The organism is Chloroflexota bacterium (genome assembly GCA_009840355.1).
In the GTDB taxonomy this organism is placed as follows: domain Bacteria; phylum Chloroflexota; class Dehalococcoidia; order Lucifugimonadales; family JADFKI01; genus Bin90.
On sequence record VXNZ01000056.1, the window covers coordinates 1 to 57,258 of the forward strand.

Annotated in this window: 54 protein-coding genes, 3 tRNA genes and 1 other RNA gene (1 of these 58 only partly in view); 34 read left to right on the forward strand and 24 right to left on the reverse strand. The window is 59.3% G+C overall.

Annotated features, from left to right (window positions below; translation table 11 throughout):
* Positions 1-124: 124 nt before the first annotated feature.
* The 3 genes from F4X57_13975 to F4X57_13985 form a co-directional block, all read right to left on the reverse strand.
* Positions 125-1,303, reverse strand: a complete 1,179-nt coding sequence (locus tag F4X57_13975; protein ID MYC08255.1) for a 2-oxo acid dehydrogenase subunit E2 — start codon at positions 1,301-1,303, stop codon at positions 125-127.
* 91 nt (positions 1,304-1,394) lie between these two features.
* Positions 1,395-2,423 carry an alpha-ketoacid dehydrogenase subunit beta gene (locus F4X57_13980; protein ID MYC08256.1) on the reverse strand — a complete coding sequence of 343 codons (1,029 nt, stop codon included), beginning with the start codon at positions 2,421-2,423 and terminating at the stop codon, positions 1,395-1,397.
* Between the two features lie 11 nt (positions 2,424-2,434).
* Positions 2,435-3,415, reverse strand: a complete 981-nt coding sequence (locus F4X57_13985) for a thiamine pyrophosphate-dependent dehydrogenase E1 component subunit alpha (protein ID MYC08257.1) — start codon at positions 3,413-3,415, stop codon at positions 2,435-2,437.
* Between the two features lie 408 nt (positions 3,416-3,823).
* On the opposite strand from F4X57_13985, the gene F4X57_13990 reads away from it, so the two are divergent.
* The gene (locus tag F4X57_13990; protein ID MYC08258.1) at positions 3,824-5,053 is read left to right on the forward strand and encodes an amidohydrolase family protein; all 1,230 of its coding nucleotides are present in this window, start codon (positions 3,824-3,826) and stop codon (positions 5,051-5,053) included.
* Here the strand turns inward: F4X57_13990 and F4X57_13995 are convergent.
* Positions 5,050-5,448 carry a hypothetical protein gene (locus tag F4X57_13995; protein MYC08259.1) on the reverse strand — a complete coding sequence of 133 codons (399 nt, stop codon included), beginning with the start codon at positions 5,446-5,448 and terminating at the stop codon, positions 5,050-5,052. The two genes, F4X57_13990 and F4X57_13995, sit on opposite strands and share 4 nt — an antisense overlap.
* Before the next feature lie 169 nt (positions 5,449-5,617).
* Between F4X57_13995 and argF the strand changes: the two genes are divergently transcribed.
* From argF to F4X57_14015, 4 genes are all read left to right on the forward strand, one after another.
* On the forward strand, positions 5,618-6,532 hold the full coding sequence (gene argF, locus F4X57_14000; protein ID MYC08260.1) for an ornithine carbamoyltransferase: 915 nt from the start codon (positions 5,618-5,620) through the stop codon (positions 6,530-6,532).
* A 125-nt stretch (positions 6,533-6,657) separates the two neighbouring features.
* The gene (locus F4X57_14005) at positions 6,658-7,983 is read left to right on the forward strand and encodes a ribosome biogenesis GTPase Der (protein MYC08261.1); all 1,326 of its coding nucleotides are present in this window, start codon (positions 6,658-6,660) and stop codon (positions 7,981-7,983) included.
* A gap of 13 nt (positions 7,984-7,996) precedes the next feature.
* A complete protein-coding gene (gene plsY / locus F4X57_14010) occupies positions 7,997-8,644 on the forward strand; it encodes a glycerol-3-phosphate 1-O-acyltransferase PlsY (protein MYC08262.1) in 648 nt (215 codons plus the stop codon).
* Positions 8,645-8,715: 71 nt separating this feature from the next.
* Positions 8,716-9,714, forward strand: a complete 999-nt coding sequence (locus F4X57_14015; GenBank protein ID MYC08263.1) for an NAD(P)-dependent glycerol-3-phosphate dehydrogenase — start codon at positions 8,716-8,718, stop codon at positions 9,712-9,714.
* A 6-nt stretch (positions 9,715-9,720) separates the two neighbouring features.
* On the opposite strand, the gene F4X57_14020 is transcribed toward F4X57_14015, so the two are convergent.
* The 5 genes from F4X57_14020 to holA all read right to left on the reverse strand — a co-directional run bounded on the left by F4X57_14020 (position 9,721) and on the right by holA (position 15,714).
* Positions 9,721-10,602, reverse strand: a complete 882-nt coding sequence (locus F4X57_14020) for a 16S rRNA (uracil(1498)-N(3))-methyltransferase (GenBank protein ID MYC08264.1) — start codon at positions 10,600-10,602, stop codon at positions 9,721-9,723.
* Positions 10,475-11,470: a 50S ribosomal protein L11 methyltransferase gene (locus tag F4X57_14025; GenBank protein MYC08265.1), complete on the reverse strand. Its 996-nt coding sequence runs from the start codon at positions 11,468-11,470 to the stop codon at positions 10,475-10,477. The genes F4X57_14020 and F4X57_14025 overlap by 128 nt, the downstream gene beginning before the upstream one ends.
* A 29-nt stretch (positions 11,471-11,499) precedes the next feature.
* The gene (gene dnaJ, locus F4X57_14030) at positions 11,500-12,636 is read right to left on the reverse strand and encodes a molecular chaperone DnaJ (protein ID MYC08266.1); all 1,137 of its coding nucleotides are present in this window, start codon (positions 12,634-12,636) and stop codon (positions 11,500-11,502) included.
* A gap of 460 nt (positions 12,637-13,096) precedes the next feature.
* Positions 13,097-14,563: a M28 family peptidase gene (locus tag F4X57_14035; protein ID MYC08267.1), complete on the reverse strand. Its 1,467-nt coding sequence runs from the start codon at positions 14,561-14,563 to the stop codon at positions 13,097-13,099.
* Positions 14,564-14,718: 155 nt separating this feature from the next.
* Complete coding sequence (gene holA / locus F4X57_14040) at positions 14,719-15,714, reverse strand: DNA polymerase III subunit delta (protein MYC08268.1); 996 nt, start codon at positions 15,712-15,714, stop codon at positions 14,719-14,721.
* Between the two features lie 351 nt (positions 15,715-16,065).
* Between holA and F4X57_14045 the strand changes: the two genes are divergently transcribed.
* From F4X57_14045 to F4X57_14095, 11 genes are all read left to right on the forward strand, one after another.
* Positions 16,066-16,413, forward strand: a complete 348-nt coding sequence (locus F4X57_14045; protein MYC08269.1) for a DUF1232 domain-containing protein — start codon at positions 16,066-16,068, stop codon at positions 16,411-16,413.
* Positions 16,414-16,516: 103 nt separating this feature from the next.
* Positions 16,517-17,611: a redox-regulated ATPase YchF gene (ychF, locus tag F4X57_14050; GenBank protein MYC08270.1), complete on the forward strand. Its 1,095-nt coding sequence runs from the start codon at positions 16,517-16,519 to the stop codon at positions 17,609-17,611.
* An 11-nt stretch (positions 17,612-17,622) separates the two neighbouring features.
* Positions 17,623-18,894 carry a radical SAM family heme chaperone HemW gene (gene hemW, locus F4X57_14055; protein MYC08271.1) on the forward strand — a complete coding sequence of 424 codons (1,272 nt, stop codon included), beginning with the start codon at positions 17,623-17,625 and terminating at the stop codon, positions 18,892-18,894.
* A 405-nt stretch (positions 18,895-19,299) separates the two neighbouring features.
* The gene (locus F4X57_14060) at positions 19,300-19,536 is read left to right on the forward strand and encodes a hypothetical protein (protein ID MYC08272.1); all 237 of its coding nucleotides are present in this window, start codon (positions 19,300-19,302) and stop codon (positions 19,534-19,536) included.
* A 48-nt stretch (positions 19,537-19,584) separates the two neighbouring features.
* Positions 19,585-20,172, forward strand: coding sequence for a 50S ribosomal protein L9 (locus F4X57_14065; GenBank protein MYC08273.1), 588 nt, complete (start codon positions 19,585-19,587; stop codon positions 20,170-20,172).
* Between the two features lie 107 nt (positions 20,173-20,279).
* Positions 20,280-21,668: a replicative DNA helicase gene (gene dnaB / locus F4X57_14070; protein MYC08274.1), complete on the forward strand. Its 1,389-nt coding sequence runs from the start codon at positions 20,280-20,282 to the stop codon at positions 21,666-21,668.
* Positions 21,649-22,338 (forward strand): DnaD domain protein, encoded by a 690-nt coding sequence (locus tag F4X57_14075; GenBank protein ID MYC08275.1) that lies wholly within the window; start codon positions 21,649-21,651, stop codon positions 22,336-22,338. Before dnaB ends, F4X57_14075 begins: the two co-directional genes overlap by 20 nt.
* A complete protein-coding gene (locus F4X57_14080) occupies positions 22,295-23,671 on the forward strand; it encodes an AAA family ATPase (protein ID MYC08276.1) in 1,377 nt (458 codons plus the stop codon). Before F4X57_14075 ends, F4X57_14080 begins: the two co-directional genes overlap by 44 nt.
* 5 nt (positions 23,672-23,676) lie before the next feature.
* Complete coding sequence (locus F4X57_14085; GenBank protein ID MYC08277.1) at positions 23,677-24,027, forward strand: HIT domain-containing protein; 351 nt, start codon at positions 23,677-23,679, stop codon at positions 24,025-24,027.
* On the forward strand, positions 24,024-24,560 hold the full coding sequence (locus F4X57_14090) for a DNA alkylation repair protein (protein MYC08278.1): 537 nt from the start codon (positions 24,024-24,026) through the stop codon (positions 24,558-24,560). Before F4X57_14085 ends, F4X57_14090 begins: the two co-directional genes overlap by 4 nt.
* Entirely contained in the window at positions 24,320-24,814 is a 495-nt protein-coding gene (locus F4X57_14095) for a DNA alkylation repair protein (protein MYC08279.1), read from the forward strand. The genes F4X57_14090 and F4X57_14095 overlap by 241 nt, the downstream gene beginning before the upstream one ends.
* Before the next feature lie 31 nt (positions 24,815-24,845).
* On the opposite strand, the gene F4X57_14100 is transcribed toward F4X57_14095, so the two are convergent.
* From F4X57_14100 to F4X57_14145, 10 genes are all read right to left on the reverse strand, one after another.
* Positions 24,846-24,922 (reverse strand) — tRNA-Glu (locus F4X57_14100).
* 15 nt (positions 24,923-24,937) lie between these two features.
* Positions 24,938-25,011, reverse strand: a tRNA-Gln gene (locus tag F4X57_14105).
* A gap of 74 nt (positions 25,012-25,085) precedes the next feature.
* Entirely contained in the window at positions 25,086-25,559 is a 474-nt protein-coding gene (locus F4X57_14110; GenBank protein ID MYC08280.1) for a 6,7-dimethyl-8-ribityllumazine synthase, read from the reverse strand.
* A gap of 3 nt (positions 25,560-25,562) precedes the next feature.
* Complete coding sequence (locus F4X57_14115) at positions 25,563-26,801, reverse strand: bifunctional 3,4-dihydroxy-2-butanone-4-phosphate synthase/GTP cyclohydrolase II (GenBank protein MYC08281.1); 1,239 nt, start codon at positions 26,799-26,801, stop codon at positions 25,563-25,565.
* Between the two features lie 23 nt (positions 26,802-26,824).
* Positions 26,825-27,439, reverse strand: a complete 615-nt coding sequence (locus tag F4X57_14120) for a riboflavin synthase (protein ID MYC08282.1) — start codon at positions 27,437-27,439, stop codon at positions 26,825-26,827.
* A 256-nt stretch (positions 27,440-27,695) separates the two neighbouring features.
* Complete coding sequence (gene ribD, locus F4X57_14125) at positions 27,696-28,817, reverse strand: bifunctional diaminohydroxyphosphoribosylaminopyrimidine deaminase/5-amino-6-(5-phosphoribosylamino)uracil reductase RibD (protein ID MYC08283.1); 1,122 nt, start codon at positions 28,815-28,817, stop codon at positions 27,696-27,698.
* Positions 28,810-29,385: a dCTP deaminase gene (locus tag F4X57_14130; protein ID MYC08284.1), complete on the reverse strand. Its 576-nt coding sequence runs from the start codon at positions 29,383-29,385 to the stop codon at positions 28,810-28,812. The genes ribD and F4X57_14130 overlap by 8 nt, the downstream gene beginning before the upstream one ends.
* 317 nt (positions 29,386-29,702) lie before the next feature.
* On the reverse strand, positions 29,703-30,542 hold the full coding sequence (locus F4X57_14135) for a DUF541 domain-containing protein (protein MYC08285.1): 840 nt from the start codon (positions 30,540-30,542) through the stop codon (positions 29,703-29,705).
* 89 nt (positions 30,543-30,631) lie between these two features.
* The gene (locus tag F4X57_14140; protein MYC08286.1) at positions 30,632-31,816 is read right to left on the reverse strand and encodes a hypothetical protein; all 1,185 of its coding nucleotides are present in this window, start codon (positions 31,814-31,816) and stop codon (positions 30,632-30,634) included.
* Between the two features lie 23 nt (positions 31,817-31,839).
* Positions 31,840-32,427, reverse strand: a complete 588-nt coding sequence (locus F4X57_14145) for an RNA polymerase sigma factor (GenBank protein ID MYC08287.1) — start codon at positions 32,425-32,427, stop codon at positions 31,840-31,842.
* Between the two features lie 176 nt (positions 32,428-32,603).
* Here F4X57_14145 and lepB point away from each other — a divergent pair, with 176 nt between their 5' ends.
* The 4 genes from lepB (at position 32,604) to F4X57_14165 (ending at position 36,445) form a co-directional block, all read left to right on the forward strand.
* Positions 32,604-33,239: a signal peptidase I gene (lepB, locus tag F4X57_14150; protein ID MYC08288.1), complete on the forward strand. Its 636-nt coding sequence runs from the start codon at positions 32,604-32,606 to the stop codon at positions 33,237-33,239.
* A gap of 178 nt (positions 33,240-33,417) precedes the next feature.
* A tRNA-Lys gene (locus F4X57_14155) sits at positions 33,418-33,494 on the forward strand.
* 136 nt (positions 33,495-33,630) lie between these two features.
* A complete protein-coding gene (locus F4X57_14160; protein MYC08289.1) occupies positions 33,631-34,797 on the forward strand; it encodes a SidA/IucD/PvdA family monooxygenase in 1,167 nt (388 codons plus the stop codon).
* A complete protein-coding gene (locus F4X57_14165) occupies positions 34,778-36,445 on the forward strand; it encodes a ferrous iron transporter B (GenBank protein MYC08290.1) in 1,668 nt (555 codons plus the stop codon). Before F4X57_14160 ends, F4X57_14165 begins: the two co-directional genes overlap by 20 nt.
* Before the next feature lie 97 nt (positions 36,446-36,542).
* Here the strand turns inward: F4X57_14165 and F4X57_14170 are convergent, their stop codons facing one another.
* The gene (locus F4X57_14170; protein ID MYC08291.1) at positions 36,543-37,385 is read right to left on the reverse strand and encodes a hypothetical protein; all 843 of its coding nucleotides are present in this window, start codon (positions 37,383-37,385) and stop codon (positions 36,543-36,545) included.
* 535 nt (positions 37,386-37,920) lie between these two features.
* On the opposite strand from F4X57_14170, the gene F4X57_14175 reads away from it, so the two are divergent.
* The 3 genes from F4X57_14175 to F4X57_14185 all read left to right on the forward strand — a co-directional run bounded on the left by F4X57_14175 (position 37,921) and on the right by F4X57_14185 (position 41,582).
* Positions 37,921-38,391 carry a DUF1801 domain-containing protein gene (locus F4X57_14175; GenBank protein ID MYC08292.1) on the forward strand — a complete coding sequence of 157 codons (471 nt, stop codon included), beginning with the start codon at positions 37,921-37,923 and terminating at the stop codon, positions 38,389-38,391.
* 148 nt (positions 38,392-38,539) lie between these two features.
* On the forward strand, positions 38,540-40,339 hold the full coding sequence (locus tag F4X57_14180; GenBank protein MYC08293.1) for a gamma-glutamyltransferase family protein: 1,800 nt from the start codon (positions 38,540-38,542) through the stop codon (positions 40,337-40,339).
* A 40-nt stretch (positions 40,340-40,379) separates the two neighbouring features.
* Positions 40,380-41,582: a mechanosensitive ion channel family protein gene (locus F4X57_14185; protein ID MYC08294.1), complete on the forward strand. Its 1,203-nt coding sequence runs from the start codon at positions 40,380-40,382 to the stop codon at positions 41,580-41,582.
* 21 nt (positions 41,583-41,603) lie between these two features.
* Here the strand turns inward: F4X57_14185 and F4X57_14190 are convergent, their stop codons facing one another.
* From F4X57_14190 to F4X57_14205, 4 genes are all read right to left on the reverse strand, one after another.
* Positions 41,604-42,020, reverse strand: coding sequence for a hypothetical protein (locus F4X57_14190; GenBank protein MYC08295.1), 417 nt, complete (start codon positions 42,018-42,020; stop codon positions 41,604-41,606).
* Positions 42,021-42,048: 28 nt separating this feature from the next.
* Complete coding sequence (locus F4X57_14195; protein MYC08296.1) at positions 42,049-42,930, reverse strand: ABC transporter permease; 882 nt, start codon at positions 42,928-42,930, stop codon at positions 42,049-42,051.
* A gap of 109 nt (positions 42,931-43,039) precedes the next feature.
* Complete coding sequence (locus F4X57_14200; protein MYC08297.1) at positions 43,040-43,987, reverse strand: ABC transporter permease; 948 nt, start codon at positions 43,985-43,987, stop codon at positions 43,040-43,042.
* A gap of 203 nt (positions 43,988-44,190) precedes the next feature.
* Positions 44,191-46,431 carry a hypothetical protein gene (locus F4X57_14205; protein MYC08298.1) on the reverse strand — a complete coding sequence of 747 codons (2,241 nt, stop codon included), beginning with the start codon at positions 46,429-46,431 and terminating at the stop codon, positions 44,191-44,193.
* 614 nt (positions 46,432-47,045) lie between these two features.
* Here F4X57_14205 and lepA point away from each other — a divergent pair.
* The 11 genes from lepA to F4X57_14260 form a co-directional block, all read left to right on the forward strand.
* Positions 47,046-48,863 carry an elongation factor 4 gene (gene lepA, locus F4X57_14210; protein ID MYC08299.1) on the forward strand — a complete coding sequence of 606 codons (1,818 nt, stop codon included), beginning with the start codon at positions 47,046-47,048 and terminating at the stop codon, positions 48,861-48,863.
* A 157-nt stretch (positions 48,864-49,020) separates the two neighbouring features.
* Positions 49,021-49,285: signal recognition particle sRNA large type (gene ffs, locus F4X57_14215), an RNA gene on the forward strand.
* 46 nt (positions 49,286-49,331) lie between these two features.
* A complete protein-coding gene (locus tag F4X57_14220) occupies positions 49,332-49,688 on the forward strand; it encodes a hypothetical protein (protein MYC08300.1) in 357 nt (118 codons plus the stop codon).
* Between the two features lie 35 nt (positions 49,689-49,723).
* Positions 49,724-50,581: a ribosomal RNA small subunit methyltransferase A gene (rsmA, locus tag F4X57_14225; GenBank protein ID MYC08301.1), complete on the forward strand. Its 858-nt coding sequence runs from the start codon at positions 49,724-49,726 to the stop codon at positions 50,579-50,581.
* Positions 50,433-51,413 carry a 4-(cytidine 5'-diphospho)-2-C-methyl-D-erythritol kinase gene (gene ispE, locus F4X57_14230; GenBank protein MYC08302.1) on the forward strand — a complete coding sequence of 327 codons (981 nt, stop codon included), beginning with the start codon at positions 50,433-50,435 and terminating at the stop codon, positions 51,411-51,413. Before rsmA ends, ispE begins: the two co-directional genes overlap by 149 nt.
* Before the next feature lie 137 nt (positions 51,414-51,550).
* Complete coding sequence (locus tag F4X57_14235) at positions 51,551-51,970, forward strand: hypothetical protein (protein MYC08303.1); 420 nt, start codon at positions 51,551-51,553, stop codon at positions 51,968-51,970.
* A 439-nt stretch (positions 51,971-52,409) separates the two neighbouring features.
* The gene (locus F4X57_14240; GenBank protein MYC08304.1) at positions 52,410-53,126 is read left to right on the forward strand and encodes a PHP domain-containing protein; all 717 of its coding nucleotides are present in this window, start codon (positions 52,410-52,412) and stop codon (positions 53,124-53,126) included.
* A 433-nt stretch (positions 53,127-53,559) separates the two neighbouring features.
* On the forward strand, positions 53,560-55,473 hold the full coding sequence (locus F4X57_14245) for an acetate--CoA ligase (GenBank protein ID MYC08305.1): 1,914 nt from the start codon (positions 53,560-53,562) through the stop codon (positions 55,471-55,473).
* Positions 55,474-55,566: 93 nt separating this feature from the next.
* Positions 55,567-55,854: a hypothetical protein gene (locus F4X57_14250; protein MYC08306.1), complete on the forward strand. Its 288-nt coding sequence runs from the start codon at positions 55,567-55,569 to the stop codon at positions 55,852-55,854.
* Between the two features lie 264 nt (positions 55,855-56,118).
* Positions 56,119-56,466 carry a hypothetical protein gene (locus tag F4X57_14255; protein MYC08307.1) on the forward strand — a complete coding sequence of 116 codons (348 nt, stop codon included), beginning with the start codon at positions 56,119-56,121 and terminating at the stop codon, positions 56,464-56,466.
* Between the two features lie 53 nt (positions 56,467-56,519).
* Positions 56,520-57,258, forward strand: partial view of a polyphosphate kinase gene (locus F4X57_14260; protein MYC08308.1) — the 5' portion only. It continues 167 nt past the right edge of the window; 739 of the gene's 906 nt are visible here — the first part of the coding sequence; the start codon lies at positions 56,520-56,522; the stop codon falls past the right edge of the window.

A 57,258-nucleotide genomic window follows, 5' to 3' on the forward strand; every position in this document is an offset into this window, starting at 1 on the left:
GCATACCCAATCTACCAGTGGCGGCTTGACTTGTCAACCTTTCCGTATAATTCCCAAATCCAAAGACGGGTAGCCGAAGCGGAGACCGACTAGGCTTGGGACCAGCTACGGCAAGGCGAATGCGCTATCGGAACAGCGCCGCCGGCCGCTCCACTAGCTGCTGCAAGCGGCGGAAGAAACTCGCCGCAATCGCGCCATCTATGACCTGATGATCGCCGGTGAGACTGAGCGTCATCATCTCGCGCACGACAATCTCACCTCGCCGCACTACCGGCTTCTGCACGCTGCGGCCTACGCCGAGCAGCGCATTTTGCGGCGGGTTAAGTATTGGCGTGAAACCGTCCACCACGCCCAGCACGCTAATCGTGAATGTGCCGCCGCCTATTTCCGATGACGACAGAGTGCCGGCACGCGCCTTTTCTGATAACTGCTGCACGCCCTCTGCAATCTGCGGCACTGTCATGTCCTGCACGCCCTTGAGCACCGGCACGATGAGGCCTTCGTCGAGCGCGACCGCGACGCCCATGTTCACCTCGTCGAAGTACATCACATTGTCATCGATCAGGATAGAGTTGAGCGCCGGCACACGCTTGAGCGATTCCGCGCACGCCTTGATTAGCACACTCGCCATCGTGATGCTGACGCCGCTTTCGCGCGATGCTTCGCGGCGTAGGCTCTGCGCGTCCGTTACATCCACTTCGAGGAAGTACGATAGCTGCGCCGTGCCGCTGAGGCTGTCGCGCATGTTCTGCGCGATGGCGCGTCTGATACCGCGCAGTGGCTCTATCTTGGAAGGTTCCGGCATCCCCTGCGGCGCTTTTGGCTGCGCTGCCGCTTGCTGCGCCTCGTGATACGCTCGAACATCGGCATCGACCACACGACCGCGCGGTCCGGTTGGCGTAACCTGCGAAATGTCCACGCCCAGGTTGGAGGCAAGACGGCGCGCGCCCGGCGTTGACGGCACGACATCGCCCCCAGCCCGGCTTGACGCGCGTCTTTGTGGCGCAGCAGGCGACGGCGCGGCAACTGCGGACGCCGTGGGCTGCCGCTCTAGCGGCGGTTCTTCGCCTTCAGCGAGCAGGTAGCCGATAACATCGTCCACGCCAACGGTCGCGCCTTCATCGACTGCGTGGTGCATAATGCCGTCCGATGCTGCCTCAAGCTCGTAGTTCAGCTTTTCGGACTCTATCTCGGCGATGAGTTCGCCCTGCGTAACTGCATCGCCCTGAGCCTTCGCCCATCGCGCAACTATACCTTCGGTCATGAAGTCGCCCAGTCTGGGCATCACAATTCGGACTGCCATTGTTCAAAGCTCTCGCTTTCACTACGGGTTCGCTTCCGCTGACCTGCACGATGGAGATGGATGTCACCCGCAGGAAGATTGACTGCTGCGCTTATTCCAGAGTTTCTAGCGCGGCTGCCACTACTTGCTCCTTTGTAGGAACGAAGAGCGCTTCCAGTGGGCGGCTGTACGGTACGGATGTGTGCGGCGGCTGCACGCGCTTGGGCGGCGCGTCGAGGTAGTCGAAGGCTTCCTCGGCGACCAGCGCGGATATATCGCCCGCCATGCTGCAGCGCGGGTAGTCTTCGTCCACGATAACGATGCGGCGCGTCTTGCGCACGGATTCCAGAATCGCATCTTCGTCCATCGGCGACAGCGACAGCAGATCAACCACTTCGGCGGAGTATCCACGCGCGGCGAGGTCGTCCGCAGCCTGTAAACATATCTGCGTCATATAGCTGATACCCAGCAGCGTAACATCCGTTCCTTCGCGCGGTACATCCGCCTTGCCCAACGGCACGGAGTACGAGTCCTCCGGCACATCCACATCGAAGCGAATGCCCATCAGTTGGCGGTTGTTGCAGATAATCACCGGGTCGTCATCGCGGATGGACGCGGTGTACAAGCCCTTGGCGTTATACGGATTGGACGGCGCGACTACCTTCAAGCCGGGATAGTGCGTGAACACCGAATAGACCGTCTCGGAGTGCTGCGCGGCGGAGTTCGTACCGGCGCCCGTGCCGGTCATTATGGTCAGCGGCACTTTGACCTTGCCGCCGAACATATAGTGAATCTTCGCGGCGTTGTTCAGAATCTGGTCGCCGCAGACGCCGAGAAAGCCGACATACATCAGGTCCACGACGGGTCGCAAGCCCGTGGCGGCAGCGCCAACGCCCGCGCCGACAAATCCGGATTCCGCGATGGGCGTGTCTCGTATGCGCTCGCGGCCGAAATCGCCGACGAGTCCCTTGGTCAGGCGCATCGGTCCGCCCCATGCGTCCTGGAAGTCCTCGCGCTCACCGCCGCCCGCGATGTCTTCGCCCATGATGATGACGGACTCGTCGCGCTCCATCTCCTGTCTCAGCGCCTCATTGACCGCCTGAATATACGAAAGTCTGCGTGTGGCTGTTGTCTGTACCATGCTGTTCTCCTCTACCTATAACTCACATACACATCCGTCGTCAGCTCGGACGGGTCAGGGAATGGGCTTTCGTCTGCGAAGGCGGTTGCGGTTGCGACTGCTGCCAGTGCGCGCTCTTCGAGTGCGCTGATTTCGCCTTCGGCCGCGTAGCCGCCATCCGTTATGTGCGCCCGCAGCGAGTTGATGCAGTCGCGCGCTTCGTAGTAGTCCTCTTCCTCCTGCGTACGGTAGCCTAACGGGTCGTCCGCGCCGAAGTGTCCTTGATAGCGGTATGTCTGCGCCTCGATGAGCGTGGGGCCCTCGCCCGCCCTGGCGCGCGCCACCGCTTCCTTGCCGACCTCGAACATGTCGAGCGCGGACTGACCGTCCACAAGCACACCGGGCATGTCATAGCCTGCCGCGCGGTTGGCGATAGAACCGCCTGCGACCGCGTACTCGAACGGCGTGGATTCGGCGTAGCGGTTGTTCTCACAGACGAAGAGCACCGGCAGTTTCCAAATGCTAGCGATGTTCATGGATTCGTGCAGGCTGCCTTGGCTGGACGCGCCGTCACCAAAGAAGACCACGCTGACCTGATCGCTGCCGCGCACCTTCGCGCTGAGCGCCACGCCCGTCGCAACGGGGATGTTCGAGCCGACGACGCCGTTCGCGCCGAGCATGCCCTTGTTGATGTCAGCAATGTGCATCGTGCCGCCCTTGCCCTTGTTCGTGCCCGTCGCCTTGCCCAGCAGCTCCGCCATCATCTCGTTGATATCGACGCCCTTGGCGATGCAGTGGTGATGGCTGCGGTGCGTGCCGAGCACATAGTCGTCGTCGCGCAGATGAGCGCAGATGCCCGTGGGCACGGCTTCCTGCCCGATGGACGAGTGCATGCCGCGCAGCTTGCCCGCGTCCGCCTCGCGCCGCGACTGCTCCTCGAAGCGGCGAATTGTAACCATCGTCTCGTACATCCATAGCAGCGAGTCTTTGTTCAGTTCCGGATAAGTCGCCATGAATCTGCCTCCTCCCGCATTTCGTGGGCATTTTGAGTTGCTTGCGTGATGTCGCCCGGTAAGCCCCTTCCCCTGATGGGTAAGGTTAGAATGTGGACAATGATTCCCCAACCAATCGATGCGTATGTCGTAGGCAAGGCAATAAGCACAATCCAATTTTGGCAGGCCAATTTGGCAGGATTATACCAGATTAACGGCATCGGTCTAGTGCGGCGGGAAAGCGGCGCGCGCCATGCTATAATATGCCGAAATTTCCGGCGGCTGCCGGCAATAATTGCAGCGTTTGCAGTTTGTCGGTCACGGGCGCGCTGGAAGCGGGCGAGACATTAGATATTGCCCCCTTCCTAACCTTCCTCCTGAGCGGGAAGGGATGGTAGCGAAGAATACCCGGAAGAATGTGAGGGCAAAATGAAACTGGCGCTGAAAGCAGACCGACTTATCGATGGCACCGGCGCGGACGCCATGCAGAACGCTGCGATAGTGATCGAGAACGGCCGCATAACGGAGATTACCACGCAGGACGCGCTACAGTTCGCGCCGGGCGAAGATGTCGATGTGGTGCAGGTGGAAGGTGGCAGCATTATGCCCGGTTTCATCGAGGTGCATACGCATATGCACTGCAGCGCGGAAGTGGAAGCGTACAAGCACATTATGACCGAGACGGACGAGATATTCCTCATGCGCGCGGTCGGCGCGGTGCGCGATACACTGTCGTCCGGCGTTACCACAATGCGAGACTTGGGCTCGCGCAATCAGGTCGCGTTCCCCATCGTGAAGGCAATCGAAGACGGCATCATCCCCGGTCCGCGCCTCATCGTGGTTGGCACGCCCATCACGACCACGGGCGGGCATTGCCATATGTTCGGCACAGAGGCGGACACAACGGACGAAGTGTTGCAGGCTGTGCGCCAGCAGTTCAAACTTGGCGCGGGCTACATCAAGATTATGGCAACGGGCGGCGGTTTCACGCCGGGCACGAACACGCGCGCGCCGCAGTATCCGGCGTCCACGCTGAAGGCAGCCGTGCAGGACGCGGAGCGGCTCGGGCTGCGAGTCGCGGCGCACTGCCATGCAAGCGCCGGCGTTCGCAACTGCGTTGAGGCGGGCGTGCACAACATCATCCACTGCACTTGGCTCGCCGAAGACGAGGAGCAGATGTACGACTACGACCCGGATGTAACCGATATGATTGTGGAAAAGGGGCTTTGGGTCGATCCCACACTCGCGCTGGGCAGGCTGAACAGGATGCGCGGACGGGCAACCGGCGGTGCCGTTGCCAGTCAAAACCAAGAGCGCCGATTCGAGATTTTGCGCGATATGTGGGATCGCGGCGTAAAGTTCGTAACCGGCATGGACTCAGGCATGACCAACGCGCGCTTCAACGACTTCGCGTACATCCCGCAGATAATGGTCGAAGACATGCACATCACACCGATGGAAGCGATAGTCTGCTCGACAAAGACATCGGCAGAATGCCTGGGCATCGAAGACGAAACCGGCACGCTGGAAGTAGGCAAGGCAGCGGACGTTGTGATTGTCAACGGAGACCCAACAGCAGACATCAAGGCAATGCACAGCGTCAACACCGTCGTGGCGCAAGGAAACATAGTTAAGCGCGAAGGCGTGCTGTCGATTTAGTATTCGATGTAACTGCCTTTTCCGTAACGGATACGCGTTTTCTTGTCGCCGCCTTTGAGCATGCCGATTAACCCGACGACGGCCAGAATAATCCCAATCACCAGCATCACGACGCCACCGAACTCTATCAGCCAGCTGATGAACCACAGATGAAGGATGAATCGCATTATCACGCCCATAACTGCGACCGCGATGCCAAGCATCAGTAAGCCAAGCCCTACCACCTTGCTCGCAATGCCTCCAAATATCATAGAGACTCCACCGACAACAGCCGCGATTATGCCGCCGCCTATCAAAAGATTTCCCGTAAGATTTATCAAGACCTGCATAAGCCCCGACATTACTGACAATCCCATAATCGTTAGTACGATGCCTAACACGAACAATCCGCCCATGTCGTCTCCTTTGCTGCAAATGCGCCTTGAATGACACTATCACACTCGCTGCTTCATTTCATTGCTCGCGCTATGCCTGACCTGCTGAAATCAGCATGACTGCACACTTATCCCTTGCTTATAATTCAGCAGATACTATAATATCGCCAGAGTGAGCAAGGAGGCACAGATGAAAGGCAAGGATTTTCTGTCCGTCGCGGATTTGACTTCGGATGGCGTGAAAGAACTCGTCGAGCGCGCCTATACGATGAAGCGCGGCAAAGGGGAGCGCCCTCTCGAAGGCAAAGAGTTCGCGTTGCTGTTCGAAAAGCCTTCGCTGCGAACACGGGTGAGCTTCGAGGTCGGCATACGGCAGCTCGGAGGAACTTGCACATACCTCAGCCAGCAGGATGTCGGGCTGGGCGTGCGCGAGCCGGAAGCCGACATCGCGCGCGTGCTGGACCGCTGGGTGGACGGCATCATAGCGCGCGTGTTTTCGCACCGAAGCCTAGAACTGCTTGCCGAATACTGCGACATTCCCGTGGTGAACGCGCTGTCCGACCTAGAGCACCCGTGCCAAGCGATGGGCGACCTGCTGACCATACAAGAGCACAAGGGCACGCTGTCAGACTTGGATGTCGCGTTTGTGGGAGACGGCAACAATGTCGCGGCGAGCCTCGCTATCGCGTGTGCATCTGTCGGCGCGAACTTCACCCTTGCGTCCCCGGAGGGCTACCGGATTCCTTCTATCACGCTAGACGAGGCACGGCGGCGGGCGGCGGCGGCCGAGTCCAAGCTGCGCTGGGTCAGCGAGCCAGCGGAAGGTGTACGCGATGCCGATGTCGTCTATACCGACACTTGGGTCAGTATGGGGCAAGAAGACGAGAAGGCGGAACGAATCGCGATATTCGGCGAATACAAGGTGGACGAAGATCTGGTGCAAGCCGCCAAGCCGGACTTCATCTTCATGCACGACATGCCGGCTTACAGAGGGCAGGAGCTGTCCGAAGGTATGATAGACCACGCGAATTCGGTCGTCTTCGACCAAGCGGAAAACCGCATGCACGCGCAGAAAGCCGTCCTAGCCGCCATATATGGCGAGTGATTCTGTTCGACGGGGATATATCCAACTCACACGATTAAGTCGCTCCTATTACCGCAGAAATATACAGCGTCTATCCGCCCATTCCGTACAGACCTCATCCGTAGTAACCGCCCGAAGTGATTCCCATGACCAGCACAGTCAAGCCTCTAGTGGCAATTGTGGGACGGCCTAATGTGGGCAAGTCCACGCTGTTCAACAGGCTCGTCGGCAACAGAATTGCCATCGTGTCCGACATTGCCGGGACGACTCGAGACCGCGTGATGACCGAGACCGTCTGGGCGGACCACGCGTTCATCCTCGTGGATACGGGGGGACTCGACCTGTTCCCGGAGACCGACATGTGGCAGCAGGTCAAGGGGCAGATCGAGCTTGCCATCGAAGACGCCGACGTTATCGTGTTCGCCGTTGACGCCGCGACGGGCATTACGCCCGCCGATGTGGATGTCGCGGATGCGCTACGCCGCACCGAAAAGCCCATAGTGCTTGTCGCGAACAAGGCGGACAACGACCGCTTGGCAACCGCCGCCGCCGAGTTCTACGAGCTGGGCATTGGCGAACCCATCCCGGTGAGCGCGTTCCACAATCGCGGCACGGACGACCTTATGGAACAAGTCGTGGCGAATTTCCCGGACGCGCCGGCGTTCATGGAGCCCGAAGCCGATCTGAAGCTGGCGATTGTCGGTCGCCCGAATGTCGGCAAGTCCATGCTGCTGAACGCGATAGCCGGCGAAAAACGCGCGATTGTCAGCGACATACCAGGTACCACGCGCGATTCGCTAGACAGCCTGATGCAATTTGACGACTGGTCGGTGCTGCTCATCGACACGGCGGGCATACGGCGGCGCGGCCGCGTGGAAAGCGGTATCGAGCGATACAGCGTGCTTCGCAGCGTTCGCGCCATAGCCCGCGCCGATGTCGCCATCCTGCTGTTGGACGCCACGGAATTGGCAAGCGCACAGGACTCTCACATCGCCAAGTACATTCTAGACGAGTTTAAGGGCATCATCCTCGCGGTCAACAAGTGGGACCTCGCCGACGAGATGGAGCTGACGCAGGCGCAGGCGCTTGTGCAGGTGCGCGAGCGCTTCCGATTCGCGTCATACGCGCCGATATGCTTCACATCCGCGCTGAACGGCACGGGCATCGCGAATCTGCTTGACACGGCGCGACAGGTGTATCAAGAATGGACTAAGGGCGTGCCGCGATACGACCTGCGCCGCCGCGTGATGGGCGCGGTCGCGAGCCATCCGCCGTCGCTGTCCGGACGCCGCTCGCTGAAGATATACAGCGTCGCGCAGGACAATACGGGACCGCCGAGCTTCACATTCTTCGTCAACTATTCGGATATGGTGCACTTTTCGTACAAGCGCTATCTGGAAAACGCGATACGAGCCGCCTACGATTTCCGCGGCAGCCCGCTGCGGATGCGGTTCAAAGGGCGCAGAGAGTAGAGGCGCGACCGTGATGAACACAGAGACTACGGCAATCCTGATCGCCTATCTCGTGATGATACCCATCGGATATCTGCTGGGTGCGCTGCCGTTCGGCTTGATACTGGGCAGGCTGTTCAAGGGCGTGGATGTGCGCGAGTACGGCAGCGGCAAGACGGGGATGACGAATGTAATGCGCACGGCTGGCATTCCCGCCGCCGCGCTATCGCTCGCGCTGGACATGGGCAAGTCAATTGCGGTGGTGGCGCTCGCGCGCTTTGTGCTCTTCCCGGATGTGCCGGGAGCGCATGCGGCAGGTGCGATAGCAGTGCTCGTCGGGCATAACTGGTCGGTGTTCATCGGGTTCAAGGGCGGCAGAGGCACCGCGCCGGGTTGGGGTGGACTGATAATGTTGTCGCCGTGGTCAGGTTTGGTGGCGACGCTGGTAGGACTGCCCGTCGTGGGCTTGAGCAGGTATGTGTCGCTCGGCTCGATACTCGGCACGCTGTCGGGCGTCATCACGCTGGCGGTCCTGATTGCGCTCGGCCGCGCGCCCGTGGAGTACATCGCGTATTCCGTCATAGGCGCGGCTCTGGTAATCGGCTTGCACAAGGACAACATCCAGCGCCTTCTAAGCGGCACCGAGCGCAAGATAGGCCAATCCGCGCTGCCGACGGAATGACGCCTACGCGCTAACTGTTCATGGCAGCAGCCATCGACCGTTAGCGCGCTTGGGATGGGCGAGGACGAAACATGCCAAAGGTCGGCGTTGTCGGGACTACGAGCTGGGGGACGACTCTCGGCGTAATCATCGCGCGGCGCGGCGTTGAAGTGAGCGTCTGGGCGCGTACCGAGTCCGAAGCCGCGACACTAGAAGCAGAGCGCGAGAATCGGCGATTTCTGCCGGGCGTGCCATTCCCCGATTCGCTGTCCATATCCGCATCGGCACAAGATTCGCTGTCGGACGCGGACATCGTGCTGCTCGTCGTGCCATCACGCACACTCAGGGCAAATGCGCGGCGCGTGCGCGATGCGCTGCCTTCCGGCGCAGTAGTGGTGAGCGCCACCAAGGGGCTGGAGTCCGACACGGGCATGCGTATGAGCGAGGTGCTTGCCGACGAATTGCCGGATAATATGCATGGAGGAATCTGCTCGCTATCCGGTCCCAACCTTTCGCGTGAGATTATCAGAGGCAAGCCTGCGTCCACGGTCATCGCATCTGCCAATCCCGATGCCGCGCAGACGGCGCAGCGCATCATCAACTCTAACCTATTCCGCGTTTATACGAACACGGACATCGTGGGCGTGGAATTCGGCGGCGCGCTGAAGAACATAATCGCGCTGGCGGCGGGCGTCTGCGACGGGCTGGGCTACGGCGATAACGCCAAAGCCACAATCATCACGCGCGGTCTCGCCGAGATTGGCAGACTCGCGGAGGCGGCGGGCGCGAACCCGCTGACGCTGGCAGGTCTTGCCGGTATGGGCGACTTAATCGCCACCTGTTCAAGCACGCTAAGCCGCAACCACACATTCGGCAGGCGGCTGGCGCTTGGCGATTCCCCACAAACCATACACGCATCAACGGACAATGTCGCAGAAGGCGTGGACACCTTGCAGGGCGCAATAATGGTCGCGAAAAGATTCGGCGTGGAGATGCCCATAGCAGAGGCGATGCACAGCGTCATCTTGCGGGGCGTGCCGCTGGAACAAGCGATAAGCGAGCTGCTAGAACGCGCGCCGCGCCCGGAGTGAAGACGCCTAAACCAGTTCGTCCATCTCGTACAGCGCCGCAGCAGCCGCGATAATGCCTGCCGTCTCCGCCCTGAAAATGCGCCTGCCCATGCTCACCGGCTCAATGCCGCTTCTGACGGCTAGTTGCACTTCGGCGTCGGTCAAGCCGCCTTCAGAGCCGATGACGATGGAGATGGATTGTGCTTGTTCGATTTCGGGCTTTATTCGCAGCAGCGTGGTTCTGATGCCGGTGTCGCGTTCTAACTCCCAGCCAATTATGGCAGGTCTGCCGTTGGCGGCAATTGTATCGCAGGCGTCGGTGAAGGCTAGCGTGCCCCCTATGATTGGCAGTTTGCATCTGCCCGATTGTTCCGCCGCCTCTCGCATTATTTTGCACCATCTATCGAGGCGGTTGACGCTGATGACATTGCGCGCGACTGTGCGCTCGCTGATGATGGGAACAAAGCGCGATATACCGAGCTCCGTGCCTTTTTGCAGCACGTACTCGAAACGGTCAGCCTTCATCAAGCCCTGAAACAGCGTGATAGCGAGCTGCGTTTCGCCTTCGCCGGCGTATCGGTCGGTGATGACGCCGGACGCTTGGCGCGCGCTTACGGAATCGAGCGTTACGGCGTATTCTCTGCCGGTGTCGTCTAGCACAATGATGTCTTCGCCGGGACGAGCGCGCAGCACTCTCGCGAGTTGGCGGGCAGCGTCTGCGGGCAGCGTAACGCGGTCGCCTTCGATGTGCGACGGTGGGACGAAAAAACGATGCACCGCGTTACCTCTGCACGCCCGCCACGAGCGCGACCCAATCGCCGTCCACGAATGTCTCTTCCAAGCGCGCGCCGACAGATTCCAGCGCCTGCACCACGTCGTCCTTGCCGGTGAGCAGCACGCCGGACACAATGACCTTGCCGCCGTCTTGTACCGACCCGACGAGATGCGGCATGAATTCGATTATCACCTTGGCGGATATGTTGGCGACCGCGACGCCGTAACTCGCGGGCTTGGCGTCGGCATGTGGCAGCGTGCCTTGCACCACGCGCACCGTATGCTCCACGCCGTTGTCGCGCACATTTTGCTTGGCGACATTTACCGCGACCGAGTCAATCTCTAAGCCGAACACGTGCCGAGCGCCGAGTTGCGCCGCCGCGATGGACAGCACGCCTGAGCCGCAGCCGACATCCAGCACATCGGCGCCGGGCGATACCAGCGCGTCCAGCCGCTCGATGCACATTCGCGTCGTCGGGTGATGCCCCGTGCCGAACGCCATGCCGGGGTCGAGCATGATGACGCGCTCGGCATCCTGCGGCGTGTACTCGCGCCAAGTCGGGCAGATAGTGATCCGTGAGCTGACTTTGAGCACATGGAAGTGCTCTTTCCAGCTATTCTGCCACTCTTCCTCCTCGATGACGCGCTCTTGCAATGGCGATATGTTCGTTACATGTGCTACTAAGCGCACACCGACATCGATTCTGCTGCGCCGGTCATCGAGCGACTCGTTCATCGGCAGATATGTGGTGACCTGCGCCCATTCGTCGCCGTTGGGAGTCTCGCCTTCGTCCGGATTGTAGCCGCCGTCCTGTTCCACCGCGACGCCGCCATGTCCGTAGCGGTAGAAAATCTGCGACAGCGGCTCCACGAACTCCGGCGGCGCGCTGACGCTCAACTCAAGCCACTTCAATGGATGCTCCCTTCCGTCTGTCCGTTCAAGACAGAAAGGACGCACCGCAGTGCGCCCCAGTAATTTTCGTTCACGTTTTTCTCGGACGATTGCGTGTGTATGCTCTCACACGTATGCCGCTATTCGCCGGCGATGACGTCTTTCAGTTTGTCGAAGAAGCCTTTGTCGTCGGGGTTACCGGAAGCGCCGTCGCTGAAACTTTCCGCTAGCTGCTCGAACAGCAGGCGCTGCTCGTCGTTCAGCTTCTTGGGCGTTTGCACATCGACGGTCACCAGCTGATCGCCCTTGCGGCTGCTGCGGATGAACGGGATGCCTCTGTTTTTCAGTTGGAAGACCGCGCCGGACTGCGTGCCTGCGGGGATTTCTATCTCAGCATCTTCGTCGGTAATCGTGGGAACGGTAAGCTTTGCGCCGAGTGCCGCCTGCGCCATGTTGATGGGCAGCGTGTACAGGATGTCGTTGCCCTCGCGCCGGAATACTCTGTGCGGTTTGACGCGGATGAGCACATATAGGTCGCCGGGCGAGCCGCCGTTGTGCCCTGCTTCGCCTTCGCCGCGCAGCCTGATCTGCACGCCGTCTTCCACGCCGGCGGGTATCGCTACCTCAAGCGTGCGAGTGCGGCGTTCCCTGCCGCTGCCTCTGCAAGTGTCGCATGGGTCGGTAATCGTCTGACCTTCGCCGCGACAAACGGTGCAAGGCACGACCTGCACGAACTGCCCGAACACGCTGTCGTGGGCGCGGCGAACTTCGCCAGTGCCGTTGCAGTTGACGCACATGCTCGGCACGCTGCCGGGGGCGCTGCGGCTGCCGTTGCAAGCGCGGCAAGTCTCGATGCGCTCTAGGACGACTTCTTTCTCGACTCCGAACGCGGTCTCTTCGAGATCTACGGTGATGGCGTATTTGAGGTCAGCGCCGCGACGTGGCGCATTAGGTCGCGTTCGTGTAGCGCCGCCGAAGAACGCGTCGAATATGTCGCCGAAGCCCGAGAAGTTGTCGAAGCCCTCGAATCCCCGAGCGCCGCCGTTGCCAGAGACGCCGGCGTGCCCGTATCGGTCGTACGCCGAGCGCTTTTGCGAATCGGACAAGACCTGATAGGCTTCATTGATTTCCTTGAACTTTTCCGCAGCGCCTTCCCGCTTGTTACGGTCGGGATGATACTCCATCGCCAGCTTGCGGAACGCCCGCTTGATGTCCTCGTCCGAAGCGTTGCGCCGGACGCCCAGCAGGTCGTAGTAGTCTTGCTTGCTTGTCGTCATATCCAGTCAGGTCGGGGCAAATCGAGGTGTGAGAGTCTGTTGTGCCGGTATCGTCCGCAAGTCCATATTATGCCGAACGCGGGGCGATTGTAGGGCGATTGCCGTTCAATTGTCGCGGTTCACTCGGTAGATAAGTAGGCGCGCGTGTCGGGCGCATACAACCCTAGTATAATTCACAAGCCGATTATGGCACAAGACGCATCGGCGCGAATCCCAGCGTCTTTCGGTCGTCACTCTGAACGAAGTGAAGAGTCTGAAATCGCTGTGTGAAAACAAGGTTGCCCATAGTCAGCAATTTTAGATTTCTCGCTTCGCTCGAATCGACATAGCGGAGGGACACGATAACCGAAAGACCCCAGAAAATCGGGATAGTTGGAACTCTAACTGTCCCTTCCACCCATTCTCAGCTCGTCCACACTCTTGCCTATTCGCGCGCCAGCCACATCGTCCTATCCCGGTCCTATTCCTGCGGCTTGCACTCGAATTCTTGCAGCATTTCCAGCGCGACTACCATGTGCGCGCCCATAATGGACGGATCGACTTCTTCCAGCACGTCGTCGGGTGAGTTGATGATGGAGAAGTCGTTGCCGAAGAAAAATAGCGCGGGGATGCCCGCATTGATGAAGGGTGCGTGGTCGCTGCCGAAGCCGCGCGTGGTTTGCACTCGGTTCAGCGATATGCCGGCGTCTGTTGCGACGGATGTCGCTATATCCGCGAGTTGGGCGCTGCCTTGGATTGAGGCGTCACCCTGTCCCATCGCATCGAAGTTTAGCATGGCTATAATCTCTGCCTTCTCCGCTTCATTAAGCGCATCGACGTAGTGCTCGCTGCCGTATATCCCGATTTCTTCGACGCCGAAGAATAAGAAGCGCACGGCGTAGGGCAGCGGCTCTTCGCCATCATTGGCACGCGCTAGTTCTCCTGCCATCAGTAGCAGCGATACGACACCCGTGCCATTGTCGCCGGCTGCCTGCGTGTTGGCGACGCTGTCGTAGTGTCCGCCCAACACTACTACGCCGCAGTCTGCCGGTTGGTCGTCCAACTCGGCGATGACATTCTGCGAATCCAGCTTTACGGGTTCGACCTTCACTCGCGCTTGTAAACCAGGTTCGTCATCGAGCAGGCGCAGCAGCTCCCTGCCCTGCTCCCGCGGCAGCGATACTGCGGGAATCCTGCCGTCCGATTGCAGCGCGCCGCGGAAGTTTTGGCGTTCGTTGTTGTATATGATGGCGGCGACCGCGCCGGCGTCCGCGACACGGTTCACCTTTTCTTCGAAGGTAATCTCGCCGCGTTCCACCAAAGCGATAACGCCTTCTAAACCTTCGTCCGGTATGTCCTCCTCAAATGCCCTGCCCACATGGACGACCGGCGCGGTTACATCACCATAGCCGGTGTTCGCCAGCGGGATGGAGAAGAAATCAGGCCTGCCTTCGCCGGCGAGCGTTACGAACGGCTCGTCCCAAGGTATATGCTCGACTTCAAGGCGCTGTAATTTCGCCTCATAGCCTAAGTCTTCCATGTACGCTCGGATGAACTCTGCCGCCGCGAGTTCGCCTGCCGTGCCGCTTTGTCGCGGGCTGTAATCCGCGACGAACTGCGTTAGCAGTGGCATCGCCGTCTCGGACAGCCGCTCAGCATCCGCGTTGGCGTCAATTGTCGCTGTCGCGCCGGTCGATGTGCCGGAAGTGCCCTGCGCGGCTGCAGTAGCGGTGGGCGTCGTTATAGTGGATGGCGCGACAATGGCGGTTAAGGAGGGAGCAATGGTTGGCGTCGGAACCTGCTCTGACGCGGCAGAAGGTGGTGGCGATGCTTGCGCGGATTGCGGCGCATCGTTAGCCGCGTCGCCGCACGCTACGAGCGCAAGGATTAGTGCGATGGCAAGCGCCACCCACGATACATTGCCAATCAGCCGTCTTGCCGACTTCATGCGATTACCGTCTCCGTGATTTGCTTATAGTGCGCCATTCTTTGCCATGCTCAGTTTGACAATATGCACTTGCATCCGGTTTGTCCGGACGATTCCACAAGTGTTTTCGCACAGCGCAAGTCTGTCCCGAAATGCGCCCTTTCTAACATTCGTAGTCATGCACGCTCTGTTAGGGCGATTATTAGCGTGTCGAGTGCCATTTCTTCGTTGGCGGCGCCGGTTTTAATGGATAGGTCGGCTTCGAGAAGCCTGCGGTGAATTTCGACCAATCGCTCCGCGCTGAATCTTGGCTCCTGCTGCATCGTCTTTGTAAGAGGGTAGCTCCTCAGATTTATGCGGCTGCCTATTTCGACTTGGGACATGCCGCGCGCTTTCAGGTCTTTGGCGAGGATAAGATAGCGCACCTGGCGCGCCAGCATTGTGATGACGTATATGGGATGCTGTCCCGCGTCCAAGAGTTGGTGCGCCATGCGGAGGGCGACGCCTACCCTGCCTTCGAGCGCGGCGTCCACGGCGGCGAAGATGTTCGCCTCACGTGCGTACGACACCAACGCCTCGACATCCTGCCGTCGTATCGCGCCGCCGGAGCGATACAGGGCGAGTTTCTGCATTTCCACGTCGATTAGCCGCGTGTCGTTGCCTATGGAATCGACGAGCGCGGCGATGGAGCTTGGCTCGATTGCGGCGCCGAGTTTGTCCGCGCGTTGACGCACCCACGCGGGCATATCGCGCACAGACGGCAGTTTGCACTCGTGCACTTGCGCTAGCGGACGAATCGCGCGGAGCAGCGGGTTGTTGCCCTTGACATCGCCGTCGATGAATATCAGATCGGTAGATTGCGGCACATGCGCCAGACGGTCACCGATGTCCGCCCACTCGCCCATGGCGCTTTTCGATCCGCCTCTTGAGCGCGCGCCGCCGCCACTTCTGGGCTGCATACGCGCCAGCAGATCGCGCACTATCACGGTGCGCTTGTCCGCCATAAACGGGATGGTGCTCCATGCCGCCTCAAGTTCTGGCAGGCTGACCGACGCGCCGTTCAACGTGGTCGTGTTCACATCATACAGGTCGCCTGCACTGTCATCCACGCGCAGGGACTTCAGCGTCTCTTCGACGGCAAGCGAGTCTTCGCCGTAAATCAGATGGATCATTTTCGATTGCCCTAATTTGGCTTGTTCTAATCTGGCTGAGAATAGTTCGCAGCTCGCCCCAATCTAGCCTTCCAAACGGGAAGAGACGATAGGGATGAGACGATTTCACAAATCCCTAATGCTGTCATTCCGCGCTGTTTTTGTCATTCCGAACCTACTCCCATGTCATTCCGAACGCAGTGAGGAATCTGAAATCGTTGCATGCAAACCTGTTTCCGACTTTAGATTTCTCGCTTCGCTCGAAATGACAGGTATAAATTGCATTTGTGAAATCGTCTTAAGGAACCGCAATTATCCCAAGTATTGTCCTAACAGGTTATAATGTAAAGGAACACTTGGGGGCGAATTGCTATGCTCAAACCATCACTGCTCTGGATGCTGGCGCGATCCGGCATTGGGCGCTTGATAATGCGGCTGATGCTCGATAGGCGCGTTCCAATCTGGTCGAAGTTTATCATTCCCGCCGGGATAGTCTATCTTCTGTCTCCCTTTGACATCATACCCGACTTTTTGATTGGGCTGGGATGGCTGGACGACATTGTTGCTATCGTCGCGACGGGAACGCTGTTCCTGCTGTCGATTCCAAGCGATGTGCTGCGCGAACACCTTGGCGGCGGCAAAGCGCCGTCTCCGGACGCCGACGGCAACATCATAGACGGCTCTGCGCGCATCGTGGAAGACGACAAGCCGAACAAGTGAACACTACGCATTCAACAGACGCCCAAAAGACTCCACTTAAAAGCGCACCGTCTAGGCAGCGCCCTACCCTTTCAGAATAGCAATTAGGATACTCACTGCAAATATGGAAATAACGATAATCGGACTTCCCCAAAGCGGCAAGACCACGATATTCAACGCGGCGACGCGCGGTTCTGCGCAGGTCGCTGCATACGCCAACCGCATCAATCTTGGCGCGGCAAAAGTGCCGGACGAGCGCCTCGATGTCCTGAACGGCATATTCAACCCCAAGCGCAAGGTGAACGCGGAAGTTACATACGCCGACCTGCCCGCAGCGCCTGAAGGGCTGGGCAAGACGCAAAGCATCGGTGGCGAATACCTGAACACCCTGCAGCGCGCGGACGCAATACTAATGGTCGCGCGCGATTTCGACGACCCGTCCGTGCCGCACATCGCCGACAGCATCGACGCATTCCGCGACATCGATACGCTGCTGTTCGAGCTGACGATTTCCGACTTGGACATTCTAGAGCGCCGCTTGCAGCGAGTCGCGGAAGGCTTCAAGGGCGCGAAGACTGCGGAACGAGACGCGCTGAATAAAGAGCAGGCGTTGCTGACAAGCGTTCGGGACAACCTCGAAGCGGGCATGCATGTGCGCGACCAGACGCTGAACGACGACGAACTGCGGCTGCTATCGGGCTTTCAGCTTCTCACCGCAAAGCCGCTCATCGTGGTGGTCAATGTGGGTGAAGACCGTATCGACGACATCGGGTCCATAGAACGGCGGCTTGCGGATGAAGTGCGGACTGAGCGAATCCGCACCGCCGCGCTGTGCGGCAAGCTCGAAATGGAACTCGGGCAGATGGATGCTGAGGACGAGTTCGAGTTCCGCGAATCGCTCGGTATTGTGGGCGGATCCGGACTCAGCCGTGTGATAAACCTGTGCTACGAAGCACTCGACCTAATCTCGTTCCTGACAGTAGGCGAAGACGAGGTGCGCGCTTGGCCGATAACGCGCGGCACATCCGCGGTGAAGGCGGCAGGACAGATTCATTCCGACCTAGAGCGCGGCTTCATTCGCGGCGAGGTCGTAACATTCCCCAACATGGTCAGCTGCCGCACCCTCGCGGAGGCGCGCAAGAACGGGATGCTGCGGCAAGAGGGTAAGAACTACATCGTGCAGGATGGCGACATTATGCATGTACTGTTCAATGTCTAGGCAGGAACACAATGTCAACAGCCGAACCCGCCGCGTCTGAGCGCATATCCATGTCAGAGCGCGTCCCGATGCCCATTTCGCTCTATGTCCACATACCGTTCTGCGAGACGAAGTGCCCGTATTGCGACTTCAACACATACGCCGCAATCGAGCCTCTGATGCCGTCGTACATGGCGGCGCTGCATTCTGAAATCGTGCTGTGGGGCAGGCTGCTGCACCGCCCGAAAGTACATACCATATTCTTCGGCGGCGGCACACCGTCGTATCTGCCCGCCGGCGATATTATCCGTACTATGAGGACGATCCACGCCGCGTTCGATGTGCAGGCGGACGCTGAAGTTACGCTAGAGGCGAACCCCGGCGACTTCAGTGCGGACAAGCTTGAGGCGTACCTGGATTGCGGCATCAATCGCTTGAGCATCGGCGTGCAGAGCTTCGACGACGACCTCTTGCGTACGCTGGGACGCAAACACAACGCAGCGGACGCAGCGAATGCCTACCGTCAGGCTGCCACTGCGGGGTTAGACAACATCAGCATTGACCTGATGTATGGCTTGCCGCAGCAGAGCGCCGAGCAGTGGCAGGACACGCTATCGCGGGCGTTGGACTTGTCGCCGCCGCACATATCCATGTACTGCCTGACGCTGGAAGGCGGCACGCCGATGGAACGCTGGGTGGAGCAAGGCAGCATGCCGAAGCCGGACGCCGATCTCGCCGCCGATATGTACATACGGGCACAGGACGAGATGCGCCGCGCGGGATACCGACATTACGAAATATCCAATTGGGCGCAAGACGGCAAGCGCAGCCTCCACAACTTGACATACTGGCGCAACGAACCGTATCTCGGCGTGGGGCCCGGCGCGCACTCGTACATCGGCGACTATCGCTTCAACGCGCTAAAATCTCCGCGCGAGTACATACGCCTGCTGCATGATATGGCGCAGGATGCGGCGGCAGCCCCGGCACCGAACACTAGGGTGAACACCGATAACCCAGCGATACGCGCCACGATAGACAGCGTGCCCGTCGTGGACGAGATTGAGTATATCGACATGGAACTGGAGATGGCGGAGACGATGATGATGGGACTGCGCCTAGACGAAGGGATAAGCGTCAGCGCGTTTGAACGGCGATTCGGCGCTCCGCCGTCCGCGTTCTACGCCAACACGCTCGACGAACTCCGGGCACTTAGTCTGCTCCGAGAGCAAGACGGCGCACTGCGGCTGACGCACCGCGGGCGTATGCTAGGCAATGAAGTGTTCAGCCGTTTCTTTGCTTAAAGACAAACATTTGTGATACAATTGTTCGTAATCTAACTACGCGCGCGAGAATGTTGAAAGTCAGGAAGTGCGTGAACCTAATTATGACTGACTAGAATTAGAGCGTCATTCTTGCCATATCCAGATCCGGAAGACATCGAAAACGAGAGCGGTAGTATTGGCTTCGCTGATTGGCTTTGGCCTGTGCCAAACGACATCAAGGCGCTCTACTTTGTTCTCACATCCGTCTCGATTATAATAGTGTTAGCATTGAGAGGCTGGTATGAAATCTTCGTGGCGGCAAGTCAGTAGAGCTTAGGCGAGGTCGTCATTGAAGTCGTCGCCTTCTCTCCCGCGGCAGGTTTCTTCTCAATGTTCGTGATGTCCATCGTGGTAGCAAGAGGTATGAGGATGTTCGGAAAGAGTATGTTCAGACAAGGCGTCATTCTGGGCGAGGAACGCGGCGAGAAACGCGGTGAAGCACGAGGCCGGGTGCGCGGCAGATCGGAAAGCATGTACGAATCAGCCGATTGGTATCATCGCAAGACAAATGCCGAAGCGCGCGGCGAGCCGTTCGATGAGCCGCCGCCGTGGGAACGCAATACCAACGGAGTCGCGCGCACTGACACAGGCGACGAACCGCCATTTGACCAACATAGATAACTAGAAAACAATAACTAACCGCACAGACAAGTACACCGAGGTAGCGAGATGAAAGTAGTATTTTTGCAGGATGTCGCCGGCGTGGCGCAGGGCGGCGATGTCAAGGAAGTGAAGAACGGCTTTGCGCGCAATTACCTGATTCCCAAGCAGTTCGCCGTGCCTGCGACGCACAATGCGCTGCAGCGCGTCAAGCAATACGCGGAGCAGGCGGAAAAGACGCGACTGCGACTGCTGCAGGACATGCGCGAACTGTCCGAAACGCTGAACGGCAAGCGCATCGATGTGGAAATGCGCGCCGGCGCGAGCGGTCAGCTGTACGGCTCCGTCACCAACACTATCATCGCGGACAAGCTGTCCGAAATGGCAGACCGCGAGATCGATCGGCGCGGCATTGAGGTCGAAGAACCCATCCGGCAGCTCGGCAGCTTCGATGTGAGCGTGCGGCTTCACCCCGAAGTACAGGCGCAGATAGAAGTGCTGGTCTATCCGACAGGCACGACCGCGGACGCCTGGCTACAATCGCTTGAAGAGGCAGAAGAGGCTGCTGACGGCGAGGGCGAAGCCGAATCTGACGACACGGCAGACCCGGAAAACTCCACAGATTCCGAAGAAGAGAACCCTTCCGACGCTTCATAAGACGCAACACGGCAATATATCCTTAAACAGTCGGCGGGGAACGGCTTGCAGCCGGTTGCCCTTGAATACCCTATTGCCTACACCTGACGACCATCTAGGAGTAAGCCGTGTACGTTGACCGTCTGCCACCTTACGACGCCAACGCCGAAGAATCGGTGATAGGCTCGATACTCATTGACGGCGACTCGCTGAGCCGCGTCTCTTCGTTCGTTCGTCCGACAGACTTTTACACCGAGAAGAACCGATGGTGCTACGACGCATTCCTTGCGCTGTTCGAGCGCGGCGAGGCGATTAACCAAATCACCGTCGCGCACGAGTTGAGCCTGCAAGACAAGCTTGAGCCGCTCGGCGGCAGCGCGTACCTGAGCCATCTCGTCATGGTCGTGCCGACTTCGGTGCACATCGAGTACTACGCGCGCATTGTGCAGCGCACATCCATTATGCGCCAGCTGATCGATGTGGGCGGGCGCATCTCCGACATTGGATTCAACGAGAGCGACGCCGATACGGACGCCGCGCTCGCCAGAGCCGAGGACCTGCTGTTCCGCATCCGCGCCGGGCAGGGATCCGGCGATTTCGTGCATATCCGCGAAGTGCTCGACACCTACTTGGAAGAGAGCACCGCAATGCACGGGCAGGATGCTTCGCACATCGCGCCCGTAACGACCGGATTCCCCGGCATAGATAACCTGCTGGGCAACGGCATGCAGCGCTCGGACATGATTGTCGTCGCCGCCCGCCCTAGCCTTGGCAAGAGCACGCTCGCCTTCAACATCGCGCGCGGCGCGGCTGAGAGCGGCAACCGTGTCGGCATTTTCAGCCTTGAGATGAGCCGCGACCAGATTGGCATGCGCCTGCTCGCAAGCGAGGCGAATGTCGATAGCTACCGCATTCGCATCGGGCTGCTGAGCAACGACGAAGAATCGCGATTGCTGGACTCCATCGGCGTGCTGTCCGACCTGCCGATGTACATCGACGACACGCCAATCCAGACCATCGTGGATATGCGCGGCAAAGCGCGCCGCCTGCAGTCCGAACGCGGGCTGGACTTGGTCATAATCGACTACTTGCAGCTCATCGGCGGCGGCGGACGCATCGACAACCGCGCGCAGGAAATGGGCGAGATTTCCCGCTCCATCAAGGGCATGGCGCGCGACCTGGATATTCCGGTGATCGCTTGCTCCCAGCTATCCCGCGCAATCGAACAGCGCCCCAACCACCGTCCGTTGCTGTCTGACCTGCGCGAAAGCGGCAGCATCGAGCAGGACGCGGATGTCGTGGCGTTTATCCATCGAGAGGATGTCTATGTCAGCAAGGAAGACTGGGAAAAGCGCAACCCGACCGAACCGTATCCGCAGAATATCGCGGAGATAATTTTCTCCAAGCACCGCAACGGGCCGGTTGGCACTGTGCCGCTGTACTTCCGCAACGACCTAGTGCGCTTTGAGAGCCTTGAAACCACACCCACGCCGGAGTATGCCTACAATGAAGTTTAGCGGCTTCCCCGACCGCGTGCGCAGCATACCGGCGCCGGCGCCGCTGTTCGGCACGCTGCTCGAGCAGATTGACGACATCGCCGAGCTGAAGTGCCTGCTGCGCGTGATTTGGCTGCTGCAGCAGAAGAAGGGCTACCCGCGCTTCGTGGCGCACAGAGAGGCGCTTGCCGACCGCGCGCTGGCTGCGGCGCTACAAGGCGGTGCCGCCGAGATTGGCGAGTCGCTCGATACGTGCGTGCGGCGCGGCACTCTGGCAATGGCGATAATCGAACGCGACGGCAAGGAAGAACGCCTATACGCGCTGAACACGGACAGGGACAGGCGCGCACTCGCGCAGGCGGCGTCCGATGCGTTCGTCGTGGGACGCTCGCAGACTGAGCCAACACCGGAGGCCTGGGACACAGCTGATGTTGAACGCCCGAACATCTTCGCGCTGTATGAATCAAACATCGGCATGCTCAGCCCGATGATTGCAGACGAACTCAAGGAGGCGGAAGCGCTCTACCCGACCGAATGGATAGCGGACGCCTTCCGCGAAGCCGCGCTGCACAACGCGCGCAATTGGCGCTACATCGTGCGCATCCTCGAAAACTGGGAGCGAGAAGGCAGAAGGCGAGGTCAAGGCGATGGAGAATCTAGGAGACATTCTCAAAAGATTAGCCGCTACTAGGCAGGCGTCCAACGGCGCGTCCAACGGCACGATAGGCGAACCGCCCTTGCCGCCAACCGACGAGCGGGACGAAGATGCCTGCCCTATATGCGGCGGCAGAGGATGGTACACGCCCGATGTCGTCGTCGGACATCCTAACTTTGGGCAGGTGATAACCTGCGTCTGCCAGCAGCAACGACTATCAGACGAGCGGTTGAGCAGGCTGCTACGATACAGCAATCTCGGACATCTGGCGCGCTTCACCTTCGATACGCTCAAGCCTGAAGGCATCGCCCAAGACGCCGACAGCCGCGAACTGTTCGCAGAGGCATGTCGCGCCGCCGCCGAGTTCGCGGAAAACCCGTCGGGATGGCTGGTTCTCACCGGTCCTAATGGCAGCGGCAAGACGCACCTCGCCGCCGCAGTCGCCAATCACTGCATCAAGTCGGAGCATGTCGTATTCTTCATGCATGTGCCGGACCTGCTCGACCACCTGCGCGCCACCTACGCACCGAGCAGCGAATTGACATATAGCGACCTGTACACGCAGGTTGTCGATGCGCCGCTGCTCATCTTGGACGGCTTGGGCGCGCACAGCTCCACGTCTTGGGCGGAAGAGAAGTTGCAGCAGGTCATCAACCACCGTTTCAATGCCGAACTGCCCACGGTTGTAACGACCGCGAGTGACCTCACGGAACTAGACCCATACATCCGCAGCCGCCTGCAGACGGCGGGGCTTAGCCGCGTGGTGCAGACCGGCACTTACCACAAACCAAAGGCGCACAATCTAGGGCGAGTGGCGTTAGAAATGCTGCGCGGCATGACATTCGAGACTTTCGATGTGCGCGGCAACAACCCGCGCGCAGGCGAGCAGGCAAGCCTTCAAAATGCCGCGCTTGCCGCCGTCCGATACGCGGACAATCCGCAAGGCTGGCTGACTCTGTTCGGCCCGACGGGCGTGGGAAAGACGCATCTCGCAGTCGCCATCGCCAACACGCAGCTCGAACTGGGCAACACGGTGTTCTTCGCGTTCGTGCCGGAACTGCTGGACTACTTCCGCTACACATTCGATCCGCGCAACCGCGTGTCGATGGAAAGCATCCTGGAAGATGTGAAGAACGCGCCGCTGCTCATACTAGACGACCTAGGGCAGGAGCACAACAGCCCTTGGGCGGAGGAAAAGCTGTACCAGATTTTCGTGCATCGGCACAACCATCGGCTGCCGACCGTGATAACCGGCATGCTCGATTTCACGGAGCAGACCGGTCCCATCGCATCGCGCATTCGAGACGCGACGCTCGGTCGGCTCGTGCGCATTGACGCGCCGGACTACCGCATCAGAGAGCCACGCTAACGCATATGACGAACATCACCTGCGTGTTCTGCAACATCGTGGCGCGCACCGAACCCGCGACGATTCACTACGAAGACGAGCGCGTGATCATCTTCGACAATCAACTGGACTGGGTGCCGGTGCAGATTCTCGTCATTCCACGCCGGCACATGACGCAGACCGAGCTATGGCGCAGCGGCGACCTGCTGGCGCACATGGGCGACCTTGCGGCGCAGATCGGCGAAGAACGCTGCCCGAACGGATTCCGCATCCTATCCAACTTCGGCAGGGACGGCATGCAAAGCCAACCGCACGCGCACCTGCACGTAATCGGCGGCGAGTTCTTGGGACGATACCTGCGGCAGGGCTTCGGATGACTGAAAACACACTACGCCACTTGCAGAAAAGGCTTAACGACGCATCCGATACCAAGACAAAAGACTGGTGGGAGCGTTATCTCAAGCATGTCATACCCTTTCGCGGCGTCAAGATGGCGGGCATACGTCGCGCCTTGCACGATTGGCTTGAAGCCGAAGCAATCACCGTCCGCCTGACACCTGCCGCCCAAGTCGGCGTCGCGCTGGAACTGCTTCGCCAAGACCACGCAGAGGACAAGCTCGCCGGCATCCTGATGCTGCAAGAAGCGCTCATACCTGCCGGAGCGGTCGATTGGCAGCGCAACCTGCCCCATTCGCCTCACTATTCGACGACGGATACATCTACGACTGGAACACCTGCGACTGGTTCTGTGTCAAGGCGCTCGACGCGCTTGTACGGCTTGAAGGCGAGCCATGCGCCCGCGCCATATCCAAATGGCGCAACGCCGGCAACCTGTGGCGACGCCGAGCGGCAAGCGTCGCGTTCATCAACCTCGCAAAGCATGGCGACGCCAACTTCGACGGCTTCGTAGATATGATGCTGGAAACCTGCGCCGCAACCATTCGCAGCGAGGAGCGGTTCGCGCAGACCGGCACGGGTTGGACACTACGCGAACTGTCGCTTGCGGAACAGGACCGTGTTGTGGATTTCATCAAGAGGCACTCGGCGCTATTCTCCGCAGAGGGTATGCGCTACGCCACCGAGAAGATGCCAAAGGAAACTGGCGAAAGGTTGCGTAAATCTCGACGCGAGACTATGCGACATACGGGATGTAGTGATATATGAGCGCGGTGTGTGGGAAGAGAAGCGGGGACGTTGGTAGCGCATACGGGATTCGAACCCGTGGTCTCCGCCTTGAGAGGGCGGTGTCCTTGGCCGCTAGACGAATGCGCCACACAACATATCGGCTGGCTGGGGATCAGGGATTCGAACCCCGGCTTACAGATCCAGAGTCTGTCGTCCTACCACTAGACGAATCCCCAACCTGAACTATAATTTTAGCAGGATAAGGGCGCTATATCAAGAATGATAGCGCAGCATTCGTCCGCGCGGATGCCTACTGCGTGTCCAAGGCGCGCAATAGGTTCGCCATTTCGATGGCGGTTAGGCCGGCGCCGTAGCCGTTGTTGCCTTGCTTGCCGCCTGCGCGGTTGATCGCCTGCTCCAGTGTATCGGTAGTTAGCACGCCGAAAATTACGGGGATACCGCTGTTGAAACCTGCGTTGGCGATGCCCTTTGCCGCTTCGCCCGCCACATGCTCGTAGTGGTCTGTCTCGCCGCGTATCACGGCGCCAAGGCATATTACCGAGTCGTATTGGCCCGATTCCGCCAGCTTCTTCGCCGTCAAGGGCAACTCGAACGAACCTGGCACATACGCCACACTCACGTCGTCGTCGCGCACGCCATGCCGGGACAGCGCAGCGCGCGCGCCATCAAGCAGCCGCGATGTGATGAAGTCGTTAAATGTCGCGACCACTATGGCGACTCGCAGCCCTTCGCCATTCATGCCGCCCTGCAATTCCACGCTCATTGGTTATCCCCCAGCCGCCAAGTCATCCGTCGGCGCGGAGTCTAGGTCTAGTATGTGCCCCATTCGCTGAATCTTCGTATCCATGTATCGGCGATTCTCTTCGGTCACGGGCGCGATAAGCGGCACCTGCTCTACCAGCTCCAGCCCGAAGCTTTCGATGCCCACGCGCTTTTTCGGATTGTTCGTCAGGAAACGCATCTTGCGCACGCCGAGATCGACGAGAATCTGCGCGCCGACACCGTACTGACGCGCGTCCGGCGGGAAACCCAGTCTGATGTTCGCGTCAACCGTGTCCAGCCCTTCATCGTCTTGCAGCGCGTATGCCTTCAGCTTATTGTGGATACCGATGCCGCGCCCTTCCTGACGCATATACAGGAACACGCCGGATTCCTCCTTGCCGATTGCTTTAAGGGCGAGGTCCCTCTGGTCGCCGCAGTCGCACCGTATGCTCCCGAACACATCCCCGGTCAGACACTCGCTATGCACGCGCACAAGCGTTGCCTTGTCCGGGTATATTTCGCCCTTCACCAGCGCGACATGCTCATGCCTGTCAACGAGGCTGTTGTACGAAACTGCCGTGAACACACCGTATTTTGTCGGCACGCGCGCCTCAGACACGCGCTCGATTAGCCGCTCGTGTTCTTGACGAAAGGCGATGATGTCCGCTATCGCCACGATTTTCAGGTCGTGTTTCTCGGCAAATTTTTCCAGATCCGGCATTCGCGCCATATTGCCATCGTCTGCGACAACCTCGCAGATAACGCCCGCAGGCTGCAAGCCGGCAAGCCGCGCCAGATCGACGACCGCCTCGGTGTGTCCGGTGCGCTTCAGCACGCCGCCTTCGGTATAGCGCAGCGGAAAAATGTGTCCCGGCTGCGCGAGGTCTTCCGGCTTCGTGCGCGGGTCTATCAGCGCCTTTATCGTCGCCGCGCGGTCATGCGCCGATATGCCGGTGGTCGCGCCGTCTAGCACATCGACGGATACGGTGAACGCCGTGCCCATCCGCGCCGTGTTGTTGTAAGTCATCATGGGGATGCGGAGCTGCTCGAGGCGCTGCGGAATTATCGGAACGCAGATTAGACCGCGCCCTTCCATCGCCATGAAGTTTACCGCTTCCGGCGTAATCAGCTCCGCCGCCATAGCAAGGTCGCCTTCGTTCTCGCGGTCCTCGTCGTCCACGACGACGACCATCTTGCCCGCTTTGATGTCCTTGATTGCGTCGTTAATGCTAGACAGCGGCATTTTCAGCCTCCTGTATCGTCATGTTAGAGCTCTTCTGCCGTATCCACGGGTTGGCGGGTTGCAAGCGCGAGGCGCTCGACATACTTCGCCATTATGTCCACTTCGATGTTCACCTTATCTCCAGCGCCTTTGCTACCAAACACCGTATTGTCGCGCGTATGCGGGATTATTGTAATGCTGAATGAAAAGTTATCACAGTTTACAATGGTAAGGCTTGCCCCGTCCACAGCAATGAAGCCTTTTTCCACAACATAGCGCATCACATGGATTGGCGCGTCGAAGATGACCATCAGAGCGTCGCCTTCGCTCTCGATAGAGCGTATTGTGGCTGTGCCGTCCACATGCCCCTGAACCATGTGCCCGCCGAAGCGACCGTACGCGGGCATGGAGCGTTCGAGATTGACGGGCGAGCCGGCTTCGAGTTCGCCAAGATTTGTGCGGCGCAGCGTCTCCGGCACCACATCGACGCTGAATGTAGATTCGTCGGCGGCGTAGGTCGTAACGGTGAGGCACGCGCCGTTGACCGAGATGCTGTCGCCGATTTTGACATCGCTCAGCACTTCAGACGCGCCGATAACCAACCTGCCTTCGCCAGCAGCCTTGACCTCACCGACCTCTTCCACTATCCCTGTGAACATCGCCGTTTCTCCTGTGATTTTCGCCGTTCGCTCGCGCTGTTTGTGAATTTAGACGATTTCACAAATCCCTAATGTTGTCATTCCGCGCTGTCTCTGTTTCTCCGCGCTATTTTCTGTCATTCCGAACACAGTGAGGAATCTGAAGCATGTCCCTGCGAAAGCAGGGATCGTTGCATTCAAAACCTGTTTCCGGCTTTAGATTTCTCGCTTCGCTCGAAACGATATGAATAATCGAAAGACCCTCGGTTCTCTCCCATCATCCACTTTCGTATGCGCCAGTATAACCTATAATCGCAATATCCTCGCCAAATCGCAGCATTTGCACATCGCCCAGGCGCATCGCGTCCGCCATATCGTCGATTCCCGCGCCGGCGACCGGCGAAATCGCACCGCGTCCACCTATTATAACGGGCACGACAAATGCGACAACCTTGTCCACAAGGCGCAGGTCAAAAAGCGAGCCTATCACCGCGCCGCCGCCTTCGACCAGAACGCCGGTGATGTCGCGCTCGCCCAGCGTGGCAAGCAGCGCGCGCAATTCCACGCCGCCGTCCGCGCCGCGCGGCACGTTGATGGTTTCCGCGCCGTCCCAAGCAGGCAGGTTGTCATCGTCGGCATCCGCGACTGCGACGAGAGTATCGCCGGGTGCGCGCAGCATCGCGGCATTCCGGGGCATTCGGGCATGGCTGTCCAGAATTACTCGCAGCGGCTGATGTTCGAGCGCGTTGCCGTCTGAATCGCGCGCGGTGAGCTGCGGGTTGTCCGCGAGAACGGTGTTGATGCCGACCATGATGGCGTCTGAGCGCTTGCGCAACAGATGCGCGTAGCCGCGCGATTGCTCGCCGCTAATCCATTTGGAATCTCCGGTACGCGCCGCAATCTTACCGTCTAGACTCATAGCATACTTGGCGGTAACGAACGGCATGCGCGTCTTGCTGTGCTTGACGAACGCTTCGATGAGCCGGTGCGCGTCCGAAGTGATATGCGCCGGATATTCGCCGGTATGCACGGTGATACCGGCTTCGCGCAGACGCGCTGCGCCGCCGCCCGCGACATTCGGGTTCGGGTCGTCCACCGCGATATGCACCTCGCGAATGCCCGCCGCGATTATGGAATCGGCGCACGGTGGCGTTCGACCGTAGTGGTTGCAGGGCTCTAACGTTACATACAAAGTAGCGCCGCGTGCCTTACCGCCCGCGAGTCGCAGCGCCATCGCCTCCGCGTGGTCTTGTCCGGGCGGCTGCGTCCAACCCTCGCTGATGACAGCATCGCCGCGCGCGATAATGCAGCCCACGGTAGGATTTGGGCTGGTGGTGCCGAGCGCCGCCCAAGCGAGATCCAAGGCGCGCTCAATGTGCCGCGTATGCACGCTATCCATTGCCGTTCTTGAAGTCCTTGTACGCGCGGCTGGCAGTCGGGATGCTCTGTCCTTGATACTTGCTGCCCAGCCCGGGCGACCCGTATGGGCTGTCCGCCGGCGTGGACAATCGCAGGAACGAGAGCTGGCCAATCTTCATTCCGTAGTACAACGTGATGGGCAGGTTCGCCACATTGCTCAGTTCGAGTGTCAGGTGTCCCTTCCAGCCGGGATCGACATACCCGGCGGTGGAGTGAATGAGCAAGCCGATGCGCCCGAGCGAGCTTTTGCCTTCGAGCCGCGCCACAAGGTCATCGGGCAGCTCGATCATTTCTAGCGTGCTGCCCAGCACGAACTCGCCCGGATGCAGCATAAACGGCTGCTCGCGAATCTCCTCCATCTCGGTCAAGTCGCTCATATCTTCGCGCACATCGATGTACGGGCGGCGCGAATTGCGAAATACGAGAATCTGCCCGTCAAGATGCACATCCACGCTGGCGGGCTGAATGCAGCCTTCGCCCAGCGGGTCCACCACAATCTCGCCCTCTGCCATAAGCGTCTTTATCGTGTTATCGCTAAGAACGGTCATTCCGAACTCCCAATCGCGCAGCGTATGTTGTGCCTGTCCTCATACTGTCATCAGAATATGGGAATACATTCTAGCAACTTGCGGCTTGGAGATATAGGAGCATACGCCTCCGAAACGCCAATAAATGCAGCGTTCAAGCAAAAGCGGGCATTCCATATACTGAAACGCCCGCCATTTCTTTCCGACGCGGTACTATTGCCTTGCAGTGACTTTCATATCGTCATTCTCCCACAGGCGGGAGTCTGGGCGGTACGGTGAATCGCATTCTTCAATATCACCGCAAGTTCACAATGTCACCGACACTTGACACCTGACGCCTAATAAATCGCGAACCCCGCCTGCACACTGAGCGAGAGCGTAACCTCGCCTCCTCTGACAGGCGCCGCGAGAAGGGCGGCAGATGCCGGGAATGCGTATCCAGCGCCAAGACTCTCCCTGGCGAAGTCCCTGATGGATGGCGATGCCGCGCCTTCGCTGATGTAAATCAGCCGTCCGACCGAAACATCCGACAGCTCGGCGAGGTGTTCAGCTTTAGCCTGAGCGTCGGCAACCGCCATCTCACGTAGTTCCGACATCTTGGGCTTCGGGTCTTCCAGCGTGAAGCTGATGTTGCTTATGCGAACATTATCGCCGCCCGCCGTTACCACATCGTCTATGACCTCGCCAACCGCATCCAAGTCACGCAGTTTCACCGTAGCGTTATTTCTGACGCGGTAGCCGACCAGAACCTCCCTGCTGCTGCGGACACCTTCCACTTCCTCTTCTACATATTCGTAGCGCGGATATATGCTGAAGCGCCCCGTCTGTATGTCCTTGTCCTGCACGCCCCGCGCCTTCAGCGCCGTGATTACGGCATCCATCGCCATTGACGCCTGACTGTTGGCGTCCGATACATTAGCCGCTCTGGTCTCCACTCCGACATCCAGCAAAGCGAGGTCCGGCTCGACCGAGATAGTGCCTGACCCGGATACCCAGATGCCTGCGCCGTCGCTGCCGTAAGCCGCGGGCGTATCCGGCAAAACTGGATTAAGCCCCGAGTCGGGCAATCCCGCCACCGCCGCCGCCACCTGACTCCTGTCCATTGCCACTACCGCGAATATGGCGACTACAGCCGCTACCGCTGTCAGAATTGCCGCCGTCTTTCTTGTCCGGTTCATCGCATTCCTCCTGTTCCTTTCTTTACTTTCGCTTTTCACAATTGTGGGCATCCAATTGCCCATTCATATCATATAACGCTAGAAAGCCGCTAATTGTTCCCATCCTGCTCATTTTGTTCATCGATGTTGTTTGTCGCGCGCCTTCGCATCAGCCCGGCGGCAGTCGCCGCCGCCGCCGCGAGTGCCACGCCGCCAATCATCACTAGCACCCACACCGGAATCACAGGCTCACTCGGCGCAGATTGATCAGTCGCCTGAACTTCAACCGATTTCGCCTGCGCCGTCGCCTCGCTCACCGGCGCATTCGCCCGCGCAGTTGCCGCGGCATACGCTTCCGAGAGTTGTGCTTCGTAGGTCGCTTCAATCGCGCGCTGCTTCTCTGCCTGTGCTTCTGCGCGTTCCGCTTGCTCAACCTCCCACTGCGCCCGCGCGGTAGCGTACTTCACCTGTTCCTGCGCGGCAGCAGTGGCGGCCGCCTGAGAAGCCGCAAGCTGCGCCTCGTATGTTGCCTGCGCCGCAATATGCGCTTCTGCGGTTGCAGTTGCCTCGACGTCCGCGGCGTCAATCGCGGCGGATTCTATTGCGCCCTCTTCGCTTTCCTGCTCTGCCCTCATAAGTGACGTGCCAGCCGCTGCAGGCGCCGGTGCAGTCGTCGGAGCGGGTGCAGCTTGTGGTATGGCGGCTGCCGGGACGGGAACAACTGTTGAAGCGGGTGCAGCCATAGCCGCAGCCGGGACTGGTGAAATTGGAGCCAGTGTTGGCGCGGCGGCAGGCGCAGCAGGTGCGAGTGCAGGCGCAGCAGGTGCAGATGCGGGCGCGGCAGCGGGAGCGGCCATCTGTTGAGCAGGCGCGGCAGGTGCTGCCATCTGTTGGGCAGGTGCGGCAGCAGGCGCAGCGGCCGAACCCATAAAGCCCAGACGCGCCAAAAACACCAATCCCACCACGAGCACCACGACCAGCGAAGCCGCACCCGCGGTTGCCAACCCGCCCGTGAAAGTCTCGAACGAGGGGAACCGGCGCTGCGGCGCTGCTTCGGTCGCTTGCGCCGGTGTTAGCGCGTAAGAGCGAGGCGGTTCGAGTTGGGGCAGGCGTTCAAGCAGCATTGCAGTGGCTTGCAGCGATTCTAGTTCGGCGGCACACTCGGCGCATGTTGCCAGATGTTCTTGCACGCGGCGCGATTCCGATGCGCTGGTTTCGCCGTCGATGTACGCGGATAGCAGCGACCGGATTTTGGCGCATCGCCTGTTTTTCAAGAATGTGCTTATGGCACTCATGGCTTAGCTCGTGTATTGCACCGTTATAATGTCTGACGAAATTCGGGCGGCAAAAGTTCCCCTACGCCGCGCAGATGGTCGCGGACGCGCGCTCTGGCACGGCTCAGCCGCGACTTGACCGTGCCTTTGGATATGCCCGCCACCTGCGCCGCCTCGTCGTAGCTGAAGCCTTGCACATCGACCAGCGTTATAATCAGACGCTGGCTTTCGGGCAATGCGAGTATGGCGCGCTGGATTTCCGCCGCGAGTTCGGTTTGCAGCGTGGCTTCTTCCGGACCGCCGCCGCGCTCTACCGGCTGGAACGACGGATTCGTCAGGTTTTCTTCCAGAGAATCGGCAGGACGGCGGCGCATCGCCCGGAGCATGTCGTAGCACTGATTCTTAGTGATTCGCAGCAGCCACGGCGCGAGGTTGACGCCGCGAAACTTGCCTATCGCGCGGTAGGCGGAAATGAAAGTCTCCTGCGTGGCGTCATCGGCGTGCGCGGTGCTGCCGAGAATGCGCGCGGCGGTATTGAAAACCTGCCTCTGATAGCGCTCGACAATCTCGTTGAACGCCTTGAGGTCGCCTTCTTTGCTGCGTCTGATAAGCTCCAAGTCACCGATGTTCATCAGAGAATTATATTTGCCGCCAGCTTATTACGCTATAATACATGCGCCATTGCATTCACCCAATTCGTGCGGTTCCCTTCATTCTCAATGGGTACAGGCTTGACGGGTAAAGGCTAGGATGGGAGTGAAGGCAAGTCATCACCCAAGACGACCGTGAACACCGACAACGGAGACAGATGCGCGCCGCAATTCGAGAGATAATCGAGACGATAATCCTGTCGCTGCTGCTGTTCATCGGCATACAATTCGCCGTACAGACTTATCAGGTCGAAGGCGCGAGCATGTACCCGACGCTGGCGCAGGGGCAGTATCTGCTGGTCAACAAGGTCATATACCGCCATCTGAGCGTGGGCGAGACCGTTAACATCTCTGCGCAGAGGGACGATGTAGCGCGGGGCACCCACATTTTCCCATTCCATCCTCCACAGCACGGAGAAGTGGTCGTATTCAACGCTCCGAACGACCCGACTCGAGACTTCGTGAAGCGCGTGATGGGCGTGCCGGGCGACACGGTCGAGATTCGCGACGGGCGCACCTATATCAACGGCACACGGGTACAGGAAGACTACGCAGAGTTGGACGACTTCGACGAGATGGAAGAGCTCATCGTGCCAGCGAACTCCTACTTCGTGATGGGCGACAACCGCCGGCACAGCAACGACTCGCGCGATTGGGGCACCGTACCACTGGAGCACATCGTCGGCAGGGCTTGGGTGCGCTACTGGCCGCCCCACGAAATCCGCGTCTTCCCGACAGAGCAGGTGTTTAGCGCTTCGGCATCAGCGTTAAACATTTCTTCTCGCGGGGAATAATAAGGCTCACTTTTGTCCGTAGCAAAGGCAATTGCGCGGCTTGACATGCAGGCTCTTGCCCCTGCCCTAGCCTTCTCCCATAGGCGGAATGGACTTAATGCGCATTCTTCCCGGCTGACTTAACCTTGAAACGCCCCGTCAGCCCGCCTAAAATTGTGTGTACCTGCATAGCGAAAGTGGGCCTGTAGCTCAGCTTGGTAGAGCATCGGACTTTTAATCCGAGTGTCCAGGGTTCGAATCCCTGCGGGCCCACCACTTCCGTCCGCGGCGTCCTGTACTGCAAACTTTCTCGCGCCGACGCGCCAGTCCCGAGCAAGGCAGAAGCATTGACAGTAGGTATCAACACTGCAATACTACGGAACTTGACCTAGAACTTGGGAGGAAAGGTCGCATGAACGAAGAGGACACACTACAGCAGCGGGATCAAGCCCCGGAACGGTCGAGCCTATACCAGGTCGCGATTGTGGGTGCCGGGGCGGCTGGGCTCGGATGCGCGGCCGCCCTCAGGGAGTTCGGCGTTGACGACATCGTCGTCCTCGATCGCCACGAGGTCGGTGCCTCGTTCCTGCGATGGCCGGAAGAGATGCGATTCATCACACCGTCGTTCACTTCGAACGCGTTTGGGTTGCTCGACCTCAACGCGATCGTCCCCGGCACTTCGCCCGCCTACACTCTCGACCGCGAACACCCCAGCGGAAGCGACTACGCGCAGTACCTCGACGCCCTCGCTCAGCACTATCAGCTCCCCGTGGAACCTAGCATCGATGTCTGCTCTCTCACGACCGAAGACAACGGAACGTTCACCCTCACGACGACCGACCGACCGGTGCGGGCGCGACATGTCATCTGGGCGGCCGGAGAGTTCCAGTACCCGGAGCGCCATTCATTCGCCGGTGCCGAATACTGCTGCCTTTCCGCCGAGGTTGGCACATGGCAGGAACTTGAGGGCGACCGCTTTACGGTGATCGGCGGCCACGAGAGCGCCGCCGATGCAGCCGTCTCGCTCGTGCAGCTGCAAAAGAGCGTGACCGTGCTGGCGCGGACAGCGTCCTGGAAGAGCGATGCACCGGACCCGAGCATCGCCCTCTCCCCATATACCCGCGAACGTCTCGAAAAGGCACACAACACTGGCTTCGTGGACTTCGTCGAGGATGCCAACATCACGTCGGTGCGCAAGGACGGAGACACCTGGGTCGTCAAAGACTCGGATGGCCGCGAGTGGGCGAGCGAGACGCGCCCGATCCTAGCTACGGGCTTCGCGGGATCGCTCGGCCACCTCGACGGCATGATCGAATACGACGAGTCCGGCCTCCCCGTCGTCACGGAAGAGGCAGACGAATCCACGCTCGTGCCCGGCCTGTTCATATCCGGCCCGATGCTCCAGCACCGGGGCGTGAGCTTCTGCTTCATCTACAAGTTCCGCCAGCGCTTCGCGGTCGTCGCGAATGCGATCGCACAGCGCCTCGGAATGGACACGACGGATGCCGTTGCATTCCGCCGAGCGACGGGGATGTACCTCGACAACCTCACTGGCTGCCATGAATCCTGCGAGTGCTGAACACCGTGACTTCGATGTCGCGGCGCCTTGCACCACGCTCCTCCTGGGACGCGAAAGCGTCGGCAAGTCCGCACTGGTCCGTGCCCTGACGGGCCAGCCTGCGCGGAGCGTGAACTTCCGCGGCACCACCGTGTCCTGCGGCGAGTACACTACCTCCAGCCGCGTCTTCGTGGACACGCCGGGGCTGCACCGCGCCTCAGATGCCGACACCGTGCAGCTCACGTTGGAGGCGCTCTCGGACGCGGACGAAGTGTTGCTCGTCGCCTCTGCGACGCAGCTCGACGAGGACCTTGACCTCTTGCTGCCGCTCGTCCTGGGGAGGCGAGCAAGTATCGCCGTTACGCGCTGGGACCTCGTCGCCGACCATGCCGCGGCTCGCGAAACGATCGGGCGCATGGCACTGGAGACCGGGCTGCCATTCGTGGTGCTCGACGCGCGCCGTCCCGATGCCGCGGCGCTCGAGGAATTGCAGGCAGCCATCACGGCACCCGGCACAGTCCGCCATAGGCGAACGCCTGTGAGGGCGGGGTGGCGGATCGAGCCGCGGCGCGGCGTCCTTGACCACAAGGGCGCAGGTCCAGCAACCGCAGTCGTCCTCCTCATCGTGCCGGCGCTGCTCGCCGTGCTCGGTGCGAACCAGATCGCCGCCTGGCTAGAGCCGCTGGCCGAGGCGGGCACGACACCCCTGGCCGAGCGGATAGTGCACTGGCCGGGACCGGTCGGAACTGTGCTCGCGGGCGACTACGGCTTGCTCACGATGGGGCCGCTGTTGTTCGCGTGGGCGGTCCCCACCGTGCTGATCTATGCGGTGGTGATCGGCATCTACAAGACGAGTGGTCTCAACGACCGCATCGGGACGACGCTCCACCCCCTATTGCGGCCGGTTGGCTTGCACGGGCGCGACGTGACGCGGACGCTGATGGGCTTCGGCTGCAACGTCCCGGCGATCATCTCGACATCCGCCTGCTCTGCCTGCACCCGGCCGACAACCGTCGGCGCGATCGCCTTCGGTGCCGCCTGTTCGTACCAGCTCGGCGCGACCCTCGCGGTCTTCGCCGCCGCGGGCAGAAGCAGTCTCGTCGTCCCGTACCTCGCGCTGCTTGTCGCGGCAACGCTCGTGTACGCGCGCCTCACCAGCGACCCAGCCGCGCGGTCGCCGCTCAACACACTCCTCATCGAGCAGCGCACCTTCCTCACCCTGCCCTCGTTCGCGGCAGTCGGCGCGGAGGCACGAGGGATAGTTTGGGCGTTCTTCGGCACGGCGCTTCCAACCTTCTTCGCAATCGCGATGGTCGCGTCGCTCCTAGACTGGTCGGGTGTGCTCGATGCAGCGGGGCATCTGCTGGCACCGGCGATGGCAGTGTTCGCACTGCCGGTGGACGCGGCATTGCCGACCGTGCTCGCCGCCGTACGCAAGGACGGAATCCTGCTCCTGGCAGAGGAAGGCACCGTGGCATCGTTGAGCGCGACACAATTGCTGGTGGCAACTTTTCTCGCCGGAACGGTGCTGCCATGCCTGGTCACCGCGATCACCATTGGGCGCGAACTCGGGCTACGGTTCACGGGCAGGCTTCTCGTGCAACAGGCCGCCTTTGCCGTCGCGATCTCCGCCGCAGTCGGCTGGGGCTCGGCCGCGTTCGGTGGGTGAACGTCCACGTCCAGCCTGCGGGTATGACCGTCTGGCAATTGGCACCCCGCACCGCTTCCTCGTGCCTACAGCAAGACCTGCCACCGACATGAGCGTATTATCGGATTCCCGTCGGTTGACGCCTTTCCAGCATCGCCTTAAACCGACGGGTCTGTTCTTCCCTGGGGCGAAGGATGCAATTGGAGCAGTACAACTTGTCCTCTCGGGTGCGCCAGACCAGGCAGCATCCAGCCCGCCTAGCAAAGAACCCGCTCTTCCCTTCATGGTGGATGACTTCCATACTGACTTGGCGGTAAATCAGAGATGACTCGTCTCCGAAGAAGGTCTCGGCAGCCTTGAGTACCGGGCTCTTGTCTTCCACGTGCCAATAAAGCCGGTGCAGGGCCTGAGCACACGAAGCGGCTACCGCATTTTGAGAGACCTTGACGCTGGCGGGGACGGAGCGACACAGGGCAGCAATCACGATTTCCAAGTTGGACTTGAAGACCCAGTCCTTGAGTCGCCGGTACAGGTCGGTCTCGCTGCGCAGGACTTCAGCGTCAGGGTGACCGGCCGCCGGGTCATTGGGAAGGACGGCGAACTGCGGGCGCCTCAGTCCGGTTGCGTCGATACGACCATCGGTACGATGAAAGACCAAGTTTTCGAGAGTCACTCTGGGGACCCTCCTCTTGAGTACATACTGGCTGACCATCGGATAGACTAACCTTGTGAGGTAGCCCATAATGAAGGCAGAGGCAGCAACGTGATTGTTGGTAGTCCCCCATCTTTCGTAGCCGTAGCTCATCACCAGTTCACGCAGACTGGTATCCTCTGCCTGGAACAGGGCGACAGCCGGGCTCCAGCCGGTATCGTTAACTTCAGATACCGGCATGTAGAAATATGGGTCCAGCTCTCCGGCTTCCCCCAGACTATGAATCAAAGGATGTTCAGTCCTGGACATTTCTCTTCACCTTTCAACTACAAAGTTAGCCTTCAACCGAAGCATTAACTAAAATATCGCGGGTCGATCAAATCTCAAATCCCGTCTCCCAACAGATTGAATCTCAAAACTGTTAATCTTACCATGACACTGGGGAAAATCATGAACTGCGGTTAGCTCGAAGACGATTTCACAAATGCGTTCCCTTACATAAAAAAGCAAGGTAAGGGAGGTAAAAGCCTACCGATTGTAGGGGCGTTCGGCCGGACGCCCCTACGAAATTGCCATTTGCCAGCCCAATTTTCATCATCAGGGGAATTTGTGAGATCGTCTCACCAGTGGGAGGCACATCAGGCATTTCCCCAATAGTTAGTCTTCAAAATGGCGCGCGGCGCCCTCGCCATCCGAGAAAATTGCCTAAACATGGTCTGCTCTCCGATTGACTTAGCACATTAGAGTTTATAGAATCCGATACTACGAGATGCAAACATCGCGAAGTCAACACGCTCGCCCTAGACGCCACTAGCCGCGCCGAGCGGCGATCGGAGCGAATTCTATGCCAGCCAAGACCGCCAAGCGAACGAAAAAATGGTCGAATAAAGATTTGCCCCTTGCTGCTGACGGAAAGACTCGCCTTCTTTCCGGCGGCAATCCGCAGATTCCGAAGGGCGACGGGGATGCGCCTGTGCAGCGGTACATCGGCGCGATGCCAGAGTGGAAGTCCGATGTCGGCCGGCGCATAGACGAGCTTATCGTGAGCAATGTGCCCGGCGTGCGTAAAGCAGTGCGCTGGAACTCGCCCTGGTACGGCGTGGATGGCATGGGTTGGTTCGTCAGCTTCCATGTGTTCGCGCGCTACATCAAGGTAACCTTCTTGCAGGGCGCGTCGCTTGACCCCGTGCCGCCCGGCTCCGGCAAAGACCCGGATGCGTGCTGGTACGACATCTACGAAGGCAAGTTCGACGAAGAGTTGTTCGTGGATTGGGTCAAGCAGGCTGCCGCCATTCCCGGCTGGGACGGGTTCTAGCGAGAAGCTGACAGTAAACACCAATCGCCCCATCCTAACCCTCCCTCCGAGAATTATCAAAGGGAAGCGACAGGCGAGTGCCAATAGTTGCTCATCGTGCTATCATCCTGAATATAGACGCATATTCTTGCACGCAGGAGGATAGCCAATGGCATCGTTCACCACTCGTCCCGTCGTTATGAGCGCCAGAGGCGTCGTAACTTCCGGCCACTATCTCGTATCATCGGTCGGCTTGCAGATGCTGGCGCGCGGCGGCAACGCCATCGACGCGGCGGCGGCAATGGGAATCTGCGAGACGCTGCTCGAGCCGCAGTCGTGCGGCATCGGCGGCGAAGTGCCGACGCTCGTTTACTCCGCCAAGGAAGGCAGAACATACGCCATCTCCGGCATGGGCTGGTCTCCGCAGGCGTTCACTATCGAATGGTGCCGGCAGAACGGCATCGACCTCATTCCCGGCGACGGCTATCTGCCCGCCTGCGTGCCGGCGGTAGTTGGCACATGGACGACCGCCCTAGCGCGCTGGGGAACGATGAGCTTCGCCGAGATAGCGCAGCCCACGATAGACCTCGCCGAGAACGGATTCCCAGTCTATCCAAGCTTGAATCAGCGCCTTGCCGCCGATGTGGTCAAGTACACCGAGCTTTACCCGACGACCGGCGAGATTTACTTCCGCGACGGCAGCGCGCCCGAAGTGGGTAGTCTGGTGCGCAACCCCGATTTTGGCGCGATGCTGCGCTCGCTGTGCAACGCAGAGAAGCAAGCGAACGGCAAAGGGCGCATCGCGGGCATTGAAGCCGCGTGCGACGAATACTACAAGGGCAATGTCGCGGAGACCATCCTGCGCTTCATTCAGGACAACCCGGTCGAGGACGCGAGCGGCATGGCGCACAAGGGCTTGCTTTCTTACGAAGACATGGCGGAGTGGCATGCCGCCGTCGAGCAGCCCGTGTCGCTGGAATACGGCGATCTTGATGTGCACAAGTGCTCGTCTTGGACGCAGGGTCCGCTGTTCTTGCAGCAGTTGGCGATACTGAAGACGATGGACTTCGCCGCGTCGGGGCACAACAGCGCCGATTATCTGCACACTTGGATAGAGTCTGCCAAGCTCGCGTTCGCAGACCGCGAGGCGTACTACGGCGACCCGGAATTCGACGAGACGCCGATAGATATGCTGCTGTCCGAGGATTACGCGAAGGCGCGCGCGGCGCAGATTGGCGCAGTGGCGTCTCGCGAGCTGCGCCCGGGCGATCTCGGTGGCGGCGTGCCCACATACGCGACCATCGGCGTTGCTGACGACAACCGCGCGGCGCTTGGCGTTGCGGCGCGCGAAGTCCGCGATCTCGGTCTGGGACACGCGCACATCGGCGACACGACGCACTTGGACGCGATGGACGCCGAGGGCAACATGGTCGCGGCAACACCGAGCGGCGGCTGGCTCGGTACATCGCCCGTCATCAAGGGGCTGGGCTTCCCGCTCGGCACGCGCGGGCAGATGTTTTACCTGAACTCCGACCGCCCGAACGCGCTGCAGCCGCGCAAGCGACCGCGCGCCACGCTGACGCCCACACTGGTAACGCGCGACGGGCAGCCGTTCATGGCGTTCGGCACGCCCGGCGGCGACTCGCAAGAGCAGTGGACGCTGCAATTCTTCCTGAACCACATCAACTTTGGCATGGACTTGCAAGAGGCTTTGGACGCGCCCACGGTGCACTCAGTGCACTTCCCGTCGTCGTTCTACCCGCGCGCCGCATTCCCCGCTCGCGTGGTCGCAGAGTCGCGCATATCCGCCGACACGCTCGAAGAACTACGCCGTCGCGGCCACGAAATCGAACTCACCGGAGACTGGGCAAACGGCAAAGTAATGGGCATCCGCTGGCACGCCGACAAGGGCGTGATAGCCGGCGCCGCGTCTGCGAAGAACTCAATCGGCTACGCAATGGCGCTGTAGCTAACGGTAACGTCTTGTGCATACTTGAGGATTGCCATTTATGCCGACGGAAGCCTTCACAGAGAACGCAGGCTTGGCGCTGTTATACGCGCTAGGAGTCGTTGTCGTATTCGCCATAGTCGCCTTCATCATCAACTTCATCGTAGGACAGTCGCTGAATCTGCTAGTGAGGCGGCATAACAGCCCGCTTCAGTCAGTGGAAATACGAGTGATGGGCGCGCTGCGTATTCCCATCCTGCTGGCTATCGTCCTTTACGGCGTCCGCGTGGCATTGAACTCGCTCTCGCAGGCGTCCTCTCCCACGCTCGACTTCATCTCAAACCTTGGGCAGTTGGGACACTATGCCTGGATAGTCTCCGTCGCCGCCGTAGTATGCTACACAGTTTCGCGGCTGATAGTCGCCTTCATGCGCTGGTACAGCGCGCGCGCTCCCCACGATACGCGCACCGCGCTCAATACCGTTATCTGGCCCATACTCATCCGCATCACATCCATCGTCGTCTTCACGCTCGGCGCGCTGGTCGCGCTCGACCTTATGGGCATACCGATAACGCCCCTGCTCGCCGGACTCGGTATTGGCGGGCTTGCCGTCGCTCTCGCGCTCAGCCCCACAATATCCAGCTTCATCGCCGGCACATACGTCGTCGCCGAAGGACACATCAGCGAAGGCGACTATATCGAAATCGACTCCGAGCGAGCGGGTTTCGTAATCAGCGTAGGCTGGCGCAGCACTGTCCTACGTAGCAGATTCAACAACGTGATAGTCGTGCCCAACAGCCTCATCACCGAGAGCATCGTTACGAACTATGCCACGCCATCGCCGGCGGTAACGGGCAATGTGGAAAACGGCGTGAGCTACGATTCGGACTTGAAGCATGTCGAGCGAGTTTCGCTTGAGGTCGCTCGCGAGGTGATAGAAGAGGCCGAAGGGGCGAACAAAGACTTCGAGCCTATCTTCCGCTACTCGGAGTTCGGCGACTCCAACATCAACTTCCGCATCGTATTCCAAGGCGTTGACCGCGCCGGAATGATTGCCATCAGGCACGAAATCATAAAGGAACTGCACGCGCGCTTCCAAGAAGAAGGCATCGAAATCAACTATCCCGTGCGAAAACTAACTGCGCCGCTGCCCGAAACCTTTGCACCCGCCGACGAACTGAATGAAGCTGCGAAAACGGAAGAAGAAAAGGAAGACGTGGATGCCAACGCGCAACCGTCAAAGCCGGCCGCAACTAAGAACTGACGACTGATTACTGAAAACTCGTCAACAATCACCTTTGACGGTGATTATCTCGCCCGTGCCCTCGTATAATCGCCAGAAATCGTCAGTGGGCGTGTGGGTTACCTGCCATTCGCGGTCGCCGCGTTCGTGGTGGTCGTCGGTGCGCGGGTTGCTGAGGAAGACGGCGGTGAAGCCCGGATCGCCTTCGAGGTATGCCGCGCCGTTCGCGCATTCGTTGCGCAGGTACTCGCGGACTCGCTCTATGGCTTCGGCGCGCGGTATTGTGGGGGCGTTGGCGGTGGCGGCGGCGTCTCGCGTTTCCTGCGACACGGCGATTTGGCGCTCTATGCCCGGCACTTGCACGCCGGACGCGACCAGCACCAGAAGCACGCCAAATCCGATGAACGCCGCCCACAACAGCGGGTAGCGGAGTGCGTATAGCGCTTCCAGAATCTTCATAGACGCGGCGAATTCCGGGGGCGATGCATTAAATCTGACGCAGGCGCGGGTCCCAACGGTCTCGCAGCCAGTCGCCGATGAAGTTGAACGACAGCACCGTCAGGAAGATTGCCATTCCGGGGAAGAAAGCAACCCACCACGCCGAGCCGAGGAACTCACGACCGACGGATATGTCCGCGCCCCAAGACGGCGTAGGCGGCGGGACGCCCGCGCCCAGGAACGACAGGATGCTTTCGGACAGAATGGTGCTGCCGACCTGCAGCGTGCTCGCCACGACCACAGTGTTAGCGACGGCGGGCAGCAGATGGCGGAACATTATGCGGAAGGTGGATGCGCCGGCGATTGTCGCGAGCGCAATGTAGTCGAAGTTGCGCACTTGCAGCGTTTGACCGCGCACGAGACGCGCGATGCCGGTCCACGCGCCGAGCGCAAGAACGAACGCGACCACGGCGAAGCTCTGCCCTAAGACGAGCACGAGCGCGATGGCGAGCAGAATGTATGGGATGGCGTTGAACACATCGACGATGCGCATTATCACTTCGTCGATGAATCCGCCGTAGTAGCCCGCTATCAGCCCGACCGTCGTGCCGAAAATCGTGCCTATTGCGATTGCGATTGCAGCGAGGCTGAGCGACAGCCGCGCACCATAGACTATGCGGCTAACGATGTCGCGTCCGAGTTGGTCTGCGCCGAGAATGAAGTGATAGACTCGCTCGTCGCGTCCCAGCGGGATGCCGTTGGTGTTGCAGCTCTCGAACTTGTTGCTGATTTGCCCTTCTTCGCACGGCGGATACCAAGCGGGAGAGGCAAGCACAGCGCGGAGCTGATCCTTCTCCGGCTCGTAGGGCGCAATCAGCGGCGAGAACGCCGCGCATATCGCGAGAATGATCAGTATCACCATCGGAATCAGAGGCCAACGGCGGAACACATAGAATGCCCGCGCGAATGCTGATTCCCTTCTACTTTCTTCAAGGTCTGTTAGGGAGACCTGTCCAACGGGTGTAGTCAACTGACCGTCCTTACGAGTAGCGAATTCGAGGGTCTATGAAGGCGTACAGCACATCGATGATAAAGATGGCGAACACATACAGCGCCGTGAAAACCAGCACCGCGCCCGTCATCAACGGGAAATCGTTGTTGATGATGGAGCGGTAGGTCATCTGCCCCAAGCCTGGCCAGGCGAACACCGTCTCCGTGACCACCGTGCCGCCGATGAAGCCGACAAGAATCAGCCCGGCAAATGTCAGAGGCGGGATGAGCGCGTTCTTGAAAGCATGCTTCCAGATGACCGTGCCAGTCGCCACGCCCTTTGCTCGCGCCAGCTTGACATATTCCGAATCCAGCACTTCGAGCATGGACGAGCGAACCAGGCGCATCAGCCCTGCGGATGCAAGCCAGCCGAGCGTTACCGCGGGCATCGGATAGTAGCGCAGGCGGTCAAGCCAGCTGCTGGCGTCGTGCCCGCGCGTCCCGGACGGCAACCAATCAAGCGTTACGCTGAACACCAGAATAAGCATTATGCCCAGCCAGAACGGTGGCAGCGCCTGCCCGAATACGGCGAATGTTCTGCCTACCACATCCCAAAACGTGCCGCGCTTAACCGCAGACAGTATGCCTAGCGGTATGCCGGTAATCAGCACGAACAGAACTGCGGACAGACCGAGTTGCAGGCTTGCCGGCGCGAAGTAGAAGACTTCTTCAAGCACGGGCTTGCCTGTCTTCAGGGATTCACCGAAGTCGCCTTGGAAAAAGCCCTTGCCCGCCCAAATCAGGTATTGGACGATGAGCGGCTTGTCTAGGTGGAACTGCTTGCCCCAAGCTTCCCACTGCTCCGGCGACACATAGCCGACATTGAGCATTACATTACGCGGGTCGCCCTGTAGGCGTGAAAGCGCGAACACTATCAGGGTCGCGGCGACTATCGCCACCACCAAGAAGAGCAATCGCCTCAGAATGAAGACTTTCATCTAGTTCGCGCTCCGGAGCAGGTTAACTGTAGGTAGTCTTGTTGGTCAGCCTGTCGGTCGGCCTGTTGGACGGATGATTAGTCCTTGCGAAACAGGTTTGCCTGACAGGAGATTGTTGTCAATACGATTATTGCTTATACATTGATGGACGGCAGCCGGACGATGTTGATGTCCGGCTGCCGTACTTTTTGTCTAACCGATTATTACTGCCCGGCGGGAACTATCGTCTCGAACGAGTTGGGTAGCTCGTAAGGCGCGAGGTTCCAGCTCTCAACGGTGTCCGGGTTGAAGCCGATGAGCACAGGCACCTCGACTGTTCCGGTCGACAGGGTCATGTCATACGCCCAGTCCAGAATCTCTTCGCGGGTAGTGAGATTTTCATCCGAACCCTTCTTCTGAATGCGCGTGTCCTCACGGTTCTGCCACCAGCGGTTGTCCTCGATGCCGGGGTTCCAGCCACCGGCGGGAAGCGGCCATAGACCACCACCCGGCAGCGTGCCGCCGCCCTCACCGAGCCTGCCGTGCTTGCTGGTGGGACCCCAACGCGTCATCCACGGCACATGAATCTCGCGGCCCAGCATTGTCGGGCGGCGCGAGGAATACTGCGTGCTGTCGATGTACGGATCAAGCCCAAGGTTCTCTTTCCACTGTCCGACTACCGCTTCGCAGACTTCAAGCGATGTGCCATTGCCCTGCGAGCAGAAGAACTCGAACTCAAAGCCTGGCGCAACACCCGACTCTGCCAGAAGCGCCTGCGCCTTGTCCGGATCGAATGCGTAGCTCCAGCGATCCTTGTACTCAGGGTGCGTTTGGTGAACCGTCATGCCGGGGAACGCCCCACCATAAACTGCGCCACCGTAACCGCCCGTAACCGACGACGCGATTAGCTCGCGGTCGATCGCGTAGGCAAGCGCCTGGCGGAACTTCTTGGCGCTTATCATGCGCGGCGTCTCATAAGAGAACCTCTCGGTGTCGGTGTAGTCGAAACCTTCAGCGCCCTCTTCGAATCGGGAATCAAATCCGTCGAATTCGTACATGCCGCTGAAGTTGGCAACATTGCAGCCCGCGCCGGGCTCGTCTTGAATAGCGGGATCGCTGCGGTCGATGCCCACGCACTCAAGGCGCGGATCGCCGATCCACGGATACTTGTCAGAAGGAAGGAAGCCCTTCCGCAAGATTGGCTTGCCTGACAGGTCATCGTCGCCAAGCGTCGAATTCGGCGGGTACCGGAATGCCCAGAGGTTGCCGGAGAAGTAGTAGAAGTTGCCGTTGATGGCGTCAAGGCCCTCGTGGAACTTGAAACCCTCGTCCTCAAGTCGTCCAACATCTTGAATCGATGCCATGGCGATATCGGCTGCCCCGGTCTGGAGCATTGCCGAGCGCTGCTGCGCCTCATTCGCCTGCACGAAAATCAGCCTCTGGAACGGAGCGGACTGCCGCCAGTGGTCCACACGCGCGACAGCGTTGATGCGCTCGGCGGGCAGCCATTCTTCCACTACGAACGGACCCGAACCATGCGGGAAACCGAAAGTCCCATCCTCGTTGCCTGCGGCTTCCAGCTCATCGTTATATGCCTTGGACTGAATCCATATCGCGTCCTGGCAGATTGACGATGCGTCCTGCAGACCGTCCGAGCGGAACGCGCGGTTCTCGGCTACGGCGACATACTCGCTCTCTGCGCGCCAGGGCTTATAGTATTCGTAAGCCTGCGACGAGTTGGAGTGCGCGGAGTTGGTGTTCTCCGAACCTGCGTCATTAAACGACCACGCCACATCCTCTGCGGTCAGCGGGCCCATCCTCACAAGTCCGTCCGACTCTGCGCGGTAGAAGTCGATGCCCTCTTGGATGAACACCCTGATAATGCCCTGGTTATCCGGGTCGGACAGATCGGCAGCATCGAAGTTCTCGAGTTCCTTGCCGTCCATCTTCACGGTGCCGCCGTCCTTGCCGGGGAGTTCCCACTCCCAGCCGGTGGCGACGAACGGCGCGTGGCAAGCCTCGCCGGTAGAGCGAATTGGGTTGCCCTGATCGTCATAAGTGGGCTCCCAGCCAAGCAGCGGCTCTTGGAAGCCGAAGAAGCCGTGGAACAGTACGTCGGGCCAAGTGCCCTTCACATTGCGGAACTGCGGCGTGCCGACATTGTCGAACGCCACGGTGATGGTAACTGCGACCTGCTCTGTCGGAATCTCAGGAGCGGGCGTGGGCTGCACCGGCGCTGCGGTAGCTGCCGGAGCCGCCTGTGCGGGCGCAGATGGCGCGGCGGCGGTTGTCGCTGCCGGTGCCGGCGCTGCAGGCGCGGGCGCTGCCGGTGCCGGCGCGGATGTCTGCGGCGCCGCTGCGGGCGCTTCAGGCGCTGCCGGCGCTTCATCGGCGCCGCCGCAAGCGGCCAGTGCCATTGCCGCGATCGCGACAATTCCTAGAAGCCAAATGGCTTTAATCTTCATAATTCCCTCCAATTCGTTGTAAACCTTTCGCTGTAAAACTGTATGGTCTGATGTTCAAACACGCCAGTGAAATCGTGGTCTCGTTCCGTAAGCCTAATCGCAAGGTGATTTCGACACACATTTATATCATTATCTAATACCTACTATCAGCAAGTTACAATGTTATTCAGACAGATTTGGATTGTCAATGATTTTTTCACAAAGTCGAAATTCGCCATAATCGCGCCATATACTCGCCAAACTTGTGCCAAACTTGGCAAGCACAGCTGCCGCGTGAGCGAGACTACTGAAAGGTCTGGGGCATATTCCATCTATAACACTGCTTATGAGATGAGACGAATTCGTAAATCCCTAATGTCGTCATTCCACGCTGTTTTTGTCATTCCGAATACTCCTCCCCTGTCATTTCGAATGCAGTGAGGAATCTGAAGCATGTCCCTGCAAAGGCAGGGATCGTCTACATGCCAAACATGCCAACCTGTTTCCGACCTTAGATTTCTCGCTTCGCTCGAAATGACAGATATAAATTGCAAATGACAGGTAAGAATTGCACTTGTGAGCTCGTCTTATCCTTATAGATAGACCGTTGCACACGTGGGTGATAATATATGCTTATGAACGCACAACATATTCGCAATTTTTGCATCATTGCGCACATCGACCACGGGAAGTCCACGCTTGCGGACCGGCTTATGCAGCAGACGGGCGCGGTGGAAGAGCGCGACATGGTGGAGCAGTTGCTCGACAGCATGGAGCTTGAGCGCGAGCGCGGCATTACCATCAAAGCGCAAGCGGTACGCTTGTCGTATCGTGCGGACGATGGGCAGGACTACCAACTCAACCTCATAGACACGCCGGGGCATGTGGACTTTTCCTACGAAGTGTCGCGCAGCCTCGCCGCTTGCGAGGGCGCGCTGCTGGTCGTGGACGCTTCGCAGGGCATTCAGGCGCAGACGCTTGCCAATGTCTATCTCGCGCTGGAACACGACCTCGAAATTATCCCGGTCATCAACAAGATAGACCTCGATGTGGCAGAGCCGGAGCGAGTCGCAGAGGAAGTGCAGCAGGCGTTTGGCTTTATAGACGACGAGATTGTTTTCGTCTCCGCAAAGGACGGCACGGGCATACCCGAAATCCTCGAAGCGATAGTGCAGCGAGTGCCGCCGCCTTCCGGCGATGCCGACTCGCCGCTGCGCGCACTGATATTCGACTCCAAGTACGACCCATACAAGGGCGCCATCGCCTATGTGCGCGTGATGGACGGGCAAGTGCCTTCGGGCAGTCGCGTCAAGATTATGTCCACCGACAGCGCGAGCGAAGTGTTGGAAGTCGGCGTGTTCGCGCCTGAGCCAACTAAAGTCGGACGCTTGGGCGTGGGGGAAGTGGGATATGTCGCAACGGGCTTGAAGAGCGTCGGCGATGCACCCGTCGGCGACACCGTAACGCTAGCCAACGCGCCGTCCGCTGAGCCGCTCAAGGGCTATCAGCCACTCAAGCCGATGGTGTTCGCGGGCCTTTATCCTGCCGACGGCGAAGATTACCTTGAAATGCGCGTCGCCCTCGAGAAATTGCAACTCAACGACGCGGCGCTTGTCTTTCAGCCGGAAAACTCGGTCGCGCTCGGATCAGGCTTTCGCTGCGGTTTCCTCGGTCTGTTACACATGGATGTCGTGCAGGAACGGCTGGAGCGCGAGTATGACCTGAACCTGCTCGCCACTTCGCCGAGCGTCGCCTACGAAGTGCTGATGACGGACGGCGAGATTCTGGAAATCGACAGCCCGGCGCACTTGCCGGAGTCGTCGCGCATCGATGAGATTCAAGAGCCATGGCTCGATGTCAGCATCATCGCGCCGGCGAATTACATCGGTCCCGTGATGGACCTAGTGCGCAACCGTCGCGGCGAGTACAAGCGTATGGAATACTTGCAGCACGAGGGCGCGAACTCCGCGCCGCGAGTGCTGATGGAATTCGATGTGCCGCTCGCGGAGGTGCTAATCGACTTCTACGACAACCTGAAGGCGAACACGCAGGGCTACGCGTCGATGGACTATTCCATATCAGGCTATCGCCCCGGCAGCCTCGTCAAGGTGGACATTCTGGTGAACGGCGAGCCCGTGGACGCGCTGTCCATTATCACGCACCGCGACAACGCCTACTACCAGGGACGCGAGTTGGTGAAGAAACTGCGCGAGCTTATCCCCAGGCAGCTGTTCGAGGTGCCGGTGCAAGCCGCCATCGGCAGGAAGATTATCGCCCGCGAGACTATCCGCGCGCTGCGCAAGGATGTGCTTGCCAAGTGCTACGGCGGCGATGTAACGCGCAAACGCAAGCTGCTGCAGCGCCAAGCCGAAGGCAAAAAGCGCATGAAGCGCGTCGGCAGCGTAGAAATACCGCAGGAAGCGTTTCTGAGCATTCTGAAGGTGAGCCGGTAAGTCGGTCTGTCAGTATTTCAGTCTTTCAGTTCGTCAGTCCGCGCCGAAGAAGCCAATATCGGCATGACGGATAGAGCTGACTTACTGAAATATGACAGACCGACAGACTCCCACTCCGTTGACACGCTTGCGCCGCCGCCCTACCATGGGTGCAAGGTCGTGCTAAGCGGGGAGATAGCGGTGCCCTGTACTCGCAATCCGCTCTAGCGAGGCTGAACTCCTCTTGGAGGTTTACCATTCCGAGCCGCTGGCGACAGTCGGTCGGCGTTGATAGCTGGGTCCTGCGCGGCGGAAAGCCGTGAACCCCGTCAGGTCTGGAAGGAAGCAGCGGTAAGCGGTGTCTTCCGGGTGCCGCAGGGTCGCCTGGCTTGAGTCGCCGCTGTAGCCATGCTCGCGGCTGGGAATCGAATTGAGGTGCACGACCTATCAGGCGTCTTTTTTTTCAGGCGTCGAATATGAGGTTATCCAATGGGTTGCTTCAATGTGAAAATGGACATCGGCGGGCAGCAAGGCGATCGCTGGGTAACCACCGATGCGCTTGTGGATACGGGCGCGTTCTTCAGTTCTATCCCGTCGTCAACGCTACGCGAACTTGGCGTGTCACCAGTAATGAGCAGGAACTTCCAGTTTGGCGACGGAAGCATCAAGCGCACGAACATAGGCAGGACTTGGATAAGGGTGAATGGACGAGATGCCTTCACACAAGTTACTTTCAGTGAGGAAGGCGCGCCAATCTTGCTCGGCGCATTGGCGCTGGAAGAACTGCTTTTTGTCGTCAATCCCAAGGAACAGCGATTGGTCCCGATGGACTTGATTAACGCCTAGTCGCACTTGATAGCGCCTAATAAGTTGCCGTACAGATGCTGCGCCATGCCCCCGCCAAAAAATCCCTAGCCCAAAACTTCCTCACCGACCGCCGTATCGTATCCCGCATCATCGCCGCCGCTGACATCGCGCCGGACGACAATGTGCTTGAAATTGGGCCCGGTCGCGGCATACTCACCCGCCCGCTTGCCGACAGAACCGCGAGCCTGACCGCAGTCGAACTAGACGACGACCTTGCCGCCGAGCTGACTACGGAATTCGCCGAGCATTCCCATGTGAACATCGTTCACGCGGACGCCCGACACGTTGATATATCATCCCTGCTGGCGGACGGCGCGCGCTACAAGCTCATCGCCAACCTGCCGTACTACGCAGCGCAGCCGATAATCCGCAGATTTCTCGAAGCCGAGCGGCAGCCCACGATGATGGTCGTGATGGTACAGCGAGAAGTGGCTCGCAATATGACAGCAGCACCCGGCGGCATGACACTGCTGTCAGTCGCGACGCAGCTCTATGGCAAGCCGCGCATTGTCGGCAGTGTGCCTCCGCGCGCATTCCGCCCCGCGCCGAAGGTAACATCCGCCATCGTTCGCATCGACGTATATTCGCGGCTCGCGCTTGACTTGGATAGCGTCGATGCGTTCTTTACACTGGTGCGCGCCGGATTTTCCGCGCCGCGCAAGCAAATTCACAACTGCCTGCAAAACGGACTGACGCAAAACGGGCTGACGATTACACGCGTCGATGCGGAAGATGTGCTGCAACATGCCAACATCGACCCCAAGCGCAGGCCGCAAACGCTGTCTCTTGACGAATGGGGCGACCTTTACGCGGCATGGCGGCTGCGCTATCCTGAATCCGATGCTCACACTCAAGGCATACGCGAAAATTAACCTCACGCTAGAGGCGCTCGGTCGCCGGGAAGACGGCTATCACGAAGTCGCCACCATCATGCAGACCGTTGACCTGCATGATACCGTGCGTCTCGCGCCCGCAGATGACCTGACGCTAACTTGCGACGATCCGGCGTTGGAATCTTCGGACAATCTGGCGTACAAGGCAGCGGCGCTGCTGCGCAAAGAGAGCGGCTATGAAGGCGGCGCAACCATTGGCATTGAGAAGGCGATTCCCGTGTCCGCAGGGCTTGGTGGCGGCAGCAGCGACGCGGCGGCGACCCTGCGCGGGCTGAACGACCTGTGGCAACTTGGCATGGGCATGGCACGGCTCGAAGCGCTTGCGGCGCAGCTTGGCTCGGATGTGCCGTTCCTGTTACAGGGCGGCACGGCTATCGGGCTGGGCAGAGGCGAGCGCATTCGCCGCATTCCACCGCCGGAAGTGCAGTGGCTAGTGGTCGTAACGCCCGATGTGCGGCACACCGGCGGCGCAAGCAGCAAGACTGCCGCGCTGTACGGCATGCTCACGCCCGCGAACTACACTCGTGGCTATTTGACGCGCAAGTTAGAGGCGAGGATTCGCGTGGGCAAGGATATGCCGGCGCAATTCCTGTTCAACGTGTTTGACGATGTGGCATTCGACGCCTATCCCGGCTTGGAGCAGTGCTGGAACACATTCGCAGAACTCGGCGCGCGCGAAATCCACATATCCGGCAGCGGTCCGTCCATCTACGCGCTAATGCCGCGCCGCGAAGTCGGCACTGCCATCCAACTGCTGCTGCGACACAAACACGGCTTGAACGCGCATCTGGTGTCAGCAGTATGGCCGTAGCCCTGTGGTGATACGATTGTATGAGACGATTTGACGCCAATATCACTCTGATGATTCTTCCCCTATTCTTCCCTTCCCTCTTGATGATGGAAGGGAAGAAGGATATAGATTTCGAGACGGTCGGATAAGGCTAGAACATGACAATCGACAGATTCATAGACGGCGCGGTGCTTGGGATGCTTATGGCGTCCGTGTTCATCACCGTGTCAATGTTCAGCCTGTTTTCGGTGCTGAAGAATCGCCGCGATAGGATGATGCCGGTTATGGAAAAGTTCCCGCCGATGACAATGGCAATGGGGATAGTCGCCGTATCATACCCGACTTGGGCAGTCGCCGGCGGTGCGTTGTCGCTGCTGTATCAGGTCATACTGCAGCAGACGCCGGGCAGCGGGCTGGGCAGTCCGAATCTGGCATACACGTTGGTCATCGTGAGCACGGCGGTCTTGCTTGCCGCGCCACTCGTAATTCTGTTCCGCCAGATGCTCGCGGGCGTGCTGACGATAACGCTGCTCTTCGTCGGGCTGTTCGGCTGGTTTCTGCCCTACTTCGCGGCGTGAAGCGGCGGCGCCCTCACCAACACCACCCCGCCGAATTGACCCTAACCTGCATTCAGGACTAGAATCCCTATACCCCTTTATGCGGAGAATGCAACGGAGAACGCGTTGCGGCAACCTTGCACGAGCCATGAATTTGCCTAGGGTCTTCCGATTATTCATGGTCTTTCGGTTATTTATGCCATTTCGAGCGAAGCGAGAAATCTAAACGCGTTGACTACACACAGGCTTGTTTCCACACAGCGATTTTAGACCCTTCACTTCGCCCAGGGTGACAACCGAAAGTCCCTGTGATTTGCCGCGAAAATTACCAAGAATCTGCCATTCATGATAACCTAAACGGCTTTACCTAAATCGTAGCCTTCCCGCAGCGAACAAGAAGGCACAGGGTGAGCATAGGTTAGTTCAGACCAGACATGAAAGGCAGTTACAGGATAGAACATTGACAGTATTTGACCTACATCTACACACTGTTCACGGCAGCAGCGACAGCAACCTTCGTCCCGAACAGCTCATCGAAGAAGCGCAGCGCATAGGGCTTGACGGCATTTGCCTCACCGAGCACTCCGGCGGCTGGGAAAACTACCAACTCATAGACACATTCAAGGATTCCGGTCTTGTGGTAATTGGGGCGGTCGAAGTGTACACGGATGTTGGGCATGTGATCGCAATCGGGATACGCCACTACGTCAGCGGCATGCACACTGCCGAAGGTTTGCGCAAAGTCCTCGATAAGGCGGGTGGCGTGATGATTCCGGCGCATCCGTTCCGCAACTTCTTCAACCGTCCACCGTACAATGTCAACCTGCTGTACAAGAACTACGACGGCGACCTCCCGACAACTGCGGCTGAGGCAGCGAAGCATCCGCTGTTTGAGCTTGCGGACGATATAGAAATAGCCAACGGCAGCAATACTGACAAGGAAAACCTGTTCACGCTGGAAGTGGCGCGCGAGCTCGGTTTCACAGGAACGGGCGGCAGCGACGCGCATTCCACGCAAGGCATTGGCAAGTGCGTAACCATCTTCGACGGCGACATCCGCAACGAAGCCGACCTGATCGAAGCGATAAGGGCGAAGGCATTCACCGCCGGGCAAGGACTACATGTAGGCAATCTCGAACCATTCGGCGAGCGAAGCGTATCGGAAGCCGCTGACTAATCCTGCGAAATGGTCGCTCGTCCTGTTGCCACAGCCTAGGCTGCGTGGACAATTGGGACATTCCCGTGAAGCATATCCTCATGAAAACGGGGAACGGGAATCCAGAATATCAGATGTCGCAGCTTTGTTATATTAACGCCGCTTGCAAGCGCCGGATTCCTGCTCCCGCAAGAATGACGGGACACAATTGTGAATTGTCCACAGAACCTAGTTTTGATGCCGCGACACCGGCACTCTGCCGACTACGATCCGATGGAATGTTTCGACCGCGCTCAAGTCAGAAGTTGAATTACGGAAGCGCCGAAGCGATAGGTAGGTTTGAATCGACGGAGTACTCGCAGTGTGACGCCATTTACGATAGGCTAGACGGGAGCGAGCGGTGCCGCTCCACACTACTTCACACTATAAGAACGCAGGTACAGGAGGCAGCATTATGCAAGTAGTCAACCCTATTGCTAGCCGGTGGCGCAGGGAGGCTTCCGATGACCCGGTTGCCTTTTGGGAGCGCGCGGCGGAGAGCCTGCCGTGGTTCCGCAAGTGGGACGATGTTTTCGACTGGCAGCCGCCTGAGTTTCGGTGGTTCAGCGGCGCGAAGACGAACCTCGCTTACAACTGCATCGACCACCATGTCGAGCGTGGTTGGGGCGGGCATGCCGCCCTTGTCTATGCAAACGAACGCGGCGAGAGGCAGGTTTTCACATACTCGCAGCTCAAGCACGAAGTCGAGCGCATTGCTGCGGCGTTGCGCGGTATGAGCATCGGTAAGGGCGACCGTATCACCATCTACATGCCCATCAGCGCAGAGGCAATTATGCTGATGCTCGCCACCGTGCGCATCGGCGCGATTCACAGCGTCGTATTCGCCGGATTCGGCGCAGGCGCGCTTGGCGACCGCATACAGGCGAGCGGCTCGCGGCTGGTCTTCACCACAGACATTACATATCGCAAAGGGCGCGACATCCCGCTCAAGCACATCGTGGACGCGTCGCTTGAAGTCGGCGGAGAATCGGTTGAGCGCGTGGTCGTGCTTAGGCGCAGCCCCGACACGCCGATGAACCCGGAACGCGACCTCGACTGGAACGATTTCATCGCGCAAGGCGCCGGACACGACGGCAGCCATGAAGAGATGGAATCCAACGAACCTGCGTACATCCTCGCCACATCCGGCACGACCGCCAAGCCGAAACTCGTGGTGCACGCGCACGGCGGCTACCAAGTCGGCATCCACAGCATGGGCAAGTGGTGCTTCGGGCTACGCGACACCGATGTATGGTGGTCAACATCGGACATTGGCTGGGTCGTCGGGCATTCGTACATCGTCTATGCGCCGCTGCTTGCCGGCGCGACGACCATCGCGTTTGAAGGCGCGATAGACCACCCGGACCCGGACGCGATTTGGCAGATAAGCGAAGAGTTCGGCGTAACGGGCATGTTCACATCGCCCACCGCCGTGCGCTTGCTGATGCGCTATGGCGACGAGGGCAAGCCCAAGACCGCGCTGCCCACACTAGAGCGAGTCTTCTGCGCCGGCGAGGTGCTGAACCCGCCCGCTTGGGAATGGCTACAGCGCGAAGCGCTCGAAGACAGGATTCCCGTCATCGACCATTACTGGCAAACCGAGACCGGCGGACCGCTCGTAGGCAACCCTTATGGCTTGTCAATGCTGCCAATCAAGCCCGGTTCGAGCGGCACGCCTATGCCCGGCATCGAAGCCGCCATTATGACGCCGGAAGGCGAACTATGCGAGACCGGCGAGAAGGGCATTCTGGTCATCACTCGGCCGTTCCCCAGCCTGACACCGACGCTTTGGGGCGACGAACAGCGCTATGGCGAAGACTATTGGGGTCGCGTGCCTGACCGGCAGGTCTATTTCACCGGCGACTCGGCGCATATGGACGAAGACGGCTATGTATGGTTTGCGGGACGCGCGGACGAAATCATCAAGATTGCGGCGCATCGCATTGGCACGATAGAAGTCGAGTCTGCGTTCCTGACGCATCCGGCAGTCGCGGAGGCGGGTGTAACCGGACGGCCGGACGAACTGCGCGGCGAGGTCATATCGGCGTTCGTGGTGCTGCGAAACGACTACGCGCCCTCGGACGAGCTGAAAGCAGAGCTGCTGCAAGCGGTACGGCGCGAGCTTGGACCCGTCGCGGTCATCAGCGAGATAAACTTCGTTGACCTGCTGCCCAAAACCCGCAGCGGCAAGATAATGCGCCGAGTGTTCAAGGCGGTTGTGCTAGACCAAGACCCCGGTGACATCACCACCATTGAAGAAGAAGGCTCGGTCGAAGAGGCACGACAAGCGTGGCAAGCGATGGTGGCGAGCATCAGGGGCAACGAATAAAGGAAACCTCTTATCCCTTAGGGGTAATGGGTGAAAGTTGGCTGGCGCAATTCCGCGTCAGCCAAGTAATGCGTCATGATAGGAAAGTTCAAGATGGTAAAGTTCGTAGTGGCTTTATCACTACTCAGTTTTTACACGTATCTCATAAAAAGTTTCACCGAGGAAGAATACCTAATCATCTGCCAGAACTGCCAAACATGGGAACAATACTATGCAGCCTTAGCAATTGAGGCTCGCAACGGAGAGCCTGAGACCATCACAGGTATTGATTCTTTGCTTTTCTTAATGAACTCCAGCATTATATGGATGATTTCAGTCGCTGTATTTTTTGCTATTGCGATGCTGCTGGCAATCCGATTCTGGTTCTGGCGGAAAACCTAGTCTCATTCTTGTCTCAGTTTGCTGCCGTGCATGGCATTGGGTCTTGCACGGCTTTGCTTTCAGGCTTGGGCAAACTGTATATAATTCCCGCCGGACAACTTGCAGCTGCTCTGCACGCACTGCAACAGCACCAAAGGCGACAGGCAACAGGAATACCTTGTTGCGCGGCTAAAGGAATTGGACATCACATCCAAGAAGAATGCCCCGCGCCGGTTGTTTGTGCCGGCGGCTGTGGCTATAATTGGGGCATCAGGCGCCGGGGAAATGACTGATTGGACTGCAAGGGACGGCATGGCGACATATCAGCAGGGCGACGACCACGACAGGATAACCCATGTGGATATGCTGAATCTGCTTCGCGAGGATATGCGCGAAGGGTTCGCCCAGCAGCGTGAAGCGTTCAATGCCAGATTCGATGCCGTTGACACTAAGGTTGATGCCGTTGATGGCAAGGTTGAGCGGCATTTCTCCGATCATACCGCGCAGGCGAACGAAAGTAGGACTGGACGGCGCTGGCTGATCGGAATTGCTATTGGGGTAGGGATCACGGTGTCGGGACTTGTCGGTCAGTATTTGCCAGTGATTATCCGAGCGCTGCAATCCGGCGGGTAGCCCCACCTGGCAGTGGGACGAAAGGCTGGCAGCAATTCGAGTGGTGCATTCGGATGGCTATGACGCAGGCGAACCACTATTCGCATAACAAAGACGAGATTCTGCCGCAGACCGAGGCGCAGCAGTACGATGTCGCCGCGTTTCGCGATGTCAACTACACGGCGTACCGCGCGGAACTGCGCGAACTGCGCCTGCAGCTGCTGATGATGCAGGAATGGGTGATGCAGGAAGGCAAGCGAGTCGCCGTCGTGCTGGAAGGCAGAGACGCAGCGGGCAAGGGCTCGACCGCGTCCGGCATCACGCACTACCTCAACCCCAGGTCCGCGCAGGTCATATCGCAGGGCGTGCCGACGCCAAAGCAGATGCGCAACTGGCTCGGCACATACTACAAGATGATGCCGCAGGCGGGCAACATCACCATCTTCGACCGCTCGTGGTACTCCCGCGCCATCGTGCAGCCCGCTCTCGGATTCTGCTCGATGCGCCAGTATAGCTACTTCATGACGCATGTGAACGACTGGGAACGGCGGCTCGTGGACGAAGACTTGTCGCTGCTGAAGATATACCTGTCGGTGTCCAAAGAGGCGCAGGATTTGCGCTTTCGCATACGCCAAGACAGCGACCTGCAGTATTGGAAGTACTCGCCGACCGACCGCAGAGCGGCGGAGCGCTGGCAGCTGCTGACATACTTCAAGGAGCGCATGTTCGCGGTTACATCCACCGATTACGCGCCGTGGGTGATAATCGACTCCGACAACAAACATCAGGCGCGGCTGAACGCGATACATTACA

What these genes read in the sequence shown, in the direction of transcription:
- F4X57_13975 (MYC08255.1), bottom strand. Translation starts at nt 1,303, where the DNA reads ATGGCAGTCCGAATTGTGATGCCCAGACTGGGCGACTTCATGACCGAA.
- F4X57_13980 (MYC08256.1), bottom strand. Translation starts at nt 2,423, where the DNA reads ATGGTACAGACAACAGCCACACGCAGACTTTCGTATATTCAGGCGGTC.
- F4X57_13985 (MYC08257.1), bottom strand. Translation starts at nt 3,415, where the DNA reads ATGGCGACTTATCCGGAACTGAACAAAGACTCGCTGCTATGGATGTAC.
- F4X57_13990 (MYC08258.1), top strand. Translation starts at nt 3,824, where the DNA reads ATGAAACTGGCGCTGAAAGCAGACCGACTTATCGATGGCACCGGCGCG.
- F4X57_13995 (MYC08259.1), bottom strand. Translation starts at nt 5,448, where the DNA reads ATGGGCGGATTGTTCGTGTTAGGCATCGTACTAACGATTATGGGATTG.
- argF (MYC08260.1), top strand. Translation starts at nt 5,618, where the DNA reads ATGAAAGGCAAGGATTTTCTGTCCGTCGCGGATTTGACTTCGGATGGC.
- F4X57_14005 (MYC08261.1), top strand. Translation starts at nt 6,658, where the DNA reads ATGACCAGCACAGTCAAGCCTCTAGTGGCAATTGTGGGACGGCCTAAT.
- plsY (MYC08262.1), top strand. Translation starts at nt 7,997, where the DNA reads ATGAACACAGAGACTACGGCAATCCTGATCGCCTATCTCGTGATGATA.
- F4X57_14015 (MYC08263.1), top strand. Translation starts at nt 8,716, where the DNA reads ATGCCAAAGGTCGGCGTTGTCGGGACTACGAGCTGGGGGACGACTCTC.
- dnaJ (MYC08266.1), bottom strand. Translation starts at nt 12,636, where the DNA reads ATGACGACAAGCAAGCAAGACTACTACGACCTGCTGGGCGTCCGGCGC.
- F4X57_14035 (MYC08267.1), bottom strand. Translation starts at nt 14,563, where the DNA reads ATGAAGTCGGCAAGACGGCTGATTGGCAATGTATCGTGGGTGGCGCTT.
- holA (MYC08268.1), bottom strand. Translation starts at nt 15,714, where the DNA reads ATGATCCATCTGATTTACGGCGAAGACTCGCTTGCCGTCGAAGAGACG.
- F4X57_14045 (MYC08269.1), top strand. Translation starts at nt 16,066, where the DNA reads ATGCTCAAACCATCACTGCTCTGGATGCTGGCGCGATCCGGCATTGGG.
- ychF (MYC08270.1), top strand. Translation starts at nt 16,517, where the DNA reads ATGGAAATAACGATAATCGGACTTCCCCAAAGCGGCAAGACCACGATA.
- hemW (MYC08271.1), top strand. Translation starts at nt 17,623, where the DNA reads ATGTCAACAGCCGAACCCGCCGCGTCTGAGCGCATATCCATGTCAGAG.
- F4X57_14060 (MYC08272.1), top strand. Translation starts at nt 19,300, where the DNA reads ATGTTCAGACAAGGCGTCATTCTGGGCGAGGAACGCGGCGAGAAACGC.
- F4X57_14065 (MYC08273.1), top strand. Translation starts at nt 19,585, where the DNA reads ATGAAAGTAGTATTTTTGCAGGATGTCGCCGGCGTGGCGCAGGGCGGC.
- F4X57_14075 (MYC08275.1), top strand. Translation starts at nt 21,649, where the DNA reads ATGCCTACAATGAAGTTTAGCGGCTTCCCCGACCGCGTGCGCAGCATA.
- F4X57_14080 (MYC08276.1), top strand. Translation starts at nt 22,295, where the DNA reads ATGGAGAATCTAGGAGACATTCTCAAAAGATTAGCCGCTACTAGGCAG.
- F4X57_14085 (MYC08277.1), top strand. Translation starts at nt 23,677, where the DNA reads ATGACGAACATCACCTGCGTGTTCTGCAACATCGTGGCGCGCACCGAA.
- F4X57_14090 (MYC08278.1), top strand. Translation starts at nt 24,024, where the DNA reads ATGACTGAAAACACACTACGCCACTTGCAGAAAAGGCTTAACGACGCA.
- F4X57_14110 (MYC08280.1), bottom strand. Translation starts at nt 25,559, where the DNA reads ATGAGCGTGGAATTGCAGGGCGGCATGAATGGCGAAGGGCTGCGAGTC.
- F4X57_14115 (MYC08281.1), bottom strand. Translation starts at nt 26,801, where the DNA reads ATGCCGCTGTCTAGCATTAACGACGCAATCAAGGACATCAAAGCGGGC.
- F4X57_14120 (MYC08282.1), bottom strand. Translation starts at nt 27,439, where the DNA reads ATGTTCACAGGGATAGTGGAAGAGGTCGGTGAGGTCAAGGCTGCTGGC.
- ribD (MYC08283.1), bottom strand. Translation starts at nt 28,817, where the DNA reads ATGGATAGCGTGCATACGCGGCACATTGAGCGCGCCTTGGATCTCGCT.
- F4X57_14130 (MYC08284.1), bottom strand. Translation starts at nt 29,385, where the DNA reads ATGACCGTTCTTAGCGATAACACGATAAAGACGCTTATGGCAGAGGGC.
- F4X57_14135 (MYC08285.1), bottom strand. Translation starts at nt 30,542, where the DNA reads ATGAACCGGACAAGAAAGACGGCGGCAATTCTGACAGCGGTAGCGGCT.
- F4X57_14140 (MYC08286.1), bottom strand. Translation starts at nt 31,816, where the DNA reads ATGAGTGCCATAAGCACATTCTTGAAAAACAGGCGATGCGCCAAAATC.
- F4X57_14145 (MYC08287.1), bottom strand. Translation starts at nt 32,427, where the DNA reads ATGAACATCGGTGACTTGGAGCTTATCAGACGCAGCAAAGAAGGCGAC.
- lepB (MYC08288.1), top strand. Translation starts at nt 32,604, where the DNA reads ATGCGCGCCGCAATTCGAGAGATAATCGAGACGATAATCCTGTCGCTG.
- F4X57_14160 (MYC08289.1), top strand. Translation starts at nt 33,631, where the DNA reads ATGAACGAAGAGGACACACTACAGCAGCGGGATCAAGCCCCGGAACGG.
- F4X57_14165 (MYC08290.1), top strand. Translation starts at nt 34,778, where the DNA reads ATGAATCCTGCGAGTGCTGAACACCGTGACTTCGATGTCGCGGCGCCT.
- F4X57_14170 (MYC08291.1), bottom strand. Translation starts at nt 37,385, where the DNA reads ATGTCCAGGACTGAACATCCTTTGATTCATAGTCTGGGGGAAGCCGGA.
- F4X57_14175 (MYC08292.1), top strand. Translation starts at nt 37,921, where the DNA reads ATGCCAGCCAAGACCGCCAAGCGAACGAAAAAATGGTCGAATAAAGAT.
- F4X57_14180 (MYC08293.1), top strand. Translation starts at nt 38,540, where the DNA reads ATGGCATCGTTCACCACTCGTCCCGTCGTTATGAGCGCCAGAGGCGTC.
- F4X57_14185 (MYC08294.1), top strand. Translation starts at nt 40,380, where the DNA reads ATGCCGACGGAAGCCTTCACAGAGAACGCAGGCTTGGCGCTGTTATAC.
- F4X57_14190 (MYC08295.1), bottom strand. Translation starts at nt 42,020, where the DNA reads ATGAAGATTCTGGAAGCGCTATACGCACTCCGCTACCCGCTGTTGTGG.
- F4X57_14200 (MYC08297.1), bottom strand. Translation starts at nt 43,987, where the DNA reads ATGAAAGTCTTCATTCTGAGGCGATTGCTCTTCTTGGTGGTGGCGATA.
- F4X57_14205 (MYC08298.1), bottom strand. Translation starts at nt 46,431, where the DNA reads ATGAAGATTAAAGCCATTTGGCTTCTAGGAATTGTCGCGATCGCGGCA.
- lepA (MYC08299.1), top strand. Translation starts at nt 47,046, where the DNA reads ATGAACGCACAACATATTCGCAATTTTTGCATCATTGCGCACATCGAC.
- F4X57_14220 (MYC08300.1), top strand. Translation starts at nt 49,332, where the DNA reads ATGGGTTGCTTCAATGTGAAAATGGACATCGGCGGGCAGCAAGGCGAT.
- rsmA (MYC08301.1), top strand. Translation starts at nt 49,724, where the DNA reads ATGCTGCGCCATGCCCCCGCCAAAAAATCCCTAGCCCAAAACTTCCTC.
- ispE (MYC08302.1), top strand. Translation starts at nt 50,433, where the DNA reads ATGCGGAAGATGTGCTGCAACATGCCAACATCGACCCCAAGCGCAGGC.
- F4X57_14235 (MYC08303.1), top strand. Translation starts at nt 51,551, where the DNA reads ATGACAATCGACAGATTCATAGACGGCGCGGTGCTTGGGATGCTTATG.
- F4X57_14245 (MYC08305.1), top strand. Translation starts at nt 53,560, where the DNA reads ATGCAAGTAGTCAACCCTATTGCTAGCCGGTGGCGCAGGGAGGCTTCC.
- F4X57_14250 (MYC08306.1), top strand. Translation starts at nt 55,567, where the DNA reads ATGGTAAAGTTCGTAGTGGCTTTATCACTACTCAGTTTTTACACGTAT.
- F4X57_14255 (MYC08307.1), top strand. Translation starts at nt 56,119, where the DNA reads ATGACTGATTGGACTGCAAGGGACGGCATGGCGACATATCAGCAGGGC.